Genomic DNA, 57,671 nt, shown 5'->3' with positions numbered 1-57,671 from the left:
AAATTAGATCGTACAAATTTGAATTAAACTTAACACAAATGAATGAACCACAACAAAAGTGGACCGAAACTATTGAGACCCACCATTCTTTATTAGATCTGAAACTCAAAGAAGTCTGGCGGTATAAAGATCTGATCTACATGTTTGTAAAGAGAGACTTTATATCAAGCTTTAAGCAGACGATTTTAGGGCCAATTTGGTTTTTTGTTAATCCTATTTTAACGACAATTGTTTATCTTATTGTTTTTGGAAAAATCGCAAATCTTTCTACGGACGGAACTCCGCCAATCCTTTTTTATCTTGCAGGCGTGACGCTTTGGAATTATTTCTCATCCTGTCTATTAGGAACCTCTTCTACATTCGTAGGAAACGCGAATATGTTCGGCAAAGTATATTTCCCAAGGCTGGTAACGCCTATATCTATTGTCATTTCTAATCTTATGCGCTTAGGAGTGCAATTTTTACTTTTTATTCTCGGCTGGTTATATTATTTTTCAAAAGGAGAAGTTAAACCCAATATATGGATATTGGCCACTCCTTTTTTAATATTCTTAATGGCAGTCTTCGCTTTAGGAGTAGGGATGATCTTTTCATCGCTTACTACAAAATATAAAGATCTAACGATGCTTCTTGGATTCGGAGTAAGTTTATATATGTATGCAACACCGGTAATATATCCTACATCAGCTTTACCTGGCATTTTCAGAAAACTTTCATTTTACAATCCTCTCACGGGTATCTTCGAATGTTTTAAATACGCTTGGTTTGGTGCAGGTGATTTCTCTCCGTTGATGCTGGGCATCAGTTCAGCTATCATCTTTTTGCTATTCATGGTAGGTATCGTAATCTTCAATAAGATTGAAAAATCTTTTATGGATACTGTTTAAAAATTTATATAATCCTCTAAAAATACAATATGCTGGCTTTAAAAGCAGAAAATATATCCAAACAATACCGTCTAGGCCAGGTCGGAACAGGAACTTTATCCCATGACCTTAACAGGTTCTGGTATAAAATCAGAGGAAAAGAAGATCCTTATCTGAAAATTGGCGAAGCAAATGACAGAACCCAAAAAGGAACTTCAGAATATGTGTGGTCGCTCCGTGATATCAATTTTGAAATTCGGCAAGGTGATGCTGTCGGAATTATCGGAAGAAACGGAGCCGGAAAGTCTACACTTCTTAAACTTTTGAGTAAAGTAACAAAGCCAACTACCGGAAAGATTTACACCAATGGAAGAATTGCATCTTTGCTGGAAGTAGGAACGGGTTTTCATCCTGAAATGACAGGCCGTGAAAATGTATTTTTAAATGGTGCAATTCTGGGAATGACGCGTAAAGAAATTGCCAGAAAATTTGATGAAATTGTAGCCTTTTCCGGTGTAGAAAGATACATTGACACCCCTGTAAAAAGATATTCCTCAGGAATGTATGTACGTCTGGCATTTGCCGTAGCAGCTCACCTTGAATCCGAAATCCTTATTGTGGATGAGGTTCTGGCAGTAGGTGATGCTGAGTTCCAGAAAAAATGTCTGGGAAAAATGGGAGACGTTACTAAGGGAGAAGGAAGGACAATTCTTTTTGTAAGCCATAATATGACAGCCATAAAAGAACTATGCAATACAGGTATCTTGCTTAATCAGGGGCAATTAACGTACAGCGGAAATATTTTGGATACTATAGTAGAATATCAGAAAAATTCTGAGATCCTGAGCAGATACATGCATGAGGGTCCTATAGAAACAGCAATGGGTAATGAAAATATAAGAATACTGGAATTTTCTGCTGTCCCAACCCGTGGAAAATTAATAGACATTGAATCCGGAATATCAGTAAGATTAAGATTTATGAATTACAGGGCCGGAATAAACTTAGACGCCACATTTGAGCTCAGAACTTATGAAGAAGTCCCTGTATTTCATACGGGAACACTAATCACAACAGATAATGATTCTGAAGCTAAAGAATACTGTGTAGAATTTGAGCTTCCTAAACATTTCCTGAATGCAGGAAATTATTATTTTAAATTAATTTTCGGCGAAGACCAGCGGATACCCTTATATGTTGTGCCTAATATCATTGGCTTTGAAGTAGAAAATGTAAAGCTTGGTAAAAACATTAGTATTCTACCAGGCATTATCAGGCCGGATCTGGATTTTAAAGTGTTTTAATATGATTTCAAGAATAATTAATCTTCCAAAAATTTAGCTGATTATCGAAAAGATTAACAAAGTGGTATTAAACTAACCGATAACTCCTGTTATGACAAATGACAACGTTCAGAGAATTATTGATTGTTTAAACCAACTTCAATAATTTTTAAGCTCAGTTCTCCATACCTAGTTAAAAAGTTATATGGAAAAAAATATCGATAAAAATATACATTCTAATAAGATTTATTTCGAATCCTCTGTCGTTACAGCCCAACGTTTATTTGATGAAGGCTTGTATGAAGACTGTATAAATTTTATTGAAAAAACAGCTTCTTTCGGTTGGTTTAACTTTTCGGGGTATTATAAGAGTGAATCTTTGGAAATACTACTGTCTGAAATTCAGAAAAAAATTATCGTCAGCCCACCTCTTCACAAAAAAAAGAGTAAAACGGGTAAAATATTACAAATCTGTTCAAAAGTTTATACTTCAGGTGGACACTCAAAGCTTTTGTATAACTGGATAAAGAATGACAATACTAAAAAGCACACTATTCTAAGTACCAGACTTTCTGAGGAAGAACTTAAAGCTGTCAGCGAGTTTTATATTGATTCTCCTTCAAACTTATTACAAATCAGTGTGAAATCCTCTTCAAAAATAGAATCAATACACCTTCTAAATGAGCAACCGCTAAATGAATATGACATGATTGTTCTTCATGTCCATCCAGATGAAGTAATTACAAATATTGTATTATCTCAAAAATACATACAAACACCTGTATTTTTTGTTAATCATGCCGACCATGTTTTCTGGCTCGGAACTTCTATTTCAGATATCATTTTACAAATCCGGGAATCCAATATACCTCTTGATATGGAAAGGAGAGGAATTTCATTGGAGAGACAGTTTTTTTTTCCTATACCGGTAGAAAATACCTTTAATATCGAAGAATGTAAAGAAAATACTGGTAAATTCATTCAGCTATTAAGCACCGGAACTGCATATAAATATAATCCTAATGATTCTCATAACTTTCTTAGAGAAGCATATAAGATTGTAGAAGAGAATCCTGAAGTCATATTCAATATTGTAGGAATCGATCAAGATTCTGAGTATGCTGCAAAGTACAAACATGCCAGAATTGTTTTACATGGAATTTTGCCAGCTTCACAATTAGCTGAAATTGAAAAAAGAGCGGATATTTACGTGGAGGGTTTTCCAATGGCGTCTTTTACGGCACTGTTGCAGACCGCATTGCGTAAAGTACCGTTTGTTCTTCATTACCGACCTTTACCTTTATTTAAGCTTTTTAATGACAATAAAGATCACCATGTAATTTATCCTGAAAATCTTGAAGAATGGCATAATGAAGTAAATAAACTTATTCATGATAAAAATTACAGGAAAGAGGTAAGTGATATACAATATCAATATATTCTAAATAATTTCAGCCTGCAGGTCTGGAAATCCCGGGTTCAGAAATTATATGATACTGCAAATAATATAGCTCATCGTATTTGGTCATCTAGTTCAGATAGATATTATGACGGGGATAATGAAAAATTGCTGGTGACTATTGATCGGAGAACATTTTCTCATTACAGCTTTACAGAAAGAATGTCATTAAAGGGAAAATATTTCGTATATAAAACATCCAGGTTTAAAAATAAAAATATACATTATTTTTCAAGTAAAAAGCAACTGTTAAACTACTTTTTGAAAAAATAATGGATACTGATATCACTATTAAGCGCAGTAATAACGAAACTCAACATAAGTTGGCCCTCGTTATCCCATATTATAAAATAGATTTCTTTGAAAAGACAATTCAGTCTGTTGCATCACAAAGCAATAGGGATTTTGCACTCTACATCGGAAACGATGCCAGCCCCGATGATCCTCTTCCCGTTATAGAAAAATATTTTTCTCCGGAAGACTACCAATATTTCAATTATACAGATAATTTAGGAGGCAAGAACCTGGCTCTACAATGGGAAAGAATACTGGATCATGTGAAAGAAGACTGGTTTCAGATTTTAGGTGATGATGATATGATCGCTGAAAATTTCGTAGAAGAGTTTTATAAAGCTGTTCCGGAATCTGAAACAAACAATATCAGCGTACTGAAATTTGTTTATGATTGGATCGATGAAAATGACCAAGATATGGAAACTTTTGACTATAGAGTGAAACATTTGAATCCTATAGATTTTACAATACAAAAATACAGGGGACTGGTAAGAAGCAGCCTATCGGAGAATATATTCCGTACGAAAATGTATCATAAGCATCGCTTTGAAAAAATCCCTCTTGCCTGGGGAAGTGATGACCTTGCCTTACTTGCGTTTTCCGGCTATCGAGATATCCTGTATATTAGGAGCTCTAAAGTTAAAGTGCGTATTTCAAATAACAGTATTTCAGGCACCGAAACAATGGATGGACAAAAAAGCTATGCTTATAATATTTTCAGGGAAAAATTAATTACCCGACATTCAAAACATTTTCCAGATCTTTTCATGGAGCAGGTTATTACAGACTATCTGAGTTACTGCCACATGAATAAGCATCAGGCCAATTATGGTGTTGCACTCTATTATCTGAAACATTTTCATATAAAGAGTTTTCTCAAAAATATCAAAAAAATATACTATATAAATAAAATTTATACCACAACACTGAGATAAATTATAAGCGTGACCAACAAATTAACTCAACTTTAAGGCTGATAGTTTTTTAATATCTTTGCTCTTTAAAACACAATATGCTTTCACCACAGATTTCCATCATCGTCCCATGCTACAACCAGGCACAATACCTGGATGAATGCCTGCAGTCTGTGGCATCCCAGACTTTCAGGGACTGGGAATGTCTTATTATTGATGATGGCTCACCGGACTATACTGCTGAAGTTGCAAAAAAGTGGATAGAAAGTGATTCCAGGTTTACCTATTACAAAAAAGAAAACGGAGGAGTTGCCTCAGCAAGAAATTTCGGATTGGAAAAAGTGAGCGGTAAATGGATTCTGCCGCTTGACGGAGATGATAAGATTAATGAAAACTATCTATCCTATGCCTTGGAGAAACTCCGGGAAGGCTATGATCTGGTCTATTGCCATGCAGACTATTTCGGAACCAGGAATGAACCTTTCATCTTACTTGATTATACTTTTGAGAATTTACTAAAATATAATGTGATTTTCTGCTCAGCCCTTTTCAGCAGGGAAAAACTGAATGATATACGATATGATGAAAATATGATTCACGGGCTGGAAGACTGGGAATTCTGGATTTCCTATCTCTCTCAGCCGGATATGAAAGTGTATCGTTTAGAAGAGACACTTTTTTATTACCGGATCAAAGATATTTCCAGAAATGAAAATATCAAAAATGATTCGGAAAAGATGGATGAGGCCAAGAAATACATTCTGGAGAAACACAGCAAAACCTATGTTGGAATTTTCGGAGACTATTTTCATCTGATATGGAAAGTCTCCGCGCTTGAAAGAGAAAACAATTATTACAACAGGATCATCAGTAGTAAGAAATATAAAATAATCAACAGGGTGATCAATTTCATCCACAAAATACAACCATAATTCCTTCCTAAGCCAGACATAAAGATGAACCCGTTAGTTTCCGTTATCATTCCCAATTACAATCATGCCCGTTTTCTGCCCCAAAGGCTGAAAAGCGTATTTGAGCAGACTTATGATAACTTCGAAGTCATTCTGCTGGATGACCATTCGACTGACGAAAGCAGCAGGATACTGCAGGGTTATGCTGACCATCCAAAAATATCCCATATCATTTTTAACGACAAAAACTCGGGAAGCCCGTTTGCACAGTGGGAAAAGGGAATCTGCCTGGCCAAAGGAGACTATATATGGATTGCAGAAAGTGACGATTTCGCTGAGATTAATTTCCTTGAAACACTGATGCCTTTATTCTTTGAAAAAGAAAATGTTGGCCTGGTTTACAGCCGATCGAATAATGTTGATGAAAACGGTCAGTTCTATGACATCTTCTGGCCGGACAGCCTGGATGAAAAGAGGTGGAAGTCTTCGCATTACAATGAAGGCATAGATGAAATACGCAATTTTCTGAAGTTCAGGAACACGATTCCTAACGCAAGTGCCTGTATTTTCAGGAAACAGGATTTTGATTTTTCAAAAATGAAAACCATGTTTTATTCCGGTGACTGGCTCTTCTGGACGATGATCCTGTTGACAAGCAATATCTACTTCTGTAGCGATGTGCTCAATCACTTCAGATTCCATGATAAAACCACTAGAAGCCTGAAGTCTGCTACAAATGCCAAATATCAGGAATACCTGTATGTCCTTTCTTTTATTTATCAAAACCTCAACGAAAAGCTGGGTTATGAAAGAAATCATTTCTGGATCTATTATGAACTCCGGAAACAGTCGGTATCGCCTGTCTTTTTGTTCAGGAAAGCCCGGCCGTTCTTTTATGCTTATTCATATTTCAGGTATAAATTATTGAAATACCAGATAAGAACAAAAATTTTACACAGATGAAGCATCCCAAAGCCTTTTGTACAATCATTACCAACAGCTATTTTTCCTGGGCACTGGCATTATATGAATCCCTGGCAGAATTTGACCGTGATATTATTCTGTATGTCGCAATTGTTGATCATGCTATAGAGGACCATTCATCCAAGACAATAGGGAAAAATGTAAATATATTGACCCTGAACGATTTCAGTGGGGTACAATTTGCAGAGGAGATTATTCATCAATACAAAGATAACCTCAACGTCCTGAGATGGGCCCTGAAGCCAGTATTGATATCAAAATGTCTTGAGTTCAGTGAAAAAGTCATCTTTACGGATGCCGATATCTACTTCTTTAATGCATACCAGTTTTTATTTGATTATTTAGATACTTCCCATATCCTCCTTACTCCGCATTGGCGACCTCTGACACCCGGCGAAAACCCGGCGGAGTTCAATGCTACATTCAAACATGGAATCTTTAATGCAGGATTTATTGGGGCTAACGCACAGGGCAAAAAGGCATTGGAATACTGGGCAGAAAACTGTTATATTTTCTGCGGTGATAATCCTGAAGTCGGGCTTTATCATGATCAGGTCTACCTGAATCTTATCCCTGTTTACTTTGAAAAAGTGATGATTGTCAGGCATCTCGGGTGCAATATCGCAAGCTGGAACATTGATTTTTGCAGGAGAACAAAGGATGCAGATAATGATAAGGTGAAAATTAATGGCACTTTCCCTGTTGTATTCATCCATTTTACTAATGTTACGATTGATAAAATTTTAAAGGGAGAAGACCATTTGCTGAGGCCCCATCTTGAAAAATTTGACAGCAGTCTGGTCAAAAACGGCTTTAAAAGCATCATATCCCGAAGATTAGAGTATTTCGACCGGCTGGCAAAAGAGCAGAATGAATCTCTTCTGGATAAGCAGATCAAAAAGCTGAAACAGATTTACTACAAAATAAGGTATTGAAAGAACAGTTGAAATTTTTATAATACATTTACAGAAAAACAATGCTTCCGCCGGTTAAATATAAAGAAATACTCTGGGGAGACGGAGCGGAGAATTCCGCATCCATCCCAAAGATCATATGGTCATTCTGGGATTATCCCACAGAATCACCCCTGGTAAATGCCTGTGTTCGAAATCTGAAGCGATATCTGCCCGATTTTGAAGTCCATGTTTTGAACAGAGAGTCTGTGAAAAAATTTTTGCCGGATATAGAAATGACTGTCCGGGAAGATATCTCCTTTGTTAATTTTACGGATCTTACCAGACTTACCATACTAGATCATTTTGGGGGATTCTGGATAGATGCCAGCATTATGCTGACTGAAAATCTGGACTGGCTGTACAATTCAAAAGCGCAGACCAATGCTGACCTGATAGGTTTCTACTCTGACCTTGTCACCAATGACTTTGATTACCCTATCCTGGAAACATGGTTTATCGCGACTCCCAAAAACGGCAAGATGATCCATGACTGGCATATGGAGTTCAGAAAATGCTATTACTCACCGGATCCGCATAACTTTTATCCTGAAATCAAACATAATCCCGCAAGAAGGCAGAATATCAAAGAAGATTGGCTGCTGGATTACCTTATTGCTTACCAGGCTGCTATGACGGTTATGCGCAGGTCAAAGGATTACCGCTTATTGATGATTTCAGCGAGTGATATGGCACATTTTTATAATTTCAACTTAAAACTGAAAGGGAAAAATCTTAGTACCTATTTTCTTAAAGGTAATGTACCGAAGCATTACCCAAAGATGATAAAGTTTGAAAAAAACGGAAGAAATATTATAGATGAGGATATTGCCTACGGGAGATACCACCGGAAATCTTTCTTATTTTCTATTGCAAAAGAACAGAATTATTATCTCCAAAAACTAAAAAGAAAAAAAACTTACGCTATATTTATCGCACGAAACCTGATGAAACGGTTCTTGCCTAAAGCTAACTCACACAACAAATGATTATAGGAAACGGACTTATTGCCAACTCATTACAACATATCGACACTGAAGACCATCTCTTTTTTGCTTCAGGCGTTTCCAATTCACTGGAAACAAGGTGCTCAGAATTTGACAGAGAATTCTCCCTTCTCAGAAACAGCCTTGAATCTAATCCAGGAAGCAAATTATTTTATTTTTCCACCCTCAGTATTCATGATCAATCCAAACAGGACAGTCAATATATTTTACATAAACTGAATCTTGAAGACTATATCAGGAAAAATGCAGCAAGATATGTCATTTTAAGAATAGGAAATATTGTAGGAAAGGGGGGCAATCCGAATACTCTTTTCAATTTTCTTAAAAATCAAATCAAAACCAGCACTAAGTTTAACCTTCACAGCAAGGCAAGAAGGCTTTTGCTGGACATTGATGATATCCCGTGGTTTATCAGCAGCCGTTGCTCAGACATCCATAATGAAACCATTAATTTTGCCTATCCCTATTATTATGATTTAAAAGAAATTGTACATGTTATACAGGAACATATCCGTACAGAAGCAGATTATGCTGAGTCTGATGAGGGTGACTTTTACAGAGTGGATTTTACGGAAACAGTCACTGCATTTTTCACAGAGACCTCACCTGAAAAGTACCTGAAAATGCTCGCAGAAAAATACATTTAAAAAATGATGCAGAAAGTCCATATCATTATTGTTACCTATAACGCCATGAAATGGGTAGAACAATGCTTTGGCAGCCTGAGGATATCTTCCGTGCAGGTGAACTGTACCGTAGTGGATAACGGATCTTCTGACGGCACTCAGGAATATATCAGTAAAAAATTTCCGGAAGTGGAATTGATCCGGTCAGAAAAGAACCTTGGGTTTGGCAAAGCGAATAATATCGGTATTGAAAAAGCTTATGCATCCGGAGCAGAATTCTTTTACCTGATGAATCAGGATGCCTGGCTGTATGAAGACAGCCTCGAAAATCTTCTTGCTGTGTATCACAGCCATCCGAATAAACATGAAATAGGAATACTGAGCCCTATGCACATAGACGGAAGCGAAAGAAAACTGGACATCTTCCTGGATAAATATATTGCTACCAATTACGAACATACCCGCCTGATATCAGATCTGTATTTCCAGGATCTGAAACCTTATTATGAGCTGAAGTTCATCAATGCTGCACATTGGTTACTGCCTAAGAGCACCATTGAAACTGTAGGAGGCTTCAATCCATACTTTTTCCATTACGGCGAAGATGCAGAATATGCCAACCGTGTTACCTATCATGGAAAAAAAACTCTATTGGTGCCGGGAAGTAAGGTAGTGCATGATGGTAAACAATTTTTAAACAAGGTTGATTATTCTGTTTATGAAGATCTGGGAGTGGAAATCAATATTATGAATCCCAACCTCGACAATTCTTTTCAGCAGGAAAAAAAAGCTCTTCAACAAAGCATGGTCAAAAGCATGGTATTACGTAAGTTTGATGATTATAAAAAACTATTGCGGAAATACAGAAAAATTTCAAAAGAAGAAGATAGGTTTAAGGTGATACGTGACCAGGTCAGTCAGAAGAAGCCTACATTTTTAAATATTTAAAGCATAAAAACACAAAGATATATGTCTATCCTAAGAAGATTAAAAATTTTATCTCATTCAGGTTCAAAATATTACTGCCCTTTCTGCGGGTACCGCGCAAGAGACTGGGAAACCGTGGGGCATGACCTTCCGGTACTTAAAGAGAAGCAGGTTGTAGGAGGCGGCAGAAGAGCAGCAGGATGTTACCAATGCCACTCCAGAGACCGCGAAAGACTTCTGTATGCCTATTTCATGGAAGAGCTGAAAATTGCTGACAGGAAGGATGTTTCAATTCTGCATATTGCTCCGGAACAGAAACTCTCGAGGCTTTTTCTAAAACAGAATTTCAGAGAATATGTTTGCGGAGACCTTTTTACGAAGGGATATGAATACCCGGATTATGTACAAAATATGAATGTATTAAACATACAATATCCCGATAATCATTTCGATATAGCTATCTGCAATCACGTACTGGAACATATTCCGGAAGATACAAAAGCCATGTCTGAACTCTTCAGGGTTCTGAAGCCTGGCGGAAAAGCAGTACTGCAGGTTCCGATTTCTAAAAACAGCATGCAAACCGTTGAAGATTTTACCATCACAGACCGGGCTCAGCGTGAAGCATTGTTCGGGCAGTTTGATCATGTAAGAATTTACGGGCAGGATTATGAGAAGAGGCTTCAAAGTACAGGCTTTACTGTAAAACGGATCAACATTTCCGGAAAATACACGAGCATGGGCCTTAATCCAGATGAAGATATTTTTGTATGTGAAAAACATTAACACCTAGTATTGAAACCATATGTGCGGAATAGCAGGAATTATTGCAAAAAACTCAGGAAGCTACCAACATCCTCTTCAGCAGATGACGGATGCCATTGCGCATAGGGGACCAGATTCAGCGCATTTTGAATTTTATCCGAATGCAGCGTTGGGACACCGCCGGCTTTCCATTATAGATTTATCAGACAACGGTAAACAGCCGATGTTCTCATCTACCGGAAATGAATGCATTGTTTTAAACGGTGAGATTTATGGCTATAAAAATATTAAAAGCCAATATCCGGAATATTCCTACCGAGGAACCTCAGATACTGAGGTGATTCTTGCCATGTACCAAAGAAAAAAGGAAAACCTGATCCACGATCTTCCGGGAATGTTTGCCTTCGCTTTATGGGATGAAGAAAAGCAGCAGCTGTTTTGTGCCCGGGACCGTTTTGGTGAGAAGCCGTTTTATTATGCCATAGGTCCTGACAATGAGTTCATTTTCGCCTCTGAAATCAAGGCGTTGCTTGCATCCGGACTGATCCGGCCACAGGTTAATCACGAAGCACTCTCCCATTACCTGCAATATGGCTATGTAAGTACTTACCAAAGCATTTACAGCAATATTTTCACTCTTCCTCCGGCTCATCAGCTGATCTGGAAGGATGGAAAAGTGTTGGTATCAAGATATTACAGCCTACCGGCAGATGACATGCGCATCAGCCTTTCAGAGGCTAAAGAGGAATTCGTTCATCTGCTTAAAAATGCCATTAAAAAGCAACTGGTCGCCGATGTAGAAATTGGCAGTTTCCTAAGCGGAGGACTCGACTCTTCTTCTGTAGTGGCGCTGATTCATGAATTTTTGCCGCATCAGACAACCATAAGTTTCGGATATGATAATGAAAGCAATGAACTGCATTACGCAAAAGGTATAGCAGAACGTTATAGGACAAAACATATTGAGATCCATGAAAAAAAACAAAGCCTGGTTCAGTCGCTGCTGAATGTATCTCCTTTCCTTGATGAGCCTTTTGCAGACAGGTCTTATCTTCCGCATTTTGAAATATGCAGGGCTGCCGTAAAAAATTTAAAAGTTGTGCTTTCCGGTGATGCGGGTGACGAGCTTTTCGGTGGCTACAGTTTCTACACTGTGGAAAATATGATGAAGAATCATTTCACGTACCAGAATATCATTGCAAAATTTGGCCTGTCTTTATATGGAAAAGTAAAAGAACTGTCTTTCGTTTCTCAGCAGAATCTGAAATATAACTCTGTTCTTGACTTTCATCAGAATCATGTGCGCAATTTCTTTTCACATGAAGAACAATCGGCGCTGGGTGTACAGAGAGATTACCACCAGCCTTACAGTTTCAGCCCGGACCAGGATTCCCTGAATGATATTATGCGCATTGACCTTGAAAAATTTGTTCCTGGAAACATGCTGGTAAAGTCAGACCGGATGGCGATGGCTAACTCCCTCGAAGTGAGGACACCATTCCTGGATAAGGATTTCGCTGAATTTTGCATTCAGCTGCCACAGCAGCTGAAACTTGATGCAGAGAATGACAAAATTATCCTGCGTGAAGCGATGAATTCCTATTGGACGGAGCAGATAAAAAACCGGAGTAAACAGGGTTTCGGATCTATCATAGAAGACTGGTTCGCAGAAGATGAACTCATTGCATTTTCAGACAGCCTTTTAAGAGATCCCCAGCAGAAAATTTTTAAACTGATTGATTTTAAAGAATCCCAAAAACATTTAAATAAGGATATGAAACACTGGAACCTATTCCAGCTGGCACTCTGGGCAGAAAACAATAAAATCCATCTGTAAATATGGCATTCAAAGAACGGCTCTCTTCAAGCTTTTACTACTATCAGTGGGTCTTGCAAACCAGGAAATTGAGGCAGGCATTTCCCAGGTATAAAGTCATGTCCATAGAGGAGTCCATCAGTGCAATCATCAGAAACAGGAAATCGGCGAGCAGATTCGGTGATGGGGAGTTCAGACTCCTGTTTCCGGAACATTATCTTGAATTCCAAGAAAATAGTGAAGAGATCCGTATGAAACTTAAAGAGGTATTGGCCGGTAATCTAAGCAATCACATCATATGCCTTCCCGAGCAGTTCTGCACATTCCGTAAATTTGATATCAGTACAAAATACTGGTGGAAAAAATTCATCAATCATTATGGAAGCAGAATAAGTCCTTTTCTGGATCCTCATAAAACTTATGGGAATTCATTTATAAGCAGGTTCTATATTGGATTTAAGAATAAATCTGAAAACCGGGGTAAGAAAAACAGTTGGGAACCTGAAAAAAATCTGGAATGATCAGGATATTCTGATCATAGAGGGAAGATACTCCAGATTGGGGGTTGGAAATGACCTGTTTAGTAATGCAAAATCTATCGAGCGGATCCTGTGTCCCGAAAAGAACGCTTTCCGCGTTTACGAAGAGATCTACGAGGCAGCCCAACGGTATGGACAAAATAAGCTGATCCTGGCAGCACTTGGCCCTACCGCGACCATTCTGTGTTACGACCTTGCCAAAGCAGGCCTCTGGGCCGTTGACATAGGACATATTGATATAGAATATATGTGGTTCCTGAGAAAAGCAACTGAGAAGATTTCCATACCGGGACGTTACGTTAATGAAGCAGAGCAGCAGGAATCATTTGATATCCCACAGAAATATGCAGAAGGCTATATCAAGAGTATCATACTACAAATTCCCGGATCAGCATGAATATATCAGTTATCATTCCAGTATATAATGCTTCTTCATTCCTTGAAAAAGCAGTTCATTCTGCCCTACAGTTTAATGAGGTTAAAGAAGTTATTTTGGCAGAAGATAAGTCTCAGGACAACTCACTGGAAATATGCAACAGGCTCGCTTCTGAAAATGCTAAAGTGAAAGTGTTCCAGCATCCCGACCATGAAAATCACGGAGCCGGAGCAACAAGAAATTTAGGCATAGAAAAAGCAGGAAGTGAATTCATCGCCTTTTTGGATGCTGATGACCATTACCTTCCCAACCGTTTTGATGCTGAACGGCAACTACTCGCAGACTCCCTGACGGAGGGTGTTTTCGGTGCCGTAGGCGTAGCGTTTCTTTCTAGGAAAGGACAGGAGGAATTTCAGAATAAATTTAAGAATGTTTCGCTTACTACGGTTCATTTTCCTGCAGAAGGCAGAGAGGTTTTCAGAGGACTTTTAGGATTAACACCGAAAACCTTCGGTACATTTTTTCACCTGAACGGTTTAACGGTAAGGAAATCATCCCTTATCAAAAATAATCTTTATTTTAATCCGCTTCTCCGTGTTCATCAGGATTCGGATTTCATTGTACGATTGGCTTACCATTGCCATCTGAAATCAGGAATTATCGACAAGGCCGTTGCAATAAGGGGTGTTCATGACGATAACAGAATTACAAAAATAAAATTGTACTCTACCAGCTTTTACAAAAATAATTTTCTGCTTCACCAGTCACTCTATCACTGGAGCAGGGAACAGCCATTGGATCAGGACTGTATGCAGGCTATAAAACTAAATTACCTCAGCTTCAAAATAGCCAACCAGAAAGGACTGCATAAATGGATGTCCTATTTTGCCGCTGCTGTATTCAATCCGCTTATATTAAAGACCAGATACCGTTTTCATGCTTTAACCAGACATCATAATGCTTAGAATATTCAATAGGATAAAAACCCTTGTTAGTGATGCAGCCGCATTTGCGAGGGCATGGTTGTATATACCGCCTAAAAATACAAACGCTTTGCTTATCACCTGTCCTAATCCGAACCTGTATCATCGCTTTTTTTACCTTCTGGTCAAAATGTATAAACTTTCAGGCTATAGCATCTATTATCCTATGGATTTTGCCAAGTTCAGAAACCTCAGGAATAAAGACCGGTATTTGGGATTAATGGTGAGAGAGAAGCACTTTTTGAGCATCCGGAAAAAAAATATGCCAGATCATGTCGTCGAGCTTACACAGGATATGCTGAGCCCTGATTATTTTAAATCCTATTTTGCATTAAAAAACAGGGAAGAGAATGTTTTTCATGTGCCTATGAGCTTCCATCCTTTCATGTATCACAAAGGACTGTGGAGCCAGGAAATTGATACCGGCAAAAAACGTCTCAACGCAGTCTTCTGCTACGGGAATTTTGATCCTAAAGCTTATCTGGCCATTAAAAAAACAACCTTTTCCGTTGCAACACGGATTGACCTGCTGAATTTCTTCAGGAAACAGAAATCTTTCGTTTCTATTACAGGCAAAAAAGACATTACAGATTCTGGGGATTTCCTTGATAGGAAATATGTTTTTGCCATTAAAGACCAATATCAGATTCCTATGGAAGAGGTAAGAGAATTGCTCTCCTACTTCAATTTTTATCTCTGCTGTCCCGGTGTGGTGATGCCTCTGTGCCATAATGTGATCGAAGCCATGTCCGTAGGAACTATTCCCCTGATACAGAAGGAATATGCAGAGGTGATGTACCCTCATTTGAAACATGGCATTAATGCCGTCATTTTTGAGCATCTGGATCATTTGAAAGCCATTCTTGCCGATGAAATATTCAATTATTCTGAAAATGAAATTTCTTCTATGAAACGGCATGTACTGGATTACTATAATGACTACCTCAGTCCGGAAGCGGTGGTAAAAAATGTCAATAAAAGCATACAGAACGATCAGTTAATTTATTTACAAGCAGAACACAGAAGCGTAAAATTCAGGCCATGATGAAAATTTCAGTTATTATTCCGGTATATAATGCCGAAAAATATGTAACACAGGCTGTAGAATCGGCCTTGCAGTTCGATGATGTCTGTGAAGTTCTTCTTATAGAAGACCGGTCTCCGGATAATGCACTGGAGGTATGCAGATTACTCGCTTCTAAATATGAAAAAGTACAACTGTTCCAGCATCCGGACAAAGGAAACCATGGTGCAGGCGCTACCCGAAATCTTGGCCTTGAAAAAGCCTCCGGAGATTTGGTCGCATTTCTGGATGCAGATGACTATTACCTGCCGAACCGTTTCGATGCTGAAAGGGAAATCTTCAAAAACAACGAAGTGGAAGGGGTTTATGGTGCTTTGGGTGTCCATTACTATTCAGAACGGGCAAAAGCTCAATATTACAGCATATTTGAAGACCGCCTGACTACTGTATATCAAAAGCATTCGCCTAAAGATGTCTTTGAAGGACAACTCAATATGAAGGGATCATTTGGTCTTATCCACCTTGACACCCTTACGATCAGGAAAGAATCCCTTAAAAAGATGCAAGATTTTTTTAAAGTACATCTAAGGCTTCATCAGGACACGGAATTCCTGTTCCGTCTATCTTATTATCTGGATCTCTATCCGGGAATTCTGGACCAGGCGGTAGCCGTAAGAGGAGTACACGAAGAAAACAGGATCACAAAAGTAGATTCGGGCATTATCAAACCTGCTTCCACAAAAATACTGCTCTGGAAAGAGATTCATGAGTGGGCCATACAAGAACCTTCCATCCCTGAAAATGTAAAGAAACATATTGCCCGGACACACCGCAGTTTCGAAATTGCCAATGCCCCGGCACCCAGAAAATGGCTGATGATAGCAAAAGACCTCATCACAGATTTTCGAGGGATCCGTTCAGGCCTGTACAACATTAACTTCAGAAAAGATCTGTTCTGATGGAAGATCTGCTTTCCCCTGAAAAAAAGAGCAGGATATTAGACTGTATCATTATTCTGGGAACATTAAGTTTCTTTGTGCTGAAAGTCATATACTCATCCGGAGACCTGACTCCCGACAGCATTCAGTATGTCCTTCAGGCAAAGGATTTCTGGAATTATAAAGTGAATTTCCCTTTAGGATACCCTTTAGCGATTAAAACCCTCAGCTATATAACCGGTAGTTTCTTTACCGCTTCAAAAGTAGTGAATATCCTTTCGTACCTGGGGATTGTTCTCTTTTCGTACAGAAAGAAATTTTATTTCCCTCAGACACTGGTTATTTTCTCTTTTTATCCGTTTATGGGATTGTATACTTACAGCCTCTCAGAACCTTTGTATTACTTTTTTAATTACCTGATCATTTATTGTGTATACAGAATAAGTAGGGAAAGGTTCAGTCCAAAATATAGCATTTACCTGGGAATATTGTTTTTCATGCTGGTCTCCGTGCGCTTTTCAGGCATTTTTGTATTTGCTGTTTCTATACTGTTCCTCGCGTTGCTGACATGGAAAAAAAATTATCCTGTACGGTCTTACGTCTACACTGTTGCGGCCGCTTCATTGGGCGTTTTTCTATATTTGCTGATCAACTATATGTACTGTGGTTATACACTGGGAAACAGAAGCCACCTTCATCTGGCCCCGGTAAGCGTTTTTCATGAATTTATTCCTCATTTTGTTATCTCTGTCTTGCATGATTTTAGCCTGTTTAATGCTATCATGCATAAAGGAATTTTATCCCGGATATCTTTTATTCACATCTATACAGGTCTTGGATTGATTATAATTGCATTATTAATAGTATTTAAAAAAAGAAAAAAGCTCAGCAATTTCAATCTCTATTTACTGTTCTCCTTTTGCGGAATACTATTGAGTATTTTCTATAGTTATTATACTACGGTTATAGATGATAATATCCGCATTAAGAGCAATGCTTTCCTTTATCTGGAAATGATTATTGTCTTCAATATCCCCCGGCATGTACTGAACTCTCTGAAAGTTTTTGTCCTTTTGATACTGGGACTGAATAGTTTTACTTTAATAACCCATTACAAAAACACAGCTCATCTTCTTGAGAAATACGATACTTTTATCAAGGATTGTGATCAAAAAAGAGTTCACATACTCTATAAGAATTTTAAAAATAAAAAGGAACGGAATGACGCGGCTGTTCTGTTTTTCAAGATGCGACTGATTGATAAGGGATTTCAAATTGACGAATCCGAATCACCCGCTTCATCTGATTCGGGCTGTAGGATCAATACATCAGAAATCATCCGTATGAATCACTGAATTAATGCTTGCTTTTAGATTTTAATACATTTCGCAAGGGTTTTTCTACCGTTTCATACAAAAGTGCTGAAATCAGGATCAGTACAGGAATATAGATCAGGAAGACAATATCATTACTTAAATTATAGTTTGCCGCAGTACATACGGCTCTTAAAATGTATAAAACAGGGATATGAACGATGTACATCGCATAGCTGATCTCTCCTGAATATTCCAGGGGCTTCCATGAAAATACCTTTGTCAGCAATCCATTGTTTCGTGAGATCAGGAATATCAGCGGAATAAAAAATACTGCCATGAGGCCATTATGAAAGTTTAGCGGAATAAAAATGAGAGACAACAGAATGGCTATGAGCAGCAATATTATTTCTTTATCATAATTTTTATGTGAGGGTTTTCTGATAAAGAGTAATCCTGCAAGGTTTCCTGCCAGAAACTGATTGAGGTGCAGGAGCGGAAAATAAAATCCCAGTTCATGGCTATCGGTATGAGGCCCTTCATACCATGAAGAGTGGACATAAAGGTTTGAAAACACCTGTGTAGTCAGCCAGATGATCGCAGTAATTACCCATATGCTTTTATTTTTTCTGGAGTAATACCGGTTATATAAGAATGGAAAAAGCAGGTAAAACAGAAATTCCACAGAAATGGACCAGCCCGGAAAATTCAGGACCAGTGCTTTGCCTGGAATCCAGCTCTGAAGACCGGACAAATACAGCATCAGATCATAAATATTGAACCCTGAGTACCGGGTAATGAGATATAACGCTACCCCGACGATATAAAGCGGGTAAATTCTGGCAAACCGGTTCCTGTAGAAATCCGTATAAGCAATTTTTTCTTTTCTATGGTAGGCTATGACCATGATAAACCCTGAAAGGATGAAAAAATAGCTTACACCGACATTAGCCCGCAGGAAAATTTCGGAAATATAAGGCAATTGATACAGGAAAAGGTCTTTGTTAAAGTGAGAGATGACGATAGCAAGGGCCGCGACGAAACGGGTAAAGGTAATCTGACTGATTTTCACGGATCAAAAGTAGCGTGAATTTATTACTTAATGAAAATACCAACGTATTTCCCCTCAAATTCAACCACGACGGAATCAATATTGTTTTTTTCACAGAAATCCTGATACGCAGAATTGTCGCCGATGTCATCACTTATGAAAACCCCGCCTTTCCGCAGATGCTTATATAATTCCTGATATGCCCAGAATCTTCCGTTATAACTCTTATCGGAATCATAATGCACAACATCAAAAGCGGTACGGTCAGCAAAAATTTTAGGTAATGATTCACGGTCGGCGAAACGGAAGAGCTTCCAGAATCCTTTCAGGTCTTCAGGAACTACACAACCCACATACTGATCTCCATCCTGTGCCAGGTATGGCATATCTGAGCTGTAGAGGGTTCCTCCTCTTTTTTTAAGGGACAGAAGGGCTGCGAGAGATGACCATCCGTAGGCTACGCCGGTTTCAACAACGTTGTTGGCTTGGGTATATTCACAGGCAAAATAGATCATTTCCAAAGCTCCGGCTCCTCCCATCTTCACAGGACATTCACGTTCTTTCTTTGCAGCTTCAGTAAGAATGTCAGCGTACAGGCTTCTGAATGATGCTGTATCGGCTCCGAAAAGATGCTGTACAGCCTCGTGCTGGGAAACCGCTTTAGATTGTGCCCATGAACCCGTCTTTTCCTTTCCTTTGAACGCATTCTTTCTGTTCAGTGTATTTTTGATGATTTTTCTGCCCAGTTCAGGATACAGGTCCGGCCTTTTCATGTATGCGATGAATGTTTTGAGAACTCTGGATACTTCACTCATTGTGTTGGATTTAATGGGCAAAAATAAGATTTTTTATGGTAATGGCATAAAACATTTATCTTTGTGGTACAAATGTGAATGAAATTTAAATCGCTTATGCTGTATACAATTTTTGAAAAGATCAGGAGGAGAAGCCAGGCGTCTGTTCTCAAGCACCACCCGGGTGTTTCCTTAAAAGGGCTCCGTTCCGGCACAGACAATCATTTTATTCTGGATCCTGATCTGGAGCGTGTTACCCTTGGCCAAGGAGCATCATTCAGGAACTATATTCATATCCTGGTGGGAAAAAACGCCCGGCTGGATATCGGCGATGATTTTTTCATGAATAATTTCTGTTCCATCAACTGCCTGGAAAGTATTTCCATCGGAAACCATACCCTCTTCGGGGAAAATGTCAAATTATATGATCATAACCATGCATATGAAACGTTTCCGGAATTTAAGGTCTCTTATTCTGAGTTTAATACTTCGCCTATCAGGATCGGGAACAATTGCTGGCTGGGAAGCAATGTAACGGTTTTAAAAGGTGTTACCATAGGGGATAATTGTATTATCGGAGCAGGATGTACAGTGTATCGTGATATTCCGGCGAATACTACGGTACTTAACAGCCAGGAACTGGTTTTGAAAACAAGAGAATAAATTTCCCATCTTTGTACTGTAAACACATAACTGCTGATGAAGTTCTCCATCCTTATCGCCAATTATAACAACGGTAAATTTTTCACCGACTGCTATCGGTCTATCATGGCACAAAGCTATACCGACTGGGAAGCCGTTATCCTTGATGATGCTTCCACAGATGATTCTATGGAAGTGATCCGGAAACTCATTGGTACTGACAGCCGTTTTAAAATCTACCGGAATGAGACTAACAGCGGCGTCGGCATTACCAAAAGCAGGCTGATAGAACTGGCTGAAGGTAATATCTGCGGCTTCTTGTGGATCCTGATGATGCCATACAGCCGGAAGCCATATCATCGGCAGTAGCCGCCTACCAAAAAGACCGGGACATTGTGCTTACGTATTCCTATTTTATGAAATGTGACGAACACCTGAATCCGATTGAACCTTTTAGATCCGGAATGCAGGTGGTAAACGGTGATCCCTTCTTTTTCAACTGCCCCGTTCAGATTGCCCATTTTGTAACGTTCCGGAAGGACATTTATAACCTCACGGAGAAGATGAACCCGGAACTTAAGATTGCTGAAGACCAGGACCTGTACCTTAAAATGTATGAAAAAGGTAAAGTATATTTCATTGATGAGCCGCATTACCTGTACCGCATGCATGCCGAAGGCATTTCACAGAACAGCAATAAAGCCAGGTCACATGATTATTTTGCCCAGGTGATCATGGCAGCAATGAAGCGGAGGCAGCTGAAGAATATACGCGGGAAAAAAGTCCCGGAAAGCTATAATCGTCCTGATGAAATATTTGAGCTGCTGGATTATCAGAACAAAATTCTTTTCAGGCTAAAGAAAAAAATCCTGTTATTTTGCAGGAAGTATTAGATAAGATCGAACCCATGTCAGAAAAAATAAAACTGCTCTTCAGGCACCGCTCCATGGAAATGGGAGGTGTGGAAAAAGTGATGCTGAGCATACTGAACAATCTCGACAAAGAAAAATTCGATATGACGGTCTGCCTCAACATAGACCAGGGAGAACTGCGGAACGAATTTCCTGATCACGTGAGGAAAGTATTCCTTACCCGTGGCAAGGAGGACTTTTCTGAACATACCATCATCCGGAAAATCCAGCTGATCCGGAGAAGGCTAAGGCTTAAACAGGTCCAGAAAAACCCCGTCATTGCCGATCAGCTTCTCGGGGAAGAATACGATGCGGAAATAGCGATGACATATGGGGATTTCGCAGCTGTACTTCATTCTACCAACAAAAACTCAAAAAAAATAGGCTGGTTCCATTCTGAAATCAACCTGCCGAAACTGCAGCCGCTCGTTCCCGGAATCCTGAAGCAATTTCCGAAATTTGACCAGATGGTCTACTGCTCACAGAAAATCAGGGATATGATGCATCAATATTATCCTGATCTCAATTATCCTCAGGAAGCAGTGATCATCAATGCCATTCCTGTTGAAGAAATCAAAAGAAAAGCGGATGAGCATATTGGTGATCTGCCGCCAGGGCCGGTATTTATTTCAATCGGCCGCCTGCATTCCAGAAAGGGATACCATAAACTGATTGAAGCCCATATGAGGCTTATCCGTGAAGGGTTTAATCATTCGGTGCTTGTAGTGGGTGACGGGGAGGAGCTTCAGAATCTTAAAGCGCAAATTGCAGCTGTTCAAGTAGAAGATACCTTTATCCTCGCAGGAAACAAAATGAATCCATATCCGTATGTTAAACATGCAGATTATTTCATCCTTCCGTCCGAATCCGAGGCCTGGCCGCTTGTTATTGCCGAAGCGCTGATCCTTCAGAAACCCGTCATTGCCACCCGTACAGGAGATATCCCGGCAATGATCCGCGACGGGCTTACCGGCTGTCTCATCAATTACAATGTGGACGAAATGTATAACGTTATGAAAAGGTTTTTAACAGATCCGGCGTTCACGGAACAGATCAGGAAAAACCTGGCTGATGTTGAAGAACAATTTGATAATAGAAAGATCTTCAGCGAGATTGAAAAAATGATCCTTAATTTAGTAAAAAAATAAGCATGCTTTTATTATACCGTGCCCTGCTGAAAATACATACCACGTATCAGTTCATGATCCAGAAGATCTATCTGAAGATCTGCTTATCCAAAGGCCTGAAAGTAGGAAAAAACGTACGTTTTGTAGAAGTTCCCCAGTTCGGAACGGAATGCTTCCTGATCGAGATCGGGGATGATACTACGTTTTCCAATAACGTACGGTTTGTCAACCACGACGGAGGGCAGAATGCCCTGCATTTTTTTGACGAATATAAAGATGTGCGTACTTTCGGGAGGATAAAGATTGGCAAGCAATGCCTTATAGGTGCCGATACCACCATCATGCTCGGTGTGGAAATGGGCGATAACTGCGTTCTGGGAGCAGGATCCATCTTAACCTCTTCTATGCCCAGCGGAACGGTGTATGCAGGGGTTCCTGCCAAATACATCTGCACCATCAAGGAATACGGGGACAAGCTGTTGGCCAACAATGTCATCTATCCTCGTGAACTGGAGCAGGACAGAGCCAAGCTTGAAGCCTATATCAAAGAACACCTTCCGCATGCCTATAAACCGGTAAAGAAATAAATGGCTGAAAAAAAGAAAATACTGATCCGAATAGGTTCCCTGCGTCACGGCGGCGCAGAAAAAGTTCTTGTAACACTGCTTAAAAACCTTCCGCAGGATCAGTATGAAATCGATCTTCTGCTCAATCTCTATTCTGGAAAATACCTTGCCGATGTGCCGGAATGGATCAATGTTTTATACCTGAATAAGGGGGAAATGATTACGACCAACGGCCCTCATGAAATACCGAAAAAGGCTGCAAGGGTGCTTTACCAGGGAATACTTAAAAGGTTTCCAAGTCTTCTCTACAAAGGAAAACTGAAAAATAAAAAGTACGATATCGAATTTGCGGCCATCCACGGAATGCGGGATGAAATCCTGCGGTCTCCGCTAAAGGCATCAAAAAAAATCGTATGGATCCACAATGACCTTTCCCAGGTTAAAGGCTACACGGAAACAGAAATCAGAAAATTTTTCGGTTTTGATCAGATTATGGTCATTTCGGAAAAAATTGAACAGCATTTTCACAGCCTGGCCCAAAACGATGCGGAACATCAGAAGATAATCAAAATATATAATCCCCTAGATACGGGAGAGTTTATCACCAAAGCAGAAGAACCGGTCCTGAATTATACTTTCGACAGGTCTGTTCCAACCTTCATTTCAGTGGGAACCGTTTTTCCGCAGAAAGGTTTCGACCGACTGCTGAAAGTCCACAAAAGGCTTTTGGATGAAGGATTCAGGCATAAAATCCTTATTGTTGGAGACGGTTATGATTTTGAAAACATCAGAAGTCAGCGGACTGATCTCGGCCTGGATGAAACCGTTACCATGCTGGGCTTTACAGATAATCCTTACCCTTATTTTAAACATGCGGATTTTTATCTGCTGAGCTCAAGGTATGAAGGTTTTCCAACAGTGCTTTTTGAAGCCATAACCCTGAAAAAGAAAATTATTGCCACTGAAGTTTCAGGAGCAGGCGAAATGCTGATGAACGGGGCGCTTGGGCTTTTGGTAGAGAACTCCGATGAAGGGATTTATACCGGCATGAAAAAAGCGTTATCCCAACCGGAATTTTTTGAACAGTATCTTGAACGGCTGTATCATTATGAGATGCCTTTTACCCTTGAAAATTCAGTTTCAAGGATTATTTCTGTTCTCGATGCACCCTGCAAACCATCTTTTAATACGGATCAATAAATATTTTGTATGGCAGACCACTATTCCACCCTTCAGAAAGATTTTTACCGGGAAAGCGGCCAATGGCTTTCCCCATTTGGAATCTGGGCAAAATGTATCAACCCGAATCTTCATTTTATCTACATATTCAGAAAAGCACAAAAATTCCGTAAGACTCCTGTTCTAAATATCTTCTGGAAGCTGATTCTGCGCCATTACCAGATCAGATATGGTTTCCAGATTTATCCGGAAACTGAAATCGGGGAAGGATTTTACCTGGGACATTGGGGAAGCCTGGTGATCAACCCGTATACAAGAATCGGGAAAAACTGCAATATGGCACAAGGCGTTACCATCGGACAGCAGAACCGCGGAAAAAATGCAGGGATTCCGGTCATCGGCAATGAAGTGTGGATTGGCGCCAATGCTGTAATTGTTGGCGGCATCACCATCGGAGATGATGTGCTTATTGCCCCTAATGCATATGTTAACTTTGATGTGCCTCCGCATTCCGTTGTTATTGGGAATCCCGCTAAAATTATTCCTGCCGACAATGCTACTGAAGGATATATCAATAATAAAATCTGATTTAAAGCTGCTTTTTAATTGATCTTTCTGAATGTAAATAATACCGTGTACCGAATATTGTCTTCCGTTCATTCAGGATTCACGCTTTCTCAATCTCATGTTCAGAAAATAAGCGGTCAACACATTAGGAATCCAGCACAACCATGCCACAATAATATAAGAGTTGACAGGATCACCGCTTATCCGTATCAACAGAGGATACCAAATTCTCAGGGTTACAGCTGCAAATGCACAAGCATAGCTATAGGTCATTAACTGCTGGTGTTGAATGACCTGTCCGTTTCTGATTTTGCCCACTGCTATGGCCGTAGTCATGAGCCAAGTGATTGCTAAAAAGATAAATCCTATTTCTGATACAAGTCCACCATTTGCATAAAAGCCCATATACAACGCGGAAGCAGAACTGATGATAGCTGCAATTACGTAGATCTTCCCAATAGCCCTATGCAAGCCCGTATATTTGTTCCTGAATGAAGGTCCGAACTGCCGCCAGCCTATGAAAAGTGCCAGCCCACCGAAAATGATGTGGGCAAGAAAAGCTGTTTTCCAAATGATATTATGAAGAACTTCGGGAGACTTAGAGCTCAGAAAAGTATATTTAGACTCAACAAAAGCATATAATAAAGGATAAGCTCCTACCAGCAAAGCGAATATGCACATGGCTGCAAATAATAATTTTCTCATAATAGCCGAATGATTTTTTTGCAAAAGTGCATATTAAAAAGATCTTACCCGTTCCAGAATGAAAGGTGGTACAAAATTATTATCTCTCATAATCAAAATGTGACCATTCCCATTCATTATTTTCTGTTAATGCTTCTGTTTTTTATGAATTGCTTGGGTGAGCAGCCCGTATATTATTATTGCTGATATATGCATAATTTTACGTTGTTGAAATCAATATTTGATGGATTAATCATCAATTCTTAAAAATTGGAGATGACTTTATTCAGATTACAGTCTTAAAATTTGTTAAAGATGGTAATTTTCTGATCAAAAATAATACTTTTGTAATATTATTGATTTAGTCTATTGAATTTAAAAATAATTTAAACGAAATAAATAATTATATATTATGGCACAATCGTACGAAGTTATTTTTGAAAACAACAAAAAGTGGGTAGAATCTAAAATTGCAGAAAACCCGGCTTTCTTTGAAGAACTTGCAAAAACCCAGAACCCGGAGTATCTTTATATCGGATGCTCGGACAGCAGGGCTACGGCGGAAGAACTTATGGGAGCAAAGCCTGGTGAAGTATTCGTCCACAGAAATATTGCCAATATTGTGAATACTCTGGACATGAGTTCAACAGCGGTTATTCAATACGCTGTAGAGCATCTGAAAGTGAAGCACATTATTGTCTGCGGGCATTACAATTGCGGTGGGGTAAAAGCTGCGATGACGCCTCAGGATCTTGGTTTGCTGAATCCATGGCTGAGGAACATCCGCGATGTATACCGGATCCACCAAATTGAGCTGGACGCAATTGAAGACGACACAAAGCGTTATGACAGGCTTGTAGAACTGAATGTTCAGGAGCAATGCATCAACGTAATTAAAATGGCCTGTGTGCAGGAGCGGTACATTCTTGAAGAAGAACCTATCGTACACGGCTGGGTGTTTGACCTAAGAACGGGTAAGATCATTGATCTGGAGATCGATTTCGAGAAAATCCTGAAAGATATCCAGAAGATTTATAACCTTACCAGCTCAGATTGGGTGATGAGTAGAAAAACAAAGTAGTTTTTCAAAGAACATGTGAAATGAAACTCTGGAGTACTATAACATTATTACTTTTCCTGAATTTCACGGCTTTACCGAGTATTGCCGCAGTGTTGGGCTGGAATCTTACCCAGACGAATATTGTGATCAATGAAGAAGAGCCTCACTCCCATCCTACCTCTCTTATTGTTTATGAAAAGACACTTCCGAAACCTCTGGATGTCTATGACTATCTTAAGTTTTTTGAGCCTTCACTGGAAGGCGGGTCTTTTGTACTGATTGATGATTCCTTTCATCTTTCACCGTTACTCACCATATTTTCTCCTCCCCCGGAAGCCTAATTAAGCAGGTTTCTTAATGTTCATCATGGCTCACATCAGAATCTTCTGATCGTGAAGACATTCCTATACGGAAATTAAATTTTCAATTTTATATTGGCTTATTAAGCTCAGTAAGCCCGTTCTATTCACAGCAGTTTACATCATGAAAAAGACATCATTTATCGGAGGAATCAAGGAGAATTTCCCTTCAGGGCTCGTTGTATTCCTGGTTGCACTCCCGCTCTGCCTGGGAATTGCCCTGGCATCGGGAGCACCGCCCTTATCAGGAATTATCGCTGGCATCGTCGGTGGCCTGGTTGTAGGGTTCATCAGTAATTCAAACATATCCGTTTCCGGTCCGGCAGCCGGGTTAACAGCTATCGTACTTACAGCTATTACGGATCTTGGAGCCTTTAATATTTTTCTCTGTGCAGGAATCATAGCAGGGATCATTCAGCTGGTTTTAGGATTCATAAGGGCAGGAAGCATTTCCAATTATTTTCCTAATAACGTTATTGAGGGAATGCTTGCCGCAATCGGGATCATTATTATTTTAAAACAGATCCCTCATGCAGTGGGTTTTGATAAGGATTACGAGGGGCATGAATCTATTTTCGACAACGGGCTGAATTTTGGATATTTCACGGAACTTTTAGAGGCTGTGCATCCCGGAGCGATTATCATTACCCTGATTTCCATTGCCATACTGATCGTATGGGATAAAGTTTATGTCCTCAGGAGAATAAAGATGCTTCCCGGAGCTTTGGTGGCTGTAGTCGCAGGAATTATCCTAAATGAAATATTTAAGCTTTCTGACAGCTCACTGGCTATAGGTCCGAAGCATCTGGTCTCCCTGCCGGTTCCGAAATCTATTGATGACTTTAAAAATTTTGTAACGCTTCCTGACTTTTCAGGCTTTATGAATGCAAAAGTGTGGGTAACGGGCGCTACGATCGCCATTGTAGCTTCTATTGAAACTTTACTTTGTATCGAAGCGTCAGACAGGCTGGACCAGCAAAGAAGGATTACAGACACCAACCTCGAACTGAAAGCCCAGGGAATCGGGAACCTGGTCAGTTCTTTCATCGGCGGCCTTCCCATGACTTCTGTAGTGGTGAGAAGTTCGGCAAATGCCAATGCAGGAGCTACTTCAAAACTATCCACCATTATTCACGGGACATTGCTGCTGATCTGTGTGCTTTCCATCCCGGCAATATTAAATTTGATTCCTTTTGCCACATTGGCTGCAGTATTGCTTCTGGTAGGATATAAGCTGGCTAAACCAGCTACGTTCAGGCACTTCTGGCATTTAGGAAAATTCCAGTTCATCCCATTTCTGGCAACAGTTGTGGCGGTAGTGGCAACAGATTTGCTGAAAGGTGTAGGGATCGGATTAGCGATTTCCGTATTGTATATCCTTCAGGGAAACATGAAGAGGGCCTATTACCTGAGCCGGGAAAAGCTGAATGATGCGGACGGAATCATGATCAGGCTTTCTGAGGAAGTTTCATTCCTTAACAAAGCTGCCATTAAGAAAACATTAAAAAATATTAAACCTAATTCTGCGGTAACCATTGATGCCAGAGAAACCTCGTATATTGCAACGGATGTCCTGGAAATGATTCAGGATTTTGCCAATATCAGGGCTAAAGAAGAGGATATTACTGTGGAGCTGTTGGGTTTTAAGACATCATACCTGGACTATGAGCGGAAAGAGGATTCCCATATCATAGTCACGCACAAAAGAGCTATATAGAGTTCTTAATGTGAAAATAAATTAATTGTAATTAAAAAGTATAAATAAAATTATATGAAAGCGCACACGCACGAAACACAATCAACCATTACCCCTGAAAGGGCGCTGGAATTCTTAAAAGAAGGAAACCAGAGATTTGTAAATAATCTTAAAGCCAACAGAGACCTTCTGGAACAGGTGAACGCAACCCGTGAAGGGCAATGGCCGTTTGCCGTTATTTTAAGCTGTATAGACAGCCGTACGTCTGCTGAGCTGATCTTTGATCAGGGCTTGGGAGATATCTTCAGCATCAGAATTGCGGGTAACTTTGTTAACCAGGATATTTTAGGATCTATGGAATTCGGTTGTAATGTGGCAGGCTCTAAACTGGTTGTCGTATTGGGACATACGAAATGTGGCGCGTTGAAAGGCGGACTGGATGCTGCACAGATTGAAGGTATGGGAATGGATAATCTTAACCACCTGATCAACCATTTCAGCCCGATTATTAAGGAGGTGATTAAAGACGGAGAAGAGTATTCTTCTACCAACAGCGACCTTCTCGAAAGGCTGAACCACCAGAATGTAAAGCATGCCATCGAAGACATCCGTAAACAGAGCTCAACACTGAGAAACCTTGAAAAAGAAGGTAAAATTAAAATTGTAGGAGCCAATTATGATGTAGAAACAGGAGTGGTAAGCTGGCTGTAGAGAAATGAATGATTCCGTTCAGCCGTCATAACAGAGCTGAATGCAATTAATATGTTATAGTTAGATCAATGGATGTAAAAACATCATCTGGCCACCGGAATCCGGTGGCCTTTTTACATAACCATCTGCCTGAAATTTAATAAGATACATCAATCATCAAAATAACTCCTCTATGTAACCTGAAATCATTATTTTTGAAAGCAGATTAAATGATCGTAAGGCATGAAACTACAGACAAATATTTTTCTTATCATATTGCTGGTATTTTCTGGGCTTGTATCTGCCCAGAAACCGGTAAAAGACACCTTAGGATACCTGAAAAGGTTTGAAACGAATAAAGAAAAGTACATAGGCAAACCCTTCTCACTTCTCCTTAAAGATATGACACAGCTTCAGCCGGCCAAGGCGAAATCTGATATCCGGCCAGAAGAAGAAAACACACTGCCAAGCACTCTGTTTACTTTTTCGGCTAAAGATGTCAGCGCGCGGCCTAATGCCTCACTGATTATCACCTGGAAGCCTGATGACAGCCAGACAGCCCCTCTTGAGCTGCTTGAACAGGAACATAACTACCGCTTCACCCCAAGTGAACGGAACTTCCTTGAAAAGAAAGTCATCAGAAACATTATGGTTTCACAATAGTCCGGACTTATGTTAAGAGGTCATTCCCACGATGACAACACCATAATAGCAAGTGTTATTTCCCGTTAAAAGCTGACATGGTATTGTTGATTCCTGCAAAAACAAATGACAGGGAAGCCTGGGCAAATTTTTCTATTCTTTCCTGAAGCTTTCCCGATTCTTCTTCGTTCCAGGTACCGAGAACATAATCAATCTGTCTTCCCTCTGAAAAATCTGCAGAAATTCCGAAACGAAGGCGGGCATAATTCTGGGTCTGCAGGACTTCATTAATGTTTTTCAGCCCATTGTGCCCCGCATCCGAGCCTTTTGCTTTCATCCGCAGCGTTCCGAATGGCAGCGCAAGGTCATCAGTAATAATCAGCACATGATCCAACGGTATATTCTCTTTCTGCATCCAGTACTTCACCGCATTCCCGGAAAGATTCATATAAGTATCCGGCTTCAGTACCAAAACTCTTCTTCCTTTGTATTTCCCATCAGCCATCCAGCCAAAATTGGTTGTATTAAAAGAAACATCAAGGGTTTCTGCGATTTTATCAGCTACCTTAAAACCTATATTATGTCTTGTGTTTTCGTATTCAGCGCCTTTATTACCCAGCCCGACAATTAAATATTTCATGAAGAAATTTTTTGCAAAATTAAGATATATAAATAAAAAACTCAACCCTGTAAGGATTGAGTCTTGATATTTTTGGAAATCGTATTACAACGGTTTGTAAATGTAATTAACACCAAACCCTTTCGTCATATACGTCTGTGCGTCATAATTATAATCTGTAGAGAATATCACCGGCGTCGGAACAGGGTCCATCAGATCGGTGATAGACAATCTTTTCGGGCTGTTTGGTGAAAGCATACTGCTTTCTTGATCATTCCTTTCTGTAGATAAAATCCTTGAAATTTTATATCCGAAAGGAATCAGCGTAAAAGGACTGATCTTATCATCATAATTGGTATACTCATAAGAATAGGCCGTAAGAACGCTTCCGAAAGCACTTCCATTAAGAGGACCGTATTTTCTGGTTACTTTTGAGATATTGTCTCCCAGATACTCATATTTTGTTTTGGAATAATCCTGGAAACCTACAGTTCCCGGAGCATCCGGACCATTTCTCATGATAATGGAGTCCAGCTTGTTGGTTGCTGTCGCATATTTAAGTGTATAAAGCGATTTCGTCTTTTTGTACAAAGTTTGTGGTCCCGGCGTGGTAGATGGCGGTACGGTAGTTCTCTTAAAGAATGATCTGTTCTCTGAAATCGTTTCCAGTTTTCCGCTGTTACCGTACGTGAAAAGCTGGGTATAAGAGATGCTGTCCTTATCCAGATCTCCGTCTCCGTCCAGATCCAGGAAACCTTTAAAAGTGATTTTGCTGATCTTGTCTCCGCTCCACATCACATCGGTTATTGAAGCACTGTCTGTGATCACTCTGGACAGCAACGACCCGTTATAATGATATTCTGCCAGCGTATCTGAATCCGTGATTTCTCTGAACAATGCCCTAGGTCCGTTCAGCCCTGTGTTTTCATTGATATCCAACAGGGGATCGCCATTTTCATCCAGCAGATCTTTACAAGAATGCACGGCAGAAAGACCGGCCAGCAATAAAATAAAGTAAAAGAGTCGTTTCATTCCTTAAGGGGATTATTTATTCGGTCAAAAATATAACTTTTTTTTGAATACAAAATATTTTACAGCCTGTTTTACGGTAAAAATTGCAATCAAAAACGATTATAACGCTTTGTAAAGATATTTTACACTTTGGCTCTGATCAGATACAGGATAATTTTGAGCATCATAAAGATAGGTTTTAGGTACCGGTATCGCAGGGCCTAAAGGATTCTGGATCGTAATATTCCCGACATTATTGCTGGAAAGCATATAAAAATTAACCTGGGCCATTAAAGTACTGGTCACCATAAGATATTCTTTCGGAAGTGTTGTATAAGGGTTGATTTTACTGTCATAAGAATCGTATACATAAGCTAAGGTGATAGCTGTTGTAGGATCCGGAGTGTTATTATCCATTAACATCGTAGTGTGTTCTACTTTTGCCACATTCGTGGAAGCAAATGTAAATTTATCTTCAATATAATGGGTATAGACACTGCTGCCTCCTAATTTTTTCTTTTCCACAATACGGTACAACTGCCCGTTTGAATCATAAAAAATAGTGAAATCACTGTGATTGTTTACGTTAAATACAGGGTTGTCCATTGACATGGAAGTAATTTTACCATTGGTATAGGTAATTAAATAGGTGTGATCTATAACATGAGTAGATTTATTATCAATGTATTTTATTTTGGCAACCTTATTATTATTGTATGTTAACGTGGCAGTTATAGCATCTGAATTGGAGTTATCCCTGATAACCGCCTGGTACAAAACCCCGGAAGTACTGCTGTACTCCTCTACAGTGGTATTCCCTATATTAACTTTTTCAAGGATTCTGGGACCGGTAATACCGCTACTTCCCGAAGAAGATGAGGATGAAGATGAGGTATTTTTGTTCTGGTTAGGCGGATCATCTGTAGTATTGTCACAGGAAATAAAAAAACCAAGGGTAAGAATCGCAAAAATTCTCAGAAAATAATTGTTTGTCATAGATGTTAATTTTTAATGGCACCAAATATAAAAAAAATTATCTTATTAAAAATTAATTTACCAAACAATAGCCCTATTTAATAAAAAAAATACAATAATCATCGCTTTAAACCACAAAAAAAACAATTGAATTGGTGACCTGGTAGGGTTGTACCTAATTTTTTCACGGATTAATGATTCAAAGTAAAAATCACGTGAAAGAAACTTTCATGTGATCTTAATTTATTTGTGACGATCTATTCCTTAAAACAACAATTAAATTATTTGGTCTGAAGAATGGATTTCAACAGGTTATTCACCTCATCAACGTTCTTAATCTTATCTTTTCTCATCATCAGATGGTTTCCGTCTTTGGTTACCTTCTCTTTTAGCTGGGCTTCAGCAGGGTTCTGGGTGAGATAACTGATGATATGCCTGAATTTATCGGTCTGATAAAACTTATCCTGGGGATTAGCCGGGAAATAACCGAGGAAAATACCATTTTTCATGACGATTCTTTCAAAACCGATGTCTGCAGCGAGCCACTTCAGTGAGACGCTCTTCAAGAGATTTACAGCTTCTTTCGGCAAGGCCCCGAAACGATCTGTCAGTTCAAGCTCAAATTTCTGAAGGTCCTTCTCATTATCTATTTCAGCGATCTTCTGATACAGCAGAAGTCTTTCTTCGGTATTGGAAATATAGGAATCCGGAAGCATCAGTTCAAGGTCAGTATCAATATTAACATCTTTGGTACTCTTGAACAGTTTCTGCCGGTCTTCTTCATTTTCAAAAAGATTTTCAAAATTCTCATCGTCCTTCAGTTCCTCCAGGGCTTCCTGCATCAGCTTCTGATAGGTTTCAAAACCCATTTCATTAATAAAACCGCTCTGTTCCGCACCCAATAAGTCTCCGGCACCCCGGATTTCCAAATCCTTCATGGCAATCTGGAAACCGCTTCCCAGATCTGAAAACTGTTCAATGGCCTCGAGTCTTTTCCGTGCATCGGCAGTCATCATATCATAAGGCGGGGTAATCAAATAGCAGAATGCTTTCCTGTTGCTCCGGCCTACCCTTCCTCTCATCTGATGAAGGTCTGCCATCCCGAACCGGTGGGCATCATTAATGAAGATCGTATTGGCATTAGGAACATCCACTCCGCTTTCTACAATGGTTGTAGAGACCAGAACATCATATTTGCCCTCCATAAAATCAAGGACATTTTTTTCCAGCTGCTTTCCTTCCATCTGACCATGTCCGGTAATGACTTTTGCATCCGGAACGAGGCGCTGGATCAGGCCGGCGATATCTTTAAGGTTTTCCACTCTATTGTTGATAAAATAAACCTGCCCATCCCTCTGAAGCTCATAGGAAACGGCATCGCGTATAATTTCCTCATTGAATCCTACCAGTTGCGTATCCACAGGCTGGCGGTTGGGCGGAGGTGTTTTAATAACGGACAAGTCTCGTGCAGCCATTAAAGAAAACTGCAAAGTCCTTGGAATAGGTGTGGCAGTTAACGTAAGCGTATCCACATTTGTTTTCAGCGTTTTCAGTTTGTCTTTTACGGAAACACCGAATTTATGTTCCTCATCAATGATCAACAGGCCCAGGTCTTTAAACTTGACACTGCTGCCTACCAGCTGATGTGTCCCGATAATGATATCTACTTTCCCGTCTTTCAGGGCTGCCAGGGTTTCGGATTTCTGTTTTGCCGTTCTGAAACGGTTGAGATAGGAAATATTAACCGGAAAATCCTTTAACCGGTCTTTGAAGCTCCTATAATGCTGAAAAGCAAGAATGGTGGTAGGAACCAATACAGCAACCTGTTTGCCGTCCGTGGCCGCTTTGAACGCTGCACGGATAGCCACTTCGGTTTTACCGAATCCTACATCGCCGCATACCAGCCTGTCCATCACCGTGGAATCTTCCATATCCTTCTTCACATCGACGGTTGCTTTTTCCTGGTCCGGTGTATCTTCGTATATAAAGCTGGCTTCCAGCTCATTCTGCAGATAGGAATCCGGTGAATAAGAAAATCCTTTGGCCGATTTTCTCTGGGCATATAATTTAATAAGGTCAAAGGCAATCTGCTTTACCTTTTCTTTAGTTTTCTGTTTTAAAGACTTCCATGCCGGCGAACCGAGTTTGCTCAGGACTATTTCCCTGCCTTCCGGGCCATTGTATTTGGAAATTTTATGAAGGGAATGAATGCTTACATATAATAGGTCGCCGTTTTTGTAGGTCAGTTTAAAACATTCCTGTATTTTACCGTCATTATTTACCTTCACCAGACCCATGAATTTCCCGATCCCATGATCGATGTGGGCAATGTAATCCCCTATTTTAAGGGACATGAGATCCTTGAGCGTCAGCTGTTCAGATTTAGCAAATGTATTTTTGGCCTTATAACGCTGGTAGCGGTCAAAGATCTGATGGTCTGTATAGATCATGATCTTTCGGCTGTTATCTACAAATCCTTCATGCAGTTCTGAAGTAAAGCTCTTGAAAGGCACTTCTCGTTCCAGTTCTTCAAAAATCAGTTCCAGCCTTTCCTTTTGTTTTTCTGTAGAGAATGAGATCCAGGTATCGAAACCCTCTGACTGTTTTTTTTCCAGGTCTTCGGCCAGGAGTTCAAAATTTTTATGAAAAGAGGGCTGGGCAGTTTGCTCCAGAATAATTTCAGACTGATCTTTTAAAGCTTCTATAGGCACACTGCTGAAATCAATGGTCCTGAATTTCTTGTAATCGAACAGGAATTCTTCATCGGAAATAAAGAGTTCCTTAGGTTCACGGTGTGCAATATCCTGATGCAGGGTGCCGTATTTTTCCAATGCCTTTTCATAAAAGGTTTTGATCTTGCCCAGTCCCACCACAGCATTTTTAGAAATAATAAAACTGTCGTCAGGTAGAAGCTGTAGCAGTGAAACCCGGCTTCCGGTTACTGAAAAATTCATATTGGATACCAGCTGGAATTCCTTTACCTTACCTACGGAGAGTTGGGTCTCAATGTCAAAAGTACGGATGCTTTCCACTTCATTGCCAAAAAATGTAATCCGGTAAGGCTGTTCATTTGAATAAGAAAAAACATCCACGATCCCTCCTCGCACTGAAAACTCTCCCGGCTCGGAAACAAAATCCGTCTGCTGGAAATGATAATGGTTCAGCAGTTCGTCCACAAAATCAAAATCCAGCTGATTGCCGACTTCGATCTGATGTGAAATCGCTTTAAAATCTTCTTTTTTTAATACCTTTTCGGATAAAGCACCTATAAAGGCAACAATCACCCTTGGCGTTTTACCGGAGCTCATTTTATTCAGCACTTCAGTCCTTAAAACCAGGTTGGCATTCTGCGTCTTTTCTACCTGGTAAGGCTCCAGGTGAGTGGCAGGAAAGTACAGCACCTTATCTTTTCCCAGCAATCCCTCCATTTCAGTATTGATGTAAAGAGCATCCTCTTTATCATCAGTAATGTACAGCAATGTCTTTTTACGGGTAAGGTAAAGTTCGGCAGCAAGAACGGAAACTGCAGATCCTGCACTTCCTTTTACGGCAATATGTTTTTGAGTGTCCAGCCTGTCAAAAATTTCCTTCCCGAATTCTTTTTGGAGGAGGTACGGAAGAAATTTTTCATTGATGGTTTTTAACTGCATAAAATAAAATCGGTATAAATAAGAATGCGATTCCGAAACTTTCCGAAACCGTATACTATATGCAAAGGTATGGATAATTCGTGATTCAGAAATGCTAAAAGCCAATTTCTGTGCCATAGGATCTCATCATCGAACCAAATCAAAACCTTTATTATTAAGGCCAACAAACGTTAAAAACGAATTAATTCCACTTTTGTGGCATGCCGTTTGAAAAGTAACCTCTACAACTAAAGAAATGATATTATGAAAAAAGCAATCAAAATCTTAGGACTTTTCATGCTGGTGTTTTTCACGGCATTGTCTTTCACCTCGTGCAGCGATGATGACGATCCTGCCAACAATGACTTCTTTGCGGGAACCTACAGAGGTAGTATATCTTATAAAGAAGGAAGCAACTCCATCAGTGCGAATGACGGTAGCGTATTTGTAACTAAAATCGCAAGTGGAACAAAGTATAACTTTGCGTTTTCAAATAATATTCCGGATCTTAACGGGGTAGAGTTTCAGCAAACAGGTGACAATACACTGGTAATGGTAGGTTCTAATACAAGTACTTACATCAGGATTGATAATAATGAGTTGAAAATCCTCTACACGAGAGACGGTAAAACCTGGACAGCTAACTGTACTCGTTAAGCCCGATATTCATGAATTATATTAAAACCTGCTTCTCAGTTGAGAAGCAGGTTTTATTTTAGTGACTGCCTTAGTTTAATCTTTTTTTAAGCACTAATAAACTTTAGTTAAGTTTCTAAAAGGCAGAATTTTCAGTCTGGTTTTTATCTATCTTTGATCAAGAAAACAAATACAACCCATCTCATGAGAAAATTATTAACTGCAATGTCATTAGTTCTAGGACTGGGACTTGCCACGGCTCAGCAGACAGCGCCGGCAAAAACTGCACAACAAACCGTTAAGACGGTAAAAACTACTGAAACAAAAACGGCAAAACCTGTCACCAAATTGAAAAAGGACGGTACGCCGGATAAGAGATATAAGGAAAATAAAATGCTTAAGAAGGATGGTACTCCGGATAAAAGGTACAAAGCAAATAAATAAACTTATATATAGTTGTTATTTTCATAATCAAATTTCGAAGGCCGATGAATTCATTCATCGGTTTTTTTTATTCATATCCTGCTTTAAATATGCGTTCAGATTATTCAGTTATTTATAAATTTGGACTATGCTAAACTTCCTCAAAAAACAAGCAGCGCTCCTATGGGCCAAAAAACATGTCCGCAAAGCCCGTGTATCGGGAAACAATGCCCCGCAGGATCAGGAAATGCTCTTACTGGACCTGGTGAGAAAAGCTGAAAAAACGCTGTTTGGAAGAGAACGTGATTTTGAAAACATCCATTCTGTAAAAGATTTCCAGAAGAAGGTTGCCGTTTCAGACTATGAAGACCTGAAGCCATATATAGAACGCATGAAGAAAGGCCAGGCCAACATTATATGGCCCGGTATCCCGGAATATTTCGCCAAAACCTCAGGAACCACCTCAGGTTCAAAATATATCCCCATTTCTCATGAAGGAATGCCTTTCCAGGTTGCCGGTGCGCAGAGTGCCCTCTTTCATTATATTGCACAAAAAAACAATGCAGATTTTGTAGGCGGAAAAATGATCTTCCTTCAGGGAAGCCCGGAGCTTGAGGACCTTTACGGAGTGAAAACCGGCAGGCTGTCAGGGATCGTAGCCCACCATATTCCTGGGTACCTTCAGAAAAACAGGCTTCCCAGCTGGAAAACCAATACCATAGAAGACTGGGAAACCAAAGTTGACCAGATCATTCTGGAAACAGAGCATGAAAACATGACGCTTATCTCCGGCATCCCGCCATGGCTGATCATGTACTTCGAAAAGCTAACGGAAAAGCACGGCAAAAAAATCAAACAGATTTTCCCGAACCTCCAGCTTATCGTTACCGGTGGCGTTAATTATGAGCCTTACCGTGAAAAGATGGAAGACCTCTTAGGCGGAATGGTTGACATCATCCAGACTTTCCCTGCTTCTGAAGGCTTTTTTGCATTCCAGGACGATTATACCCGGGAAGGGCTTCTGCTGCTCACCAACCATGGTATTTTTTATGAGTTCATTCCTCTTGAAGAGTATGGCAAACCCGGTGCTTCCCGGCTGACCTTAAAAGATATTGAGCTCAATAAAGACTATGCCATGATCCTGACGACGAATTCAGGCTTATGGGCCTATTCGATTGGGGATGTGATACGTTTCATCAGCAAAGATCCGTACAGAATTCTGGTAAGCGGGAGGACTAAGCACTACACATCAGCTTTCGGTGAGCATGTGATCGCTTTTGAAGCAGAAGAAGCCATTAAAGCTACCCTTCAGAAATTTCCGGCACAAATCACTGAGTTCCATCTGGCTCCGCAGGTAAATCCGGAGGAAGGCCTTCCCTACCATGAATGGCTGATTGAATTTGAAAAAAAACCGGAAAATCCGGAAGCTTTCAGACATGAGCTGGACCTTCAGATGAGGCAGCGTAATACCTATTATGACGATCTGATTTCCGGCAATATCCTTCAGCCTCTCAGGATTTCCTACCTGCAAAAAAATGCATTTCAGGACTATGCAAAATCACAGGGAAAGCTGGGAGGGCAAAATAAGATTCCAAGGCTTGCCAATGACAGGAAAATTGCAGATTTGTTAGAAGTTTATAAACTTTAAGCACATTTTTTCAATTCCGAAAACGTATATTCAAAAAAAATTATAAATTTGAAAAACCTAAAAAATAAAAATGAAAGCACCTGTACTTTTTAAATCATCTTTATTAACAAGCCTATTCGTCATTTCGTCGTGCGCCACCACAAAATATACTGAAGACATTTCAAAAAACGATTATTCGAACCTTGAGGCCGGCAAAATGTATGTGGTAACCCTAAAAGACGGTTCTAAAAAGCAGAAAATGCTCTTCCGTAATATAGACGGCGACAATATCGTGGGAACAGCCGGTAAAAAAGACAGCACCGTAGTGATCATCCCCAAATCCAATGTAGCAGCCGTTAAAGACAGATCGAAAGCAAGAGTAAGTGCAGGAGCAGTAGTAATCGGAGCAGCCGGAGTGGCAGCATTGGTATTGAGCTCATCGAGAGCTGATAAATAGACACCATCTTTTGTATATTATTTGATTTATCATTTAAAAATATATCTTATATAAGGCCCTGAATGAATATTTAGGGCTATTTTTGTGCATGATTTCATTCAGTCCGTTACAAACGTTGCAAAATATAGAATTCAGAAATCTTCTTACGGGAAGATTTTTTATCGTTTTAGCCTTCAGGATGCTGGCAACACTACTGGGATGGTGGGTTTATCAGCTGACCAAAGATCCTTTCTCCATTGGTCTGATCGGGCTGTCTGAAGTGATCCCTGCAGTAAGCTGCGCATTATATGCAGGCCATGTAATTGATATGAATGAAAAGAAGAGATTGCTGCTAATCTGTAATTATGCTTATGTCTTTTTGATAGGCCTGTTACTAATCCCGGCTTTCCTGAATGTGGAACTGCATTTTACAGGCCACCAAATCACCTACTTCATTTACAGTGTTATTTTTTTCACGGGCATCGCAAGGGCTTTCATAGGACCTATTGTACCTTCGATGATCCCGAAAATCGTCAAAAAAGAAAACCTTCCCAATGCGGTTACCCTGAACCAGGCAACTTTCCTCATCTCTTCTGTTTGCGGGCATGCCATAGGCGGTTTCCTGATCGGGTATTTCGGAGTACAGTGGACACTGGTGGTGATAATTTCGCTTATATTTATTGCATCGCTGTTTTTCTGGCAACTCAATAAACAATATTCTGAAAATAAAAAGGAGACGGTAAACGTGATGCAGAGCATGGGCGAAGGGATTACTTACATCCTGAAAACAAAAGAGATTCTGGGTGCGCTCTGCCTGGACATGTTTGCGGTACTTTTCGGAGGAGCCGTGGCTATGATTCCGGTGTACGCTACAGACATCCTGAAAGTAGGTGCAGAAGGTTTCGGGCTGCTGAATGCAGCTTCAGACATTGGTTCTATGTGTATCATTACCGTATTATCACTTATTCCATTGAGAAAAAACCAGGGCAAGATCCTTTTGGCCGTAGTAGCCGGATTCGGGCTTTGCATCATAGGCTTCGGATTATCCCATCTGTATTGGCTTTCTTTCATGTTCCTGGTAATGAGTGGGATGCTTGATGGGATTTCAGTGGTGATCCGTGGGACCATTGTCCAGCTTAAGACTCCTGACCATATCAGGGGAAGGGTTCTTAGTGTGAATTCAATTTTCATCATGTCCAGCAATGAAATGGGCCAGTTTGAAAGCGGGCTTATGGCAAAGTTGCTTGGCGTCGTACGTTCGGTAGTATTCGGGGGATCCATGACGGTTCTTATTGCTCTGATTGTAGGAATTACTAATCCGAAATTGAGAAAGATGCAATATTAATACACCATTTACGTTTTAATATTTATGTTAAGTAAATATTAAATAAAAGGCAACTTTTTTTTATATTTGCTACAAATTTCCCCTTATGAAAAAAGTTTTACTCGTTTTTCTGATGATGTTCTGTCAGATATTTTATGCACAGTCAGACTGTACATCCAGTCTTGCTGTCTGCGGGAATTCTGCGATTTCGTACACACCAAGTGGATACGGAAATGTACAGGAAGGCCCCCTGGGAGGCGGATGCCTTTATTCTGAGCACTATTCCGTTTGGTATACGTTTACAGTATCTACCAGCGGTACCCTAACTTTTTTGATTACTCCTAATGCACAGGCAGATTATGACTGGGCAGTTTTTGGTCCGAACAAACAATGCGGAAGCTTAGGTGCTCCGGTAAGATGTTCATACGCTTCAACAGCAAGCGGAATCCTTACCGGCCTTAATATGACAGCAACGGATCTTTCGGAAGGCGCAGGAGGCGATGGGTTCTGTAAGTATATGGATGTGGTTGCCGGGGAAACCTATTATCTGATCGTAGATAATTTCTCTGCCAATACCAATGGATTTGTGCTTACCTGGGGAGGAACAGCTACGCTGTCTTCACCGTTTACTTCTGCAATACAGCCCAATCCTTTCGTTCCGCCGGGAAGCCCGAATGCTACCCCTAACGGACCAAATGAAGTGATTGTATGTTCCAGCCCTGCTGTCTTTGATTTCAGTACATTATCTGCGGGAATCATCAACGGAAATCCGAACTTTGTCGTAAGTTACCATACTTCAGCGAATGATGCGCTTACCGGTAATAACCCTATCACGACTCCACAAACCGTAAATACCACTACCGTATATTACTACAGTATCAGCTATTTAGATCCTGCTAATCCCAACAGTCCGATCAGCAAATGTAAGCAGACCGGGACATTTAAATTCAAACAGGGAAATATCGTTGCACAGGATGCCTCACTAAGCGCCTGTAACAACAACAATGCAGGAACAGCGGTTTATGATCTTACCGCAGCGGCCGTCTTCACGGACCCTACAGCAATTAAGAAGTATTATCCTACCCTTGCGGACCTTAATGCCGGTACCAATGAAATTACGATTCCTACCAACTACCTATCTTCGACAGGTACAGTTTATGTTAAAGTAACCACGCTTCAAGGATGTTCTGACGATGCTCAGATTACCTTAAACTTCAATCCTGTTGTTACGGTAACAGAAGCTACCTTGAGATCATGTTTTATTGAAGGCAGCCCTGCTACAGCTTCTTTCAATCTTACAGCCGCAGCCGTTACAACTCAGACCGGCGTGACCAAAAAATATTATCCTTCACTTACAGATGCTGTAAACCAGACCAATGAAATTGCTACTCCGGCAGCGTACATAGCTCCTAACGGCGTAATATATGTGAGGGTAACCAACTCCAGCGGATGTTATAATGTAGCTAAAGTCACTTTAATCGTCCTTCCTCCAGTGTATTCCAGCGTATTGGAAGATAAAATCATCTGTATAGAAGATACCACGACCCTTGATGCAGGGCCGGGATTCAACGGATATGAGTGGAGCACGGGAGCAACTACACGTACCATCACCAATGTGGGAGTGGGTACATATTGGGTTAAGCTGAAAACAGGAGAGTGTGTAAGTTTGCAGACCGTAAAGGTATATCCGTCCGAACAGCCTGTAATCACCAATATTGATATTGCCAACAATATTGTTACAGTAAGTGTAGCAGGCGGTACTCCACCGTATAAATACTCAATGGACAATATCAAATGGCAGGATTCCAATGTATTCAACAATGTACCGAGAGGCGATAATATGATCTATGTAAAAGATGCCTATGATTGTGATCCGATCCACATAACCGTAATCGTGCCTAACCTGATCAATGTTATTACGCCAAACGGTGACGGAATCAATGACGTTATTGATTATTCCGCATTAGCAGGAAAACAAAGCCTGGTATTCAGTATTTTCGACAGATACGGAGTAAAAATATTCCAGGCGGATAAATCCAACGGATATAAGTGGGATGGTACTTCCGGAGGCAAAAAAGTTCCAACTGGCACTTACTGGTATTCAGTAACCTGGAATGAAAATGACAAAAAGAATACCCCATTCAAATATTCCGGTTGGGTGATGGTAAAAAACAGAGAATAAAGATCTCCTCATAACAACAAGAACCGCTTTTTTAAGCGGTTTTTTATATATAAGTACAAAATAATATAATTTTAATATTTTCATTACATTTGTTTTATCAAAACTGTTCTAAAATGAAAAAGTTACTACTCGTTTTACTTTTATCCTTGTCACACCTGTATTTCTCACAATCTGATTGTGCGACTGCAATTGCAGTATGTGGAAATGCAGGGCAATCCTATACGCCAAGTGGGTACGGGAATACACAGGAGAGCCCTCTGGGAGGATGCCTGTCCACAGAACACTTCTCGGTATGGTATAAATTTACTATCGCTACAGGAGGTACGCTTACTTTCGTGATCGATCCTACCGTAGATCCCAATAACCCGGTAAGTACTGATTATGACTGGGCTGTTTATGGTCCCAATGTTCAGTGCGGCAGTCTCGGTACACCCGTAAGATGTTCATATGCTGCTGGCGGTGGCCCTACAGGACTCAACATGACTTCAACCGATACGACAGAAGGTGCAGGAGGGGACCGTTTCGTAAAATATATGGACGTTCTTCCCGGTGAAACCTATTATATGATTGTGGATAATTTCTCCAGTAATACTATGGGATTCTCCCTTACCTGGGGCGGAACCGCTACCTTGGCTTCCCCTTTTACAGATCCGAACTTAACTCCAAATCCATTTGTCGCTCCCGGCAATGCCAGTGCTACTCCAGGAGCACCTAATGAAATCCTGAAATGCCAGTTACCTACAACATTTGATTTCGCAACCTTAACTAACGGAATCCTTAATGGAAACCCTAATTTCCAGGTTTCATACCATTACAGCTCGAATGATGCCCTTACAGGAGCAAACCCTATTACAGCTCCGGTTACGGTGAACGGAACCGATATTTATTACTACAGCATCCATTATCAGGATCCTGCCAACCCAAGCAACCCAATCAACAGCTGTACACAGATTGGTCCTTTTAAATTCAAGCAGGGGAATATTGTCGCTGAAGATGCAAACCTTCTTGCCTGTAACAACAACGGTGCAGGTACTGGAACCTTCGATCTTACGCTGGCTGATGTTTTCAGTGAGCCAACAGCTACGAAAAAATACTACCCTACCATGAATGACCTGAACGCAGGCACCAATCAGATCATGAATCCTACGGCTTACGTTTCAGGTCCCGGAAAGGTATATGTAAAAGTGACATCTTCTGAAGGATGTTCAGATGATGCAGTGATTACATTAGACTTTTTACCTGTAGTAGTGGTACAGGATGCCACATTGGAATCCTGTTATATTGACACCAATATCACTACAGCTGCATTCGACCTCACCACAGCGGCTGTTTCAACGCAGACGGGGGTTACGAAGAAGTTTTATACCACCAATGCCAATGCGCTGAGCCAGACGAATGAAATCCTTAATCCTGCAGCCTATATTTCAGCCAACGGTGTTGTATTTGTGAGGGTAACCAGTGCGGATGGATGTTTTGCCATTTCAAAAATCAATCTGATCGTATTGCCTCCGGTAAAATCTACCGTCCTGAAAGACCAGATCATCTGTATCGAAGACAGGACTACTCTGGATGCTGGCCCGGGCTTTGACGGATATGAATGGAGCACCGGTGCTACAACACAGAGTATTCAGGGCGTAGGCGTGGGAATGTACTGGGTAAAATTAAAAACAGGAAAATGCTATACCCTGCAAAATGTTCGTGTCTATTCTTCCGAACAGCCCGTAATTACCGGCATAGAGATTTCCAATAATACCATTACCATTAGTGCCAATGGAGGCAAAAGCCCATACCGCTATTCTATTGACGGTGTGAACTGGCAGGATTCCAATGTATTCACCGGGCTGCCGAGAGGAGAAGCTAAAGTATACGTAAAAGATGCTTACGACTGTAATCCGGTAGAAGTACAGGTAACGGTTCCGAATCTTATCAATGTCATTACGCCTAACGGTGACAATATCAATGATGAGATAGACTACTCAGCACTGGCCTATAAGAAAAACCTGGTATTTACCATCTATGACAGATATGGAAATCAGCTTTACATAGCAGACCAGATAAGAAATTTTAAATGGAACGGTACCTCAGGAGGAAAAAAAGTCCTTACCGGAACATACTGGTATACCATTTCATGGACCGAGAACGATAAAAATAATACCCAGACCAAATATAACGGATGGGTACTGGTAAAAAACAGGGAATAACCTTCGTTTTCAAACACTTAAAAAATCACCCTGTAAAAGGGTGATTTTTTTTGCACAATGTATTGCCTGATTTGATGGGCATTTGCTGCTGATTCCCTTAATTTGTGGATTACTATTTTTAATTTACTTTTCAAAAAAACTATCTTTGCATCATGGCGCAGAAAGAAACATTATCATCTCTCACCCATGGCAATTTTGCCAGAGAGCTGTCAATTGCTGATGGGAAAATGCCTCCTAATGCAGTGGATTTTGAACGGCTGGTGATCGGAACTTTTTTAATTGATAAAAAAGGGCTGGATCATTCCATTGACCTGCTTACCCCGGAAGTTTTTTACGATCCGAGGCATCAGGTGATTTTTGCAACCATCCTGAAATTATATGAGGGGAACCATCCGGTGGATCTGATGACAATCATACAGGATCTGAAGAAAGAAGAAAAACTCTATGCTGCAGGAGGAGATCATTATATTATAGATCTTACCATGGGAGTAAGCTCCTCTGCCCATATCGAATACCACGTACGTGTTATTCTCGAAAAATACATCCTCAGAAGTCTGATCAACGTATCAGCCAATGTCATCGATTCTGCCTATAAAGAATCAACAGACGTTTTTGAGCTTCTTGACAAAGCGGAACAGTCTTTTTTTGAAATCACCAACGGAACGATTAAAAAAGGGTTTGACACTGCAAATTCCCTTGTAAAACAGGCTATTGAAACGATTAAATCGCTTAAAGACAAGCAAGGACTTTCCGGTGTGCCTTCCGGTTTCCGCGATGTGGATAAAGAAACGGGAGGATGGCAAAATTCCGACCTGATCATCATTGCGGCCCGTCCGGCAATGGGAAAAACAGCTTTCCTTCTTTCTATGGCAAGGAATATCGCGGTAGGGCATAAAATTCCAATGGCCCTGTTCTCTCTTGAGATGGCCTCCGTACAACTTATTACCCGGATGATTGCCTCCGAAACAAGGATTTCATCTGAAAAGCTAAGAAAGGGGACGCTGGATGATGATGAATGGCAGAGGTTATTCTCAAATGTTTCTGAACTGGAAAATGCTCCGCTGTACATTGATGAAACACCTTCCCTTTCCATATTCGACTTCCGGGCAAAATGCCGGAGACTGGTAATGCAGCACGGCGTTAGGCTAATCATGGTGGATTACCTTCAGCTGATGACTGCCGGTAGCGGCGGTAAAGGGGTAGGAAACCGTGAACAGGAGATTTCGATGATTTCCCGTTCCCTGAAAGCTATTGCCAAAGAACTTAACGTACCGGTTATTGCACTTTCACAGCTTTCCCGAAGCGTGGAAGCCCGTCCCGGAAAAAGGCCTCAGCTCTCGGACCTCAGGGAATCCGGAGCGATTGAACAGGATGCAGATATCGTATCCTTCATCTTCCGTCCCGAATATTATAAAATTACCGTGTGGGATAATGATGAAGAAGGACAGGAAACTTCAACGGAAAATCAGGCAGAGCTTATCATTGCAAAGCACAGGAATGGTGCAACTGCAGATGTGAGGCTGTCATTCCTTAAACATTTCGCTAAGTTTGGGGATATTGAGGCTGCTTTTGACGGCGGAGTCGGTGGCGGATATCCGTCCGGATTTGGTTCAGGTGATGCTAACGGCTTTGATAAGATAAGGACCACCATTCAGCCCGGTGCCGCATTTGATCTTCCCAACAGCTCACAGGTTTCAGGATCTTCTATGAACGATTTTGATGATGATGACGATTTCCCTTTCTAAATAAGCCAGCCTGGCAGGAAAGCTGATCAAACAGAACAACAGAGATAACTGAATTACCGATACGGAACTTAAGCTCAAAGACCTGTACTCCTTGTACTAAAATATTGAAAATAGATCTGTATCCAAGTATTTGTAATTAACAACAGACGCGTTTTTGAGAATTGAAATATACACAGACGGCGCATGCAGCGGAAATCCCGGAAAAGGAGGATATGGAATCCTCATGCGTGTCCCCGAAAAAAACTATCAGAAAACTTTTTCTAAAGGCTTCCGGAAAACTACCAACAACAGGATGGAGCTCCTGGCTGTGGTTACAGCACTGGAAAAGCTAAAATCTCCGGAAAACGATATCCATATTTACACCGACAGCAAATACGTGGCAGATGCGGTGAACCAAAACTGGATTTCAGGCTGGGTGCGCAGGGGCTGGAAAAATGTGAAAAACCCGGATCTCTGGAAAAAATTTGTAGAACTCTATCAAAAACACAAACCTCAACTGCATTGGATAAAAGGGCATGCCGGTCATTTTTGAAAATGAATTATGTGATAAACTTGCCGTGGCAGCGGCAGCTTCCGGCGATTTGGAAATTGATGCATACTTCGAAAATATGGAAAATAATTCGCTCTTTTAATTTATGGGGTTTATTTTATAACAACATCATTCCTTTATCCAAAATATTAAACATATCTGTTTTAATTTATCATTTATTAAAAAAAATACATCATTTTCAATAAAATCATTATACAATATATATTTTTTGATTAGGATTTAATATCTTTACACGTCTAATTAAAAGTATTATATTAATGAAAAGAAAACTACTGTCTTATTTTACTATAGTTTTACTTTGCTTTTCGGGAACATTTTTCTCCCAGACTTATCAGTTGACGGGAAACCCTGTGAATACTACAGGATGGGATGTAGTTCCTTCAGCAACGGTAAATACTGATTTCATACAACTTACGGCAGATCAGATTTCTCAGGTAGGAGGCATTAAACTTAATGCCCCGATCAACCTGAAATTCTGTAATAAATGGAGGGTGGAATTTGATTTCAGGATTGACGGCAACGGAACTACCAGCTATGGAAGAGGAGACGGTTTTGCATTCTGGTATCTTGCGAATCCTCCTTCATCCTACGTTACAGGTGGCGGACTGGGAATTCCAGCCAATGCCACCGGCCTGATGATAGGGTTTGATATATTCAACAACAGCACGGAAGCACAAATGAGCAAAGTCCACCTGCTGTACGGAACCAACAACACTTCAGGGAATAACATAGAATACAACAACACTCCCGGAAGTACTTTCCATTCCCCAGACCTTATCACTACCCAGCCTTTTGTAGGTGCCAACTTCAAGCACGTAGAAGTAACAGGAGAAGTAGATCCGGCGAACGTGACCAACTGGATCATTACCATTAAGATTGACAATAACACGATTGTTTCACAGTCGTTTGCTCCATCCGGAACAGCAGGAGGCATGACGCAGGGGTATTTTGGTTTTTCAGCTTCCACCGGAGCTGCCAGTGCAAGGCATTCCATTAAAAATGCAAAAATCTATACGGATAAAGTATCTATTTTGCAGGCCTCGACTACACAGTCTTTCTGCCCTAACCCTACTACAGGATTTGCGGCGGTTAACCTTACTTCTTTCAACAGCCAGTTTGTTTCCAGTCCTAGCAATTATACATTTACCTATTATGTAACAGGCAGCTCAACGCCTATTGCAACCCCTACCAATTATCAGTTCAACGCGAACACCTCAATTACCGTTGTGGTAAAAGACAATGCAGGGATCCTCTGTGATAACCCGGACGGAAAAATACTTCTGACATTATCTCCTTTCACCGCAAATGATGCCACCTTGGTGGCTTGTAACAACAATAATGCAGGAACGGCAACCTTCGACCTTACCGTCGCAAATGTAACGGGGCAGACAGGTGTAATTAAAAAATATTACAAAACCCTGAATGACCTCAACGCAGGAACCAATGAAATTACCAATCCGTCCAGTTACGTTTCGGCAGCAGGAACGGTGTACGTAAAGGTAACCACACCGCAGGGATGTACAGGCAATGCCAAGATTAACCTAACTTTCCACACGAATACGACCGTCAATGATGCTACGCTTCAGTCATGTTTTATAGATTCGGCACCAAGTACAGGAGCATTCAACCTGACTTCAGCGAATGTGACTACAGCCACAGGGGTTACTAAGAAATATTATACTACAGTTGCCAACGCGGTGGGCGGAACCAATGAGATTTTAAATCCGGCCGCCTATATTTCAGGTAATGCAGATGTATATGTGAAGGTTATTGATTCCAATGGGTGTTATATGATTGCTAAAATCACCCTTAAGGTATTGCAACCTGTACAGTCATCTGTTCTGAAGGATAAAACGATCTGTGTTGCAGACAGAACCACATTGGATGCCGGACCGGGATTCGATGGCTATGAATGGAGTACCGGTGCTACTACTCAGTCTATTCAGGGAGTTCCTGTAGGAATTTACTGGGTAAAACTAAAAACAGGCAACTGCTACACCCTTCAGATGGTTAGAGTTAATGCTGCTGTACAACCAGTAATCTCTTCCATCGATATCAGTAATAACACCATTACTATTAATGTGAACGGAGGCTTACCACCGTACAAATATTCACTGGATGGAATCAACTGGCAGGATTCTAATGTATTTACCGACCTTAAAAGAGGGGAAGTCAATGTATATGTAAAAGATGCCTATAATTGCGAACCGGTTCATATTCAGGTGACCGTTCCTAATCTCCTTAATGTGATTACGCCTAACGGAGACAACAAAAATGATTTCATCGATTATTCAGCACTGGCTTACAAAAAAAATCTGGTATTCACCATCTATGACAGATACGGCAATCAGATGTACAAGGCAGACAAAATAAGAAACTACAAATGGGACGGAACAGCTTCCGGGAAAAAAATCCCTACAGGAACGTACTGGTATACCATATCATGGAATGAAAATGATAAAAACAATACACAGACAAAATATTCCGGCTGGGTATTGGTAAAAAACAGAGAATAAATAATCTGAAGATCACTTCTGCCTGGAAGTGATCTTCTATTTTTTTAACCATGACAAACTAAGGTATAGAATACCGTGTCATATCGAATTCTATTAACAAACAATCAATTATGATCAGATGAAAAAAGTTCTACTCACCTATTTTTTACTGCTCTTGTTCTGCGGGATTCCGCAATTTTCGTTTTCCCAGACTTACCAGCTCACCGGAAATCCTGTGAATACCACTGGCTGGACACTTATACCATCCGGAACCGTCATAACAGATTTCATACGGCTTACGGATGATGCCATAAGCCAGTCAGGCGCCATTAAACTGAATGATCCTATCAACCTGAAATATTGCGATAAATGGAAGGTTGAATTTGATTTCAGAATTGACGGCAACGGAACGGCTGCTTACGGTAGAGGTGACGGATTCACGTTCTGGTATCTGAATAATCCTCCTTCAGGATTCATCAGCGGAGGCGGACTCGGAATTCCGGCCAATGCCACCGGGCTCATGGTTGGATTTGACATCTTTAACAATACCACCGAAGCCCAGATGAGCAAAGTCCATTTGCTCTACGGAACGAATAATTCAACCAATAACAATATAGAATACAACAATACGCCGGGAAGTACATTCCATTCCGCTGACCTGAACGGCTCACAGCCTTTTGTTGGAGCCAATTTTAAACATGTTGAAGTAAACGGGCAGACCGATCTTACCAATCCGGCAAACTGGATTATCAGCATTAAAATTGACGGGGTACAAATCGTCAATCAGTCCTTTGCCCCTTCAGGAGGAGCGATAGGCATGACTCAGGGATATTTTGGGTTTTCTGCCTCAACCGGTGCAGCCAGTGCAAGGCATTCAATCAAGAATGCTAAAATCTACATTGATAAAGTCCCGATATTAACCAACACGGTAACTCCTTTTGTATGCGTTAACCCGGCAAGTGGTACCGGAACGGTAAACCTTACCTCTTACGCATCACAATTTGTAGCGAATCCTTCAAACTATACCATTACGTATTATGTTTTAGGAAGCTCTACACCCATTGCGAATCCTTCCAATTTCCAGTATAGTGGAAACACCACTATTACGGTAGTCATCAAAGACCCAACCTCAACACTGTGCGACAACGGAGACGGTGTCATTCAACTTAATCCTACTCCATTTGCAGCACAGGATGCAAGCCTTACTGCCTGCAACAACAATAATGCGGGAGGCGGGCTCTTTGACCTCACCACTGCTGCGGTAACTACGGTTCAGGGAGTTACCAAAAAGTTTTACAATACCTTGTATGACCTCAACAATGGCGGCCCTGAAATCACCAATCCTGCTGCATTCTTCTCTCCTGCCGCTACCGTGTATGTTAAAGTTACCACGCCTCAGGGATGTGTTTCCAATGCCAAAATCACGCTGAACATTGCTCCGGTCGTTACAGTGACTGATGCCACTTTGAGATCCTGCCCTATAGAAACCAACCCTTCTACTGCTTCATTCAATCTTACAGCAGCCACAGTTGGAACAGGCACCAAAAAATATTATCCGTCTCTGACAGATGCGGTGAACGGGACGAACGAGATTTCTACGCCCACTGCCTACATTGCTCCTAACGGAGTGATCTACGTAAAGGTAAGCAACAGCAGCGGATGCTATGGTATTGCAAAAGTGACCCTGGTGGTAATTCCTTCTGTGTACTCTTCTGTTCTGACAGATCAGACGATTTGCCCTGAAGCAACAACCACTTTGGATGCAGGACCCGGATTTGCAAGCTATCAGTGGAGCACCGGCGCCACTACCCGTTCTATAACCAATGTGGGCATAGGCACATACTGGGTAAAACTGAAGACCGGAGACTGCGTAGTCACTCAAAACGTAAAAGTATATCCTTCGGAACAACCGGTGATTACTTCAGTTGATATTTCCGGCACAACGGTAACGGTATATGTTAAAGGCGGGACCTCTCCATATCAGTATTCCATGGATAATATACACTGGCAGGATTCCAATATCTTTAAAAACGTATCGAGAGGAGTAAGCAAAATCTATGTTAGAGACAGCTATAATTGTACTCCGATGGAAATAGACATTACAGTACCGAATATCATCAATGTAATCACACCTAACGGAGATGGCGTGAATGATGCCATTGATTATTCCGCACTCGCCGGGAAAAAGAATCTGGTATTCAGTATCTTTGATCGTTACGGCGCTAAAATCCACCAGGGAGACAAGTCCAACCGCTACAGATGGGACGGAACCATAGGCGGAAGGAAAGTTCCTACCGGAAGTTACTGGTATTCGGTGACCTGGAATGAAAATGACAAGAAAAACACCTCTGTTAAATATTCAGGATGGATCCTGGTAAAAAACAGGGAGTAAATAACAACTATTCATCAGAAGGAGCCACTTGAATAAAGTGGCTCTTTTTTTGTGCCTTTTGATATATGATATATCACTTTTTAACAGGTTTATTAATATCCAATGCTTAAATTTGTTGTATGAACTATTTGGAAGCTTTAAGCAAAAGATATTCTGTAAAGATATTTAACAAGGAAATCATTCCCCAGGAGACCCTGCATTCCATACTGGAATCCGGAAAACTGGCTGCCAGTTCCCTTGGGCTTCAGCCTTACAAAATTATTGTAGTACAGAGTGAGGAGATGAAGCAGAAATTGATCCCTTCGTTCTACAACCCGTCCCAGATTTCCACCTGTTCACACCTCATTGTCATTATTTCAAAGAAAAGCATCGATGAAAAGTATATCAGGGGGTATTTCAATCATATTTCTGAAGTACGGGATATTCCGGAGGAAACGCTGGATCCTTTCAGAAAGAGCATTCACCAGCATATAGACCGGCAGACAGATGATCAGATCTTCAACTGGGCAGAGAAACAGGCCTACATTGTACTGGCTAACCTGATGTATGCTGCCGCTCTTGAAAATGTGGACTCCTGCCCCATGGAAGGTTTTCGCCAGGATGTCCTGGAGGAAATCCTGAATATTGATTCCGCAACGGAAAAGGCCACCGTTACCCTGGCCCTGGGCTACCGCTCGGAAGAAGATCATTTCCAGCATATGAAAAAAGTAAGAAAACCAAACGAAAAATTGTTTACATTTATTTAGTTATTTGTGACGATTGTACCTAAAGCAAGCATAATGATAAAAGCGGATGTATTAGTGATCGGCTCCGGCATTTCGGGTCTCTCCTATGCCATTAAAGTTTCTGAACAGTTTCCTGATGCCAAGATCATCATGGTTACCAAGTCTGACAAAGACGAAAGCAATACCAAATACGCACAGGGCGGCCTGGCGGTGGTGACCGATTTCAAGAAAGACAATTTCGATAAACATATAGAAGATACCATGCGGGCGGGCGACGGAGGAAGCAAGCGCGATATCGTGGAAATGGTAGTAAAAGAAGCGCCGGCAAGGTTCAATGAAATTGTGGAATGGGGCGCCAACTTCGATATGAAAAACGGTAAATTCGCTTTGGGAAGAGAAGGAGGCCATACAGAAAACAGAATTGTCCATCATAAAGATATTACCGGGTTTGAAATTGAAAGAGCCCTTTTACAGACAGCCAACAACAGCCCGAATATTGAAATCCTGGACCATCATTACGTCATCGATATCATTACGCAGCACCATGTTCCCGGAAAAGAGCTGGTAGAAGGAGATATCCATTGCTACGGTGCCTATATCCTGGATGAGAAACAGAAAATCATCAAGAAGATCACCTCAAAAATTACCCTGGTAGCTACCGGGGGAGCCGGGCATGTATATAAAAATACTACCAACCCTACCATTGCTACCGGCGACGGCATTGCTTTTGTGGCACGTGCACAAGGGAAGGTATCCAATATGCAGTATTACCAGTTCCATCCTACAGCCCTTTACAGTAAGATTGACGGAATGCTGTTCCTGATCTCAGAAGCCGTGCGTGGAGACGGAGCCAAACTGAGGACCAAGAAAGGTGAAAAATTCATGCATAAATATGATGAGCGTGAAGAATTGGCTTCCCGGGATATCGTTGCCCGTGCCATTGATGCGGAAATGAAAATAACCGGTGACGAGTATGTAGGCCTGGACTGCCGTGAGATGAATCAGGAAAAGTTTCTGGAGCACTTCCCCAACATCTATAAAAAATGCAAAGATGAAGGTATAGATCCTTTTTCACAGCTGATCCCTGTGGTTCCGGCATGCCATTACCTTATGGGCGGAATTGAAGTAGACAGAGACGGACAGTCTTCCATCCACAATCTTTTTGCTGTAGGTGAATGCACCAATTCCGGACTTCACGGTGCCAACAGGCTTGCCTCTAACTCACTGCTTGAAGGCCTGGTCTTCGGTCATAATGCCGCCATAAAAACCGTAGAGCTCCTGCATCAGAATGATTTTAACTTCGATGACCTGAAAGCCGTTCCGGAATGGAATGAAGAAGGCATGAAAATTATGGACGAAATGGTCATTGTATCCTACCTAAGGAAACAGTTACAGGAAATGATGAGCGACCTGGTAGGTATCGTGAGAAGCAACCGCCGCCTGAATATGGCCCTGCAAAAGCATCAGGAGATTGCTGCAGCCGTAGATGAGATCTATCATTACTCCATCCTTTCCCCACAACTATCCGAACTCAGAAATTTAACTACCGTTGCCCGGCTTATCATTACCCAGTCTATGGAAATGAAAGAAAATAAAGGGGCATTTTATAATAAAGACCTAGCATAATCCCATTACTATGAAAAAACCGGCATATGTTACAGATAAAGCATTAAAACAGTTTATCAAGAACGCTTTGGAAGAAGATATTCAGGATGGCGACCACTCTACTCTTTCCACCATACCGAAAGGCCTTGAGCAAAGCGCAAAGCTACTGGTAAAACAGGACTGTATTCTTGCAGGCGTGGAGCTGGCTGAAATCATATTTAAAACTTTTGACAAAAACTTAACGGTAGAAGTTTTCATCAGGGACGGCGAAGCAGCCAAAGCAGGTGACCTTGCATTCATAGTGTCCGGAAGCGCACAGTCCATTCTTTCTACAGAGAGGCTTGTCCTCAACTGCATGCAGCGCATGAGCGGTATCGCTACCCTTACACATGAATGGGATTCCCGCCTGGTAGGAACCAAAACCAAACTTCTTGATACCCGGAAAACCACTCCTAATTTCAGGATATGTGAGAAATGGGCTGTAGCCATAGGTGGAGGAACCAATCACCGTTACGGATTGTATGATATGATAATGCTCAAGGACAATCATATCGATTACAACGGCAGCATTACGAATGCTGTAAAAATGGCAAAGGAATACAACAAAAAGAATAAAAAGAAACTTAAAATAGAAGTTGAGACCAGAAACCTTGAGGAAGTACAGGAAGCCATTAAGGCAAAGGTAGACAGAATTATGCTGGACAATATGGATGTGAAAACCATGAAAGAAGCGGTAAAGCTGATTAACGGAGTTTGTGAAAGCGAAGCTTCAGGAGGAATTACCCGGGATATGTTAAAAGAAATTGCCTCTACAGGTGTGACCTATATCTCTGCCGGCGCCCTTACCCATTCCGCAGAAAATATCGATTTAAGCCTTAAAGCCGTGAAATAACGTTGAACTTTTAATAAAAATGGTATTGATTTGTTAAAAATTCAATAATATGATTTTTTTCATGTAAAATATCAATAACTATGCAATGCATTGAAAATCAATTTTATAAAAGCTAATAAGAATGAGTAAAAATTAACATAAAGTTAATATTAGTTAAAATTTATTTCCTCAATTTTGCAGAAAATTAAATCTAACTATTACTAACGATTATGAAATTAATCAACAAATCGATTCTAACTGCGATAATTACGCTATCTACAGCTAGTGTCTATTATGCTCAGCAAGTTCAGGACACAGTTTCTAAGTCCAAAGACATTGAAGAGGTAATCCTAAGAGGTGTGACAGATATCGCTAAAGATAGAAAGACACCTGTAGCAGTATCTACTATTAAGGCTGCACAGATTCTTGAAAGACAAGGAAACCAGGAGCTTGTTGAATTACTCAATACAACACCTTCGGTATATGCTACAAAAGGTGGTGGTGGTTTCGGAGACTCTCAGATTGTAATGCGTGGGTTTGAATCCAGAAACATTGCAGTAATGGTAAACGGTATGCCTGTTAATGATATGGAGGGGGGTACTGTTTATTTTTCAAACTGGACTGGTCTTTCTGACGTAACTAGCTTCATACAGGTACAGAGAGGACTTGGTTCTTCCAAACTGGCCATTGCATCTGTAGGAGGTACGATGAACTTCATTACAAAATCAGCCGACATGAAAAAAGGCGGTATTGTAAGATTAGGAGTTGGTAACAATGATTATTTAAAAACTTCATTTGCTTATAATACCGGAAAATCTGATAAGGGATGGTCTTCTTCATTCTTAATGGGTAGACAATCAGGAGCCACTTATATTCAAAATACAGATTATGAGGCGTATACTTACTTCTTTGCTTTAGGATGGGAAGTGAACAAAAAGCATAACTTACAGTTTACTATTACCGGAGCTCCGCAGTGGCACGATCAAAGGTCTTTTGCACCTACGATCTCTGATTATATTAAATATAATCCGGATAATGATGGGACACCGGACAGGACCTATAATAGTGACTGGGGGTATTATACTAATGCTGAAGGCAAAAGGGTTGCATTATCCAACAGATCCAACTATTATAACAAACCTGTTATGATGCTGAACTGGGATTGGACATTTAATGAAAAATCAAAGTTAAGTACTGTAGCATACATGTCTAACGGTAGAGGTGGTGGAACAGGTGATCTTGGTAGGGTAAACGGAAGAAACCTTACCGCAACAGTAAACGGGGCACCATACTTCAGAGATGCACAGGGGTTATACAATTACGATAAATTATTCGCTGAAAATGCTGCTGTGAATGTAAATACTGCTAATGCAGGAAGTACACTTATCCGCAGAGCCAGCATCAATTCTCACAACTGGTATGGTATTTTAGCTAATTTCCAGCATAAAATAAATGATAACTGGAACTTCTCGGTAGGTACAGATGACAGATATTATTATGGGTACCATTATCAGGTTATCTCAGATCTATACGGAGCAGCTGGATATAAAGACAGCAATAATAAAAACATAGCACCTAATGTAGTTACGGCTACTTCTGACTACAAGAAATTGAACTGGAATCCTTTTGGTGGAAGCCAGGTTCCATTAAATGAGAGAATAGGATTTAGTAATGATGGTGAAGTACTTTGGTACAGTGGATTCGGACAGGTTGAATATTCTAAAGACAACTTATCTGCTTTCATCCAGGGTTCAGTTTCAAACCAGGGATATCAGAGGATTGATGAGTTTGTTCAGGATGGTGTTACTGTACAGAGAAACCAAACAGTAAACAGAAAAACCGGATTTAAAAATATCTTCGGATACAACATCAAAGGGGGTGCAAACTATAACATCAATGAAAACAATAATGTTTTCGCCAACATTGGTTACTACAGCAAGCAGCCGTTTATGAATACGGTATATCCTAGCAATCAACAAGTGGTTAACCCACAGCTGACCAATGAGAAAATTTTCTCTGCTGAGGTAGGATATGGATTCAGATCTGCGAAATTCAATGCAAATGTGAACCTTTACAGAACGCAATGGAAAGACAGAGCATTAAGAAGAACGATTACAGTACCAAATGTAACTGACGCTTATGCAGAAATGAACGGGATTACTGAAATCCACCAGGGAGTTGAGGTTGATGCAGTATACAGACTTAACAACTATTTAGAATTTAACGGAATGTTCTCTTGGGGTGATTACCACTATGAAGGAAATGCCACAGGAACAACA

General features: G+C 40.6%; 51 protein-coding genes and 1 pseudogene (1 of these 52 running past the window's edge). 45 read left to right on the top strand and 7 right to left on the bottom strand.

Features of this window, described 5'->3' with window-relative positions; genetic code table 11:
- The first annotated feature begins 38 nt into the window (after positions 1 to 38).
- The 18 genes from QE404_RS18040 to QE404_RS17955 all read left to right on the top strand — a co-directional run bounded on the left by QE404_RS18040 (position 39) and on the right by QE404_RS17955 (position 18,020).
- A complete protein-coding gene (locus QE404_RS18040) occupies positions 39 to 887 on the top strand; it encodes an ABC transporter permease (RefSeq protein WP_307452880.1) in 849 nt (282 codons plus the stop codon).
- A gap of 29 nt (positions 888 to 916) precedes the next feature.
- Complete coding sequence (locus QE404_RS18035; protein WP_307452879.1) at positions 917 to 2,170, top strand: ABC transporter ATP-binding protein; 1,254 nt, start codon at positions 917 to 919, stop codon at positions 2,168 to 2,170.
- 184 nt (positions 2,171 to 2,354) lie between these two features.
- Entirely contained in the window at positions 2,355 to 3,881 is a 1,527-nt protein-coding gene (locus QE404_RS18030; protein ID WP_307452878.1) for a hypothetical protein, read from the top strand.
- Positions 3,881 to 4,837, top strand: coding sequence for a glycosyltransferase family 2 protein (locus QE404_RS18025; RefSeq protein WP_307452876.1), 957 nt, complete (start codon positions 3,881 to 3,883; stop codon positions 4,835 to 4,837). The genes QE404_RS18030 and QE404_RS18025 overlap by 1 nt, the downstream gene beginning before the upstream one ends.
- 77 nt (positions 4,838 to 4,914) lie before the next feature.
- Positions 4,915 to 5,748 carry a glycosyltransferase family 2 protein gene (locus tag QE404_RS18020; RefSeq protein ID WP_307452874.1) on the top strand — a complete coding sequence of 278 codons (834 nt, stop codon included), beginning with the start codon at positions 4,915 to 4,917 and terminating at the stop codon, positions 5,746 to 5,748.
- A 24-nt stretch (positions 5,749 to 5,772) separates the two neighbouring features.
- Positions 5,773 to 6,690: a glycosyltransferase family A protein gene (locus tag QE404_RS18015; protein WP_307452873.1), complete on the top strand. Its 918-nt coding sequence runs from the start codon at positions 5,773 to 5,775 to the stop codon at positions 6,688 to 6,690.
- Positions 6,687 to 7,646 (top strand): hypothetical protein, encoded by a 960-nt coding sequence (locus QE404_RS18010; protein WP_307452871.1) that lies wholly within the window; start codon positions 6,687 to 6,689, stop codon positions 7,644 to 7,646. Before QE404_RS18015 ends, QE404_RS18010 begins: the two co-directional genes overlap by 4 nt.
- A 41-nt stretch (positions 7,647 to 7,687) precedes the next feature.
- The gene (locus tag QE404_RS18005; RefSeq protein ID WP_307452869.1) at positions 7,688 to 8,653 is read left to right on the top strand and encodes a capsular polysaccharide synthesis protein; all 966 of its coding nucleotides are present in this window, start codon (positions 7,688 to 7,690) and stop codon (positions 8,651 to 8,653) included.
- A complete protein-coding gene (locus QE404_RS18000) occupies positions 8,650 to 9,318 on the top strand; it encodes a hypothetical protein (protein ID WP_307452867.1) in 669 nt (222 codons plus the stop codon). The genes QE404_RS18005 and QE404_RS18000 overlap by 4 nt, the downstream gene beginning before the upstream one ends.
- 3 nt (positions 9,319 to 9,321) lie before the next feature.
- Positions 9,322 to 10,245 carry a glycosyltransferase family 2 protein gene (locus QE404_RS17995; RefSeq protein WP_307452865.1) on the top strand — a complete coding sequence of 308 codons (924 nt, stop codon included), beginning with the start codon at positions 9,322 to 9,324 and terminating at the stop codon, positions 10,243 to 10,245.
- Between the two features lie 21 nt (positions 10,246 to 10,266).
- Positions 10,267 to 11,010: a class I SAM-dependent methyltransferase gene (locus QE404_RS17990; RefSeq protein ID WP_307452863.1), complete on the top strand. Its 744-nt coding sequence runs from the start codon at positions 10,267 to 10,269 to the stop codon at positions 11,008 to 11,010.
- A 19-nt stretch (positions 11,011 to 11,029) separates the two neighbouring features.
- Positions 11,030 to 12,826, top strand: coding sequence for an asparagine synthase (glutamine-hydrolyzing) (gene asnB, locus QE404_RS17985; protein ID WP_307452860.1), 1,797 nt, complete (start codon positions 11,030 to 11,032; stop codon positions 12,824 to 12,826).
- Positions 12,827 to 12,828: 2 nt separating this feature from the next.
- Positions 12,829 to 13,326: a GT-D fold domain-containing glycosyltransferase gene (locus tag QE404_RS17980; protein WP_307454051.1), complete on the top strand. Its 498-nt coding sequence runs from the start codon at positions 12,829 to 12,831 to the stop codon at positions 13,324 to 13,326.
- Complete coding sequence (locus QE404_RS17975) at positions 13,256 to 13,741, top strand: GT-D fold domain-containing glycosyltransferase (RefSeq protein ID WP_307454049.1); 486 nt, start codon at positions 13,256 to 13,258, stop codon at positions 13,739 to 13,741. Before QE404_RS17980 ends, QE404_RS17975 begins: the two co-directional genes overlap by 71 nt.
- Complete coding sequence (locus QE404_RS17970) at positions 13,738 to 14,685, top strand: glycosyltransferase family 2 protein (protein ID WP_307452857.1); 948 nt, start codon at positions 13,738 to 13,740, stop codon at positions 14,683 to 14,685. Before QE404_RS17975 ends, QE404_RS17970 begins: the two co-directional genes overlap by 4 nt.
- Positions 14,678 to 15,748: a hypothetical protein gene (locus tag QE404_RS17965; protein WP_307452855.1), complete on the top strand. Its 1,071-nt coding sequence runs from the start codon at positions 14,678 to 14,680 to the stop codon at positions 15,746 to 15,748. Before QE404_RS17970 ends, QE404_RS17965 begins: the two co-directional genes overlap by 8 nt.
- Positions 15,745 to 16,686 carry a glycosyltransferase family 2 protein gene (locus tag QE404_RS17960; RefSeq protein ID WP_307452853.1) on the top strand — a complete coding sequence of 314 codons (942 nt, stop codon included), beginning with the start codon at positions 15,745 to 15,747 and terminating at the stop codon, positions 16,684 to 16,686. The genes QE404_RS17965 and QE404_RS17960 overlap by 4 nt, the downstream gene beginning before the upstream one ends.
- On the top strand, positions 16,686 to 18,020 hold the full coding sequence (locus QE404_RS17955) for a hypothetical protein (RefSeq protein WP_307454047.1): 1,335 nt from the start codon (positions 16,686 to 16,688) through the stop codon (positions 18,018 to 18,020). Before QE404_RS17960 ends, QE404_RS17955 begins: the two co-directional genes overlap by 1 nt.
- 1 nt (position 18,021) lies before the next feature.
- On the opposite strand, the gene QE404_RS17950 is transcribed toward QE404_RS17955, so the two are convergent.
- Positions 18,022 to 19,050 (bottom strand): acyltransferase family protein, encoded by a 1,029-nt coding sequence (locus tag QE404_RS17950; RefSeq protein WP_307452850.1) that lies wholly within the window; start codon positions 19,048 to 19,050, stop codon positions 18,022 to 18,024.
- A 23-nt stretch (positions 19,051 to 19,073) separates the two neighbouring features.
- Complete coding sequence (locus QE404_RS17945) at positions 19,074 to 19,844, bottom strand: class I SAM-dependent methyltransferase (RefSeq protein ID WP_307452848.1); 771 nt, start codon at positions 19,842 to 19,844, stop codon at positions 19,074 to 19,076.
- A 96-nt stretch (positions 19,845 to 19,940) separates the two neighbouring features.
- Here QE404_RS17945 and QE404_RS17940 point away from each other — a divergent pair, with 96 nt between their 5' ends.
- Genes QE404_RS17940 through QE404_RS17910 form a run of 7 tightly spaced genes read left to right on the top strand, consistent with a single transcriptional unit; the run spans position 19,941 to position 24,836 of the window.
- Positions 19,941 to 20,486, top strand: a complete 546-nt coding sequence (locus QE404_RS17940) for an acyltransferase (RefSeq protein ID WP_307452846.1) — start codon at positions 19,941 to 19,943, stop codon at positions 20,484 to 20,486.
- Between the two features lie 36 nt (positions 20,487 to 20,522).
- The gene (locus QE404_RS17935; RefSeq protein WP_307454045.1) at positions 20,523 to 20,834 is read left to right on the top strand and encodes a glycosyltransferase family 2 protein; all 312 of its coding nucleotides are present in this window, start codon (positions 20,523 to 20,525) and stop codon (positions 20,832 to 20,834) included.
- Complete coding sequence (locus QE404_RS17930; RefSeq protein ID WP_307454043.1) at positions 20,786 to 21,358, top strand: hypothetical protein; 573 nt, start codon at positions 20,786 to 20,788, stop codon at positions 21,356 to 21,358. The genes QE404_RS17935 and QE404_RS17930 overlap by 49 nt, the downstream gene beginning before the upstream one ends.
- The gene (locus QE404_RS17925) at positions 21,343 to 22,524 is read left to right on the top strand and encodes a glycosyltransferase (RefSeq protein WP_307452843.1); all 1,182 of its coding nucleotides are present in this window, start codon (positions 21,343 to 21,345) and stop codon (positions 22,522 to 22,524) included. The genes QE404_RS17930 and QE404_RS17925 overlap by 16 nt, the downstream gene beginning before the upstream one ends.
- Positions 22,525 to 22,526: 2 nt before the next feature.
- Positions 22,527 to 23,090 (top strand): acyltransferase, encoded by a 564-nt coding sequence (locus QE404_RS17920; RefSeq protein ID WP_307452842.1) that lies wholly within the window; start codon positions 22,527 to 22,529, stop codon positions 23,088 to 23,090.
- Positions 23,091 to 24,269, top strand: a complete 1,179-nt coding sequence (locus tag QE404_RS17915; protein ID WP_307452840.1) for a glycosyltransferase — start codon at positions 23,091 to 23,093, stop codon at positions 24,267 to 24,269. It abuts the gene before it with no gap.
- Between the two features lie 9 nt (positions 24,270 to 24,278).
- A complete protein-coding gene (locus QE404_RS17910) occupies positions 24,279 to 24,836 on the top strand; it encodes a serine O-acetyltransferase (protein ID WP_307452838.1) in 558 nt (185 codons plus the stop codon).
- A gap of 72 nt (positions 24,837 to 24,908) precedes the next feature.
- On the opposite strand, the gene QE404_RS17905 is transcribed toward QE404_RS17910, so the two are convergent.
- On the bottom strand, positions 24,909 to 25,520 hold the full coding sequence (locus QE404_RS17905; RefSeq protein ID WP_307452836.1) for a DUF2306 domain-containing protein: 612 nt from the start codon (positions 25,518 to 25,520) through the stop codon (positions 24,909 to 24,911).
- Between the two features lie 391 nt (positions 25,521 to 25,911).
- Here QE404_RS17905 and QE404_RS17900 point away from each other — a divergent pair, with 391 nt between their 5' ends.
- The 5 genes from QE404_RS17900 (at position 25,912) to QE404_RS17880 (ending at position 29,967) form a co-directional block, all read left to right on the top strand.
- Positions 25,912 to 26,580, top strand: coding sequence for a carbonic anhydrase (locus tag QE404_RS17900; RefSeq protein ID WP_307452834.1), 669 nt, complete (start codon positions 25,912 to 25,914; stop codon positions 26,578 to 26,580).
- Positions 26,581 to 26,600: 20 nt separating this feature from the next.
- Entirely contained in the window at positions 26,601 to 26,900 is a 300-nt protein-coding gene (locus tag QE404_RS17895; protein ID WP_307452832.1) for a hypothetical protein, read from the top strand.
- Between the two features lie 142 nt (positions 26,901 to 27,042).
- Positions 27,043 to 28,635, top strand: a complete 1,593-nt coding sequence (locus QE404_RS17890) for a SulP family inorganic anion transporter (protein WP_307452830.1) — start codon at positions 27,043 to 27,045, stop codon at positions 28,633 to 28,635.
- A 54-nt stretch (positions 28,636 to 28,689) separates the two neighbouring features.
- Positions 28,690 to 29,325: a carbonic anhydrase family protein gene (locus tag QE404_RS17885; RefSeq protein ID WP_307452828.1), complete on the top strand. Its 636-nt coding sequence runs from the start codon at positions 28,690 to 28,692 to the stop codon at positions 29,323 to 29,325.
- Between the two features lie 222 nt (positions 29,326 to 29,547).
- Positions 29,548 to 29,967, top strand: coding sequence for a hypothetical protein (locus tag QE404_RS17880; protein ID WP_307452826.1), 420 nt, complete (start codon positions 29,548 to 29,550; stop codon positions 29,965 to 29,967).
- A 55-nt stretch (positions 29,968 to 30,022) separates the two neighbouring features.
- Here the strand turns inward: QE404_RS17880 and pth are convergent, their stop codons facing one another.
- The 4 genes from pth to mfd form a co-directional block, all read right to left on the bottom strand.
- Entirely contained in the window at positions 30,023 to 30,586 is a 564-nt protein-coding gene (gene pth / locus QE404_RS17875; RefSeq protein WP_307452824.1) for an aminoacyl-tRNA hydrolase, read from the bottom strand.
- A gap of 84 nt (positions 30,587 to 30,670) precedes the next feature.
- Complete coding sequence (locus QE404_RS17870; RefSeq protein WP_307454041.1) at positions 30,671 to 31,597, bottom strand: hypothetical protein; 927 nt, start codon at positions 31,595 to 31,597, stop codon at positions 30,671 to 30,673.
- Positions 31,598 to 31,696: 99 nt separating this feature from the next.
- A complete protein-coding gene (locus QE404_RS17865) occupies positions 31,697 to 32,572 on the bottom strand; it encodes a hypothetical protein (RefSeq protein ID WP_307452819.1) in 876 nt (291 codons plus the stop codon).
- A gap of 260 nt (positions 32,573 to 32,832) precedes the next feature.
- On the bottom strand, positions 32,833 to 36,201 hold the full coding sequence (gene mfd / locus QE404_RS17860) for a transcription-repair coupling factor (protein ID WP_307454039.1): 3,369 nt from the start codon (positions 36,199 to 36,201) through the stop codon (positions 32,833 to 32,835).
- 243 nt (positions 36,202 to 36,444) lie between these two features.
- Between mfd and QE404_RS17855 the strand changes: the two genes are divergently transcribed.
- The 15 genes and pseudogenes from QE404_RS17855 to QE404_RS17785 all read left to right on the top strand — a co-directional run.
- The gene (locus QE404_RS17855; protein WP_307452817.1) at positions 36,445 to 36,837 is read left to right on the top strand and encodes a hypothetical protein; all 393 of its coding nucleotides are present in this window, start codon (positions 36,445 to 36,447) and stop codon (positions 36,835 to 36,837) included.
- 183 nt (positions 36,838 to 37,020) lie between these two features.
- Complete coding sequence (locus QE404_RS17850; RefSeq protein WP_307452815.1) at positions 37,021 to 37,260, top strand: hypothetical protein; 240 nt, start codon at positions 37,021 to 37,023, stop codon at positions 37,258 to 37,260.
- A 127-nt stretch (positions 37,261 to 37,387) separates the two neighbouring features.
- Positions 37,388 to 38,887, top strand: coding sequence for a GH3 auxin-responsive promoter family protein (locus QE404_RS17845; protein ID WP_307452812.1), 1,500 nt, complete (start codon positions 37,388 to 37,390; stop codon positions 38,885 to 38,887).
- 70 nt (positions 38,888 to 38,957) lie between these two features.
- A complete protein-coding gene (locus QE404_RS17840) occupies positions 38,958 to 39,323 on the top strand; it encodes a hypothetical protein (protein ID WP_307452810.1) in 366 nt (121 codons plus the stop codon).
- A gap of 88 nt (positions 39,324 to 39,411) precedes the next feature.
- Positions 39,412 to 40,647 (top strand): MFS transporter, encoded by a 1,236-nt coding sequence (locus tag QE404_RS17835; protein WP_307452808.1) that lies wholly within the window; start codon positions 39,412 to 39,414, stop codon positions 40,645 to 40,647.
- An 85-nt stretch (positions 40,648 to 40,732) separates the two neighbouring features.
- Positions 40,733 to 42,808 carry a T9SS type B sorting domain-containing protein gene (locus tag QE404_RS17830; RefSeq protein WP_307452807.1) on the top strand — a complete coding sequence of 692 codons (2,076 nt, stop codon included), beginning with the start codon at positions 40,733 to 40,735 and terminating at the stop codon, positions 42,806 to 42,808.
- A gap of 113 nt (positions 42,809 to 42,921) precedes the next feature.
- Positions 42,922 to 45,009 carry a T9SS type B sorting domain-containing protein gene (locus QE404_RS17825; RefSeq protein ID WP_307452805.1) on the top strand — a complete coding sequence of 696 codons (2,088 nt, stop codon included), beginning with the start codon at positions 42,922 to 42,924 and terminating at the stop codon, positions 45,007 to 45,009.
- Positions 45,010 to 45,161: 152 nt separating this feature from the next.
- Positions 45,162 to 46,754, top strand: a complete 1,593-nt coding sequence (dnaB, locus tag QE404_RS17820) for a replicative DNA helicase (protein WP_307452803.1) — start codon at positions 45,162 to 45,164, stop codon at positions 46,752 to 46,754.
- A gap of 154 nt (positions 46,755 to 46,908) precedes the next feature.
- Positions 46,909 to 47,386: pseudogene (rnhA, locus tag QE404_RS17815) on the top strand (ribonuclease HI).
- Between the two features lie 175 nt (positions 47,387 to 47,561).
- Entirely contained in the window at positions 47,562 to 49,820 is a 2,259-nt protein-coding gene (locus QE404_RS17810) for a T9SS type B sorting domain-containing protein (RefSeq protein WP_307452799.1), read from the top strand.
- Positions 49,821 to 49,938: 118 nt separating this feature from the next.
- A complete protein-coding gene (locus QE404_RS17805; protein WP_307452797.1) occupies positions 49,939 to 52,191 on the top strand; it encodes a T9SS type B sorting domain-containing protein in 2,253 nt (750 codons plus the stop codon).
- A gap of 119 nt (positions 52,192 to 52,310) precedes the next feature.
- Positions 52,311 to 52,937, top strand: coding sequence for an NAD(P)H-dependent oxidoreductase (locus QE404_RS17800; protein ID WP_307452795.1), 627 nt, complete (start codon positions 52,311 to 52,313; stop codon positions 52,935 to 52,937).
- A 33-nt stretch (positions 52,938 to 52,970) separates the two neighbouring features.
- Positions 52,971 to 54,542, top strand: a complete 1,572-nt coding sequence (nadB, locus tag QE404_RS17795) for an L-aspartate oxidase (protein WP_307452793.1) — start codon at positions 52,971 to 52,973, stop codon at positions 54,540 to 54,542.
- 10 nt (positions 54,543 to 54,552) lie between these two features.
- On the top strand, positions 54,553 to 55,413 hold the full coding sequence (nadC, locus tag QE404_RS17790; protein WP_307452791.1) for a carboxylating nicotinate-nucleotide diphosphorylase: 861 nt from the start codon (positions 54,553 to 54,555) through the stop codon (positions 55,411 to 55,413).
- A gap of 209 nt (positions 55,414 to 55,622) precedes the next feature.
- Positions 55,623 to 57,671, top strand: the 5' portion of a protein-coding gene (locus tag QE404_RS17785) for a TonB-dependent receptor (protein ID WP_307452789.1). It continues 573 nt past the right edge of the window; the window shows 2,049 of its 2,622 coding nt (coding positions 1-2,049); it begins with the start codon at positions 55,623 to 55,625; its stop codon lies beyond the right edge, outside the window.

The organism is Chryseobacterium camelliae (assembly GCF_030818575.1).
GTDB classification, from domain to species: Bacteria; Bacteroidota; Bacteroidia; order Flavobacteriales; family Weeksellaceae; genus Chryseobacterium; species Chryseobacterium camelliae_A.
Note: the sequence above shows the minus strand (reverse complement) of the source record. Positions and strands in the feature narration are given on the sequence as shown.

Bases quoted from the DNA above. Each gene is read 5' to 3' on its own strand.
- QE404_RS18040 (WP_307452880.1), top strand. From the start codon at position 39: ATGAATGAACCACAACAAAAGTGGACCGAAACTATTGAGACCCACCAT.
- QE404_RS18035 (WP_307452879.1), top strand. From the start codon at position 917: ATGCTGGCTTTAAAAGCAGAAAATATATCCAAACAATACCGTCTAGGC.
- QE404_RS18030 (WP_307452878.1), top strand. From the start codon at position 2,355: ATGGAAAAAAATATCGATAAAAATATACATTCTAATAAGATTTATTTC.
- QE404_RS18025 (WP_307452876.1), top strand. From the start codon at position 3,881: ATGGATACTGATATCACTATTAAGCGCAGTAATAACGAAACTCAACAT.
- QE404_RS18020 (WP_307452874.1), top strand. From the start codon at position 4,915: ATGCTTTCACCACAGATTTCCATCATCGTCCCATGCTACAACCAGGCA.
- QE404_RS18015 (WP_307452873.1), top strand. From the start codon at position 5,773: ATGAACCCGTTAGTTTCCGTTATCATTCCCAATTACAATCATGCCCGT.
- QE404_RS18010 (WP_307452871.1), top strand. From the start codon at position 6,687: ATGAAGCATCCCAAAGCCTTTTGTACAATCATTACCAACAGCTATTTT.
- QE404_RS18005 (WP_307452869.1), top strand. From the start codon at position 7,688: ATGCTTCCGCCGGTTAAATATAAAGAAATACTCTGGGGAGACGGAGCG.
- QE404_RS18000 (WP_307452867.1), top strand. From the start codon at position 8,650: ATGATTATAGGAAACGGACTTATTGCCAACTCATTACAACATATCGAC.
- QE404_RS17995 (WP_307452865.1), top strand. From the start codon at position 9,322: ATGATGCAGAAAGTCCATATCATTATTGTTACCTATAACGCCATGAAA.
- QE404_RS17990 (WP_307452863.1), top strand. From the start codon at position 10,267: ATGTCTATCCTAAGAAGATTAAAAATTTTATCTCATTCAGGTTCAAAA.
- asnB (WP_307452860.1), top strand. From the start codon at position 11,030: ATGTGCGGAATAGCAGGAATTATTGCAAAAAACTCAGGAAGCTACCAA.
- QE404_RS17980 (WP_307454051.1), top strand. From the start codon at position 12,829: ATGGCATTCAAAGAACGGCTCTCTTCAAGCTTTTACTACTATCAGTGG.
- QE404_RS17970 (WP_307452857.1), top strand. From the start codon at position 13,738: ATGAATATATCAGTTATCATTCCAGTATATAATGCTTCTTCATTCCTT.
- QE404_RS17965 (WP_307452855.1), top strand. From the start codon at position 14,678: ATGCTTAGAATATTCAATAGGATAAAAACCCTTGTTAGTGATGCAGCC.
- QE404_RS17960 (WP_307452853.1), top strand. From the start codon at position 15,745: ATGATGAAAATTTCAGTTATTATTCCGGTATATAATGCCGAAAAATAT.
- QE404_RS17955 (WP_307454047.1), top strand. From the start codon at position 16,686: ATGGAAGATCTGCTTTCCCCTGAAAAAAAGAGCAGGATATTAGACTGT.
- QE404_RS17945 (WP_307452848.1), bottom strand. From the start codon at position 19,844: ATGAGTGAAGTATCCAGAGTTCTCAAAACATTCATCGCATACATGAAA.
- QE404_RS17940 (WP_307452846.1), top strand. From the start codon at position 19,941: ATGCTGTATACAATTTTTGAAAAGATCAGGAGGAGAAGCCAGGCGTCT.
- QE404_RS17935 (WP_307454045.1), top strand. From the start codon at position 20,523: ATGAAGTTCTCCATCCTTATCGCCAATTATAACAACGGTAAATTTTTC.
- QE404_RS17920 (WP_307452842.1), top strand. From the start codon at position 22,527: ATGCTTTTATTATACCGTGCCCTGCTGAAAATACATACCACGTATCAG.
- QE404_RS17915 (WP_307452840.1), top strand. From the start codon at position 23,091: ATGGCTGAAAAAAAGAAAATACTGATCCGAATAGGTTCCCTGCGTCAC.
- QE404_RS17910 (WP_307452838.1), top strand. From the start codon at position 24,279: ATGGCAGACCACTATTCCACCCTTCAGAAAGATTTTTACCGGGAAAGC.
- QE404_RS17905 (WP_307452836.1), bottom strand. From the start codon at position 25,520: ATGAGAAAATTATTATTTGCAGCCATGTGCATATTCGCTTTGCTGGTA.
- QE404_RS17900 (WP_307452834.1), top strand. From the start codon at position 25,912: ATGGCACAATCGTACGAAGTTATTTTTGAAAACAACAAAAAGTGGGTA.
- QE404_RS17895 (WP_307452832.1), top strand. From the start codon at position 26,601: ATGAAACTCTGGAGTACTATAACATTATTACTTTTCCTGAATTTCACG.
- QE404_RS17890 (WP_307452830.1), top strand. From the start codon at position 27,043: ATGAAAAAGACATCATTTATCGGAGGAATCAAGGAGAATTTCCCTTCA.
- QE404_RS17885 (WP_307452828.1), top strand. From the start codon at position 28,690: ATGAAAGCGCACACGCACGAAACACAATCAACCATTACCCCTGAAAGG.
- QE404_RS17880 (WP_307452826.1), top strand. From the start codon at position 29,548: ATGAAACTACAGACAAATATTTTTCTTATCATATTGCTGGTATTTTCT.
- pth (WP_307452824.1), bottom strand. From the start codon at position 30,586: ATGAAATATTTAATTGTCGGGCTGGGTAATAAAGGCGCTGAATACGAA.
- QE404_RS17870 (WP_307454041.1), bottom strand. From the start codon at position 31,597: ATGAAACGACTCTTTTACTTTATTTTATTGCTGGCCGGTCTTTCTGCC.
- QE404_RS17865 (WP_307452819.1), bottom strand. From the start codon at position 32,572: ATGACAAACAATTATTTTCTGAGAATTTTTGCGATTCTTACCCTTGGT.
- mfd (WP_307454039.1), bottom strand. From the start codon at position 36,201: ATGCAGTTAAAAACCATCAATGAAAAATTTCTTCCGTACCTCCTCCAA.
- QE404_RS17855 (WP_307452817.1), top strand. From the start codon at position 36,445: ATGAAAAAAGCAATCAAAATCTTAGGACTTTTCATGCTGGTGTTTTTC.
- QE404_RS17850 (WP_307452815.1), top strand. From the start codon at position 37,021: ATGAGAAAATTATTAACTGCAATGTCATTAGTTCTAGGACTGGGACTT.
- QE404_RS17845 (WP_307452812.1), top strand. From the start codon at position 37,388: ATGCTAAACTTCCTCAAAAAACAAGCAGCGCTCCTATGGGCCAAAAAA.
- QE404_RS17840 (WP_307452810.1), top strand. From the start codon at position 38,958: ATGAAAGCACCTGTACTTTTTAAATCATCTTTATTAACAAGCCTATTC.
- QE404_RS17835 (WP_307452808.1), top strand. From the start codon at position 39,412: ATGATTTCATTCAGTCCGTTACAAACGTTGCAAAATATAGAATTCAGA.
- QE404_RS17830 (WP_307452807.1), top strand. From the start codon at position 40,733: ATGAAAAAAGTTTTACTCGTTTTTCTGATGATGTTCTGTCAGATATTT.
- QE404_RS17825 (WP_307452805.1), top strand. From the start codon at position 42,922: ATGAAAAAGTTACTACTCGTTTTACTTTTATCCTTGTCACACCTGTAT.
- dnaB (WP_307452803.1), top strand. From the start codon at position 45,162: ATGGCGCAGAAAGAAACATTATCATCTCTCACCCATGGCAATTTTGCC.
- QE404_RS17810 (WP_307452799.1), top strand. From the start codon at position 47,562: ATGAAAAGAAAACTACTGTCTTATTTTACTATAGTTTTACTTTGCTTT.
- QE404_RS17805 (WP_307452797.1), top strand. From the start codon at position 49,939: ATGAAAAAAGTTCTACTCACCTATTTTTTACTGCTCTTGTTCTGCGGG.
- QE404_RS17800 (WP_307452795.1), top strand. From the start codon at position 52,311: ATGAACTATTTGGAAGCTTTAAGCAAAAGATATTCTGTAAAGATATTT.
- nadB (WP_307452793.1), top strand. From the start codon at position 52,971: ATGATAAAAGCGGATGTATTAGTGATCGGCTCCGGCATTTCGGGTCTC.
- nadC (WP_307452791.1), top strand. From the start codon at position 54,553: ATGAAAAAACCGGCATATGTTACAGATAAAGCATTAAAACAGTTTATC.